The sequence below is a fragment of the Cryomorphaceae bacterium genome, from assembly GCA_007695365.1.
GTDB lineage: Bacteria > Bacteroidota > Bacteroidia > Flavobacteriales_D > SKUL01 > SKUL01.
The window spans coordinates 1-57,671 of sequence record REDV01000070.1 but is presented as its reverse complement, the minus strand read 5'-3'; the positions used below and the strand labels follow the sequence as shown (position 1 = coordinate 57,671).

Genomic DNA, 57,671 nt, shown 5'->3' with positions numbered 1-57,671 from the left:
AAAGCTGCATCGGTTCCTATCACCACATTGCGATTGTTGGTAAAATTCAATCCTGCGCTGTGACCCAAGATAATATTATCATTTCCCGCTTGATTCATTCCAGCCCTGAAGCCCAATACAATATTGCGGGCACCCCCTGTTGTAGTGTTCATACCTGCCTCTGCACCAATCCACACACTTTCCTGACCAGCCGGTGCATTGGAAAAGGCATCTGCTCCGATGATGGTCATATTTGCTCCGGACCCCATAGCAGCCCCGGAACCACTGCCAATAAAAGTATTGCGAAAGCCTACTGAAGAAGTACCTGCCTGGTACCCAAAATAAGTATTGTTGTGATTTACAGTGACACTACCACCTGCTTGAAAACCGAAGGCAGTATTGTGATAGCCGGCAGTATTGCTGCCAAGAGCCTCAAAACCCAATGCTGTTGCGCCTTTTGTTCCAACAACATTGCCGGCTGTTAAAGCCTCATAATCCAATCTACCTGCAGCGGAATTGTTCACCCTGAACATCATGGCTGCCTCATCCAGTGTTCCTAAGAAATTCACCGATGGGTCTGTTAAGTCATTACCTTCAAGTAACCAACCATCACCACTACTCATTAACGGACGCCACACCGTACCATCGAAATACCAGAAATTGTTGTCAGCCGTGTCATATACCAGCAAACCTTGAGCCGGTCCGGGAACACTCATGTGATCATTGACACGTGGAATAAGAATTCCTTTGTCATTGGATGTTATTTCCAACATTGCAGACGGATGAGGAAGATCGCCCGTTTCATTAATTGCTACGTTTTGCGCAATCGCATATTGGCAAACTGCACAGAATATGAAAGCAGAGTAAAAAAACTTAGAAAGCATCGCTTGTTGCGTTAACTAGTGAGTTTGGTCGGTCATGACCAAATATAGTCATTCAAAAGCCAACGACCAACAGTGTTCATTATTTCCAAAGACGACAATTGGTTTTTCAGGCCAAATAAAAACTAACCAAAGAATACAACCACAATTACTTAATCCAACTGAACATTGGTTTCTCTGTTCCAGGTTAATTCAGTAATGCTAGCGCCATTCTTAAAATAATACTTACCCGTTTTGTCTATGACTTTTCGATATTCGTCGGCTTTGTTACCGATCACCACAATTCGGCGAATGATAACTTTGTTTCCCACATTGTCACTTTCCTCGGTGACACCCTGCGGATATTCCTGTGCAAGTTGAGAAAGGTAGTAGTCGTTGTAATCTTTTGGTTCGGCTGCACGTAGTTTGCTCAGTTCCTCTCTCGACTTCTGGGCACGCTGATCTGCCCGTGTTGCCAATTCGCGCTGTTGATCCTGAATAGTCGTTCTGCGCTCAGTGATTTCTTTTTGGTTTTCGGTAATAACCTCCTGAGATCGACCAGACAAGCGATCTTGTTCTTGCTGCAGCTCTTTTACCCGAATCTTGGCTTGTTCAATCCTCTCCCGCTCTGCCATAATTCGGCGCGTATCTTGCTCGCTGAATTCTTCTTTTTGATCCATCAAACCCGCTGTGAGATTCTCCTGACGCGTCGCCTTCTCTTCGAGAAATTGCTGAATTTCCTCTCTAATCTCTTGTGCCCTTTTGTATGACTTGAGGCTTTTTTCATTCTCTTTTTCACGTTTCTCCAGCAGATAATAGTGGTGATCTGTAAACCTTTGGTCAATATCAACTACCCGTTGCGCATGCGATATTTCATTACGCGCCACAAGGTCTTCTATGAGCTTGATCTCTTCGTCTATTTGCTGAAGGTTGCGATGGATTCGCTCCATCTCCTTGCTTCGCTGATCAATCCACCCCTGGTCGGTGGCTTTTTTATAGTCTTTCACTTGTATTGCTTTGCGCTCACGACTCTGCTCTGCTCTGTTCATGCGCTCCCGGTTTTCTGCAAGCAGGGTTTCAACTTCATCCAGTCTGCTTGAGGCCACTTCCATTTCTTTATCGCGCAGGGTAGAGTGCATTTCCTTCTCTTCTCTTTTGATCCTTTTTATTCGCTCGTACTTTTCAGCCTCCTCCCGCAATCGAGCCTCGCGCATAAATCGCTCTGCTTCATCTTCGTTTCTTGAATCCACGGTATTTCCCTTACCGCGAGATTTACTTCTTCGCGACTCATCTTCAGCCATTTCTTCTTCCTGCCGGCGCTTTTCAGCCAGTTTACGCTCTTCTTCTTCCTCGAGTATGCGCTCAATTTCCTGAATCTTAGATTTGGGATAAAACTCTCCCGGCTTGAGTGCTGAAGCTTCTTTGTAGTTGCGCAGTGCTACTTTATACTCGCTCTGCCCGAATTTTTTATCTGCCACCTCAATCAAGGTATTGTACTCTTCTTCCTCAGCAGATTTTTCGGCCATCAGAGCAGCTTCCTTTTTCCTTTTCTCTTCTTCTTTTTCCTTTATCCTCCGATCTCGCTCGGCTGCTTCCTCCTCCGCCTTAATCCGTTCATCCCGATCTTTCAATCTTCGGTCTATCTCAGCCAGTTGCTCTTTTGAATACGTATCGTCCGTCTTAACCTTCAGCGCTTCCTGGTATTTCTGCGTAGCAAGGACGTAGTTCTCTCCTTTCATCGCGGCGTCGGCCTCGGCAATTAACATATTGTATTGGCGGTCGGCATCACGCTGGCTTTGCATTTCTCCTAAAAGCCGTTCAGCATCGGCCAGTTTTTTCTGAACTTCTACATCATCGGCAATAAGTTCCAGGGCTTCGCGGTATCGAATTCCAGCATTTTTATATTCCTTTTCGGCCATCTGCTCGTCGCCCTGCTTCACGATTTTGTTAAATTGTTCTCGCAGCTTTGCCTGGGCTGCTTCTTCGGCAGCTTTGGATGCTGCTTCAGCCTGCTGGGCTGCCTCTTGTGCCGCGAGTTCTTCTTTTCGCTTGCGGTCTTCAATCATTTTTTGGGCTGCCTCAATTTGCTGCGATGGGTATTTCTCTGCGGGGTTTACCTCCAGTGCACGCTCGTACGCTTTGATTGCAGATTCAAAGTTTTGGGCCTGCATTTTTTGGTCGGCTTCCGCAATGGCTTGCTTGTAGTTCTCTTCGGCATCCATTGCGGCACGAAGTTCTGCAAGCAATTTTTCGGCTTCCTTGATTTTCTTCGGCAAATGCTGATTTTCGGGCTTCAGCGAGAGTGCCTCTTCGTAGCGTTCGATGGCATCCTGGTAATCCTTTTTCTTAAAAAAGCCATCACCCTCTTCAACAAGGGCATTGAAACGTGCAAGTTCTTCTGCTAGTCTTTTCTCCTCTGCTTTACGGGCCTCTTCTTCTTTGCGTTTTTCTTCCTCGATACGCGCCATTTCTGCCAACAGATCGTCTATTTCCTTGATTCGTTGCGACGGATAAGGTAAATCTGATTTAAGCTTTGCGGCACGCTCAAAAGCAGTTCGGGCCTGTTGGTATTGCTCAGCCTTGAAGGCATCGTCACCTTCTTTTAAGGCAGCAGCGTATTCTTTGTCGAGCTCGCGCTCTTTTTCAAGCGTGTCTTTCGCCGCAATGGCATCCTCGCGCTTCTTTTTTACCCCCTGATTATCTGCGTAAATTTTGAGCGCCTCATCGTAGTGGCCGATTGCCTGATCATAATCTTTCTTTCCAACTGCAGCGTCTCCTTTTGATACCCACTCCTCAAACTGAGCCTGCCTTTCAGCTTCCAAACGCTCTTCTTCTTCCCGCTTCGCGATTTCGTCCAGCTTTTTTCTTGCTAGTTCAATTCTTTCTGCAGGATGCTTTTCGTTGGATTTTACCTTCAGAGCGGCTTCGTAGTCCTTTATGGCCTGCTCGTAGGCTTCAGACTTAAATGAGGCATCCGCCTTGGTCACAAGGTTATTGTACTCTTCGTCCTTCGCTTTCTGCTTTTCATATTCTTCGAAGGCCTTTTTGGCGTCTGCCAGTTTTTTAGCAACATCTCCATCCTTGGGTTTGATGGTAAGCGCCTCCTCGTAATTGGCAATGGCATCGGGATAATCCTGTGCCTTTAAAAGATTATCTCCCTTTCTTACCAGTTCCTCAAAGCGGGCTCTTTCCTCCTCTTCCTTCTTTTTGGCTTCAAGGCGGGCTTTGGCATCGGCTATTTGGTCTTTGGGGTATTTTTCATCTTTTCGGATGGCCAATGCCTCTTCGTATTTTTTGATTGCGAGGTCATAGTTTTCATTCCGCATGGCATCGTCGCCGGATTTTAGTGCGGCTTCGTACTTCTCCATCTCCGCGTTGGCCGCATTTTGCTCAGCAAGCTTCTCTTCAGCACTTTTGAGCTTCATGAGGACCATTGGATTGCCTTCCTTGAGCTTAAGGGCCTCCTTATAGTCGGCAACCGATTCGGCATATTTCTCATTGAGAAAGGCCTTATCAGCCTGATCAACCAGTTTATCAAACTCTTTCTCCAGAGCCTGTAGCTCTTTTTCTTTATCTTTATCTGCCTGTTGTTTGTCTTTATTTCCTCGCTCCCATTCCCGCATCAGGCGATTAATCTCATCCTTGATTTTTTGGGTATAGGCAAAATCGAACTCAAGTGCACCAGTGTTAGGGTTGTACTTCGCCTTTCCAATTGGATTATCGAGTATGGATACATCCAGACCTTCCTGCTCCTCAAAGAGGCTCATTTCTATGTTCAAGGAAAAACCCGCACCGACGTCCTCTTCAGGAATGTTGCGGGAGTCCATGTACACGCTTTTACCAACAAAACCAGAGCGGCCAAACTTGATGTCGTACTCTTTTCCGAGGTCGAGAAAAAATTCGTATTTCCCATTGTTTCGGGTAACGTATTCGTCAACCTTGACACCATTGTGATATGCAGTGATGGTTACGTTTTCGAGTTTCTTGGAGTTGGCATAGTCTTTCACCACTCCAAAAATGTATAACTCTCCCTGCCCGAAAGCGGGAAAGGCGTTACCCAAAAAAATCAGGACAACAGTAAAAAGGCCTGTAAAGAAATGTTTTCCTTGCATTCTGATAGTGCGCTGAACAAATATCGTGAAAAAATATCGGTCAGCTTCTTATGACTTAAAACGGTTTTCACACCGGCATGTTACTATTTTTGTGTTAAAATCGTCTATGAATCACAGCTATTGGGATAAAGCCCTGTTTCCGGATTGTGCACAACTTGTTGTTGTGGGTGGTGGAATAGTTGGTTTATCAGCTGCCATTCATGCCAAAATGGCAAATCCATCACGAAGCGTTGTACTGCTTGAAAAGGGCCTCACCCCGGCTGGAGCCAGTAGCAAGAATGCCGGATTTGCGTGCTTTGGTAGCCTGTCGGAAATCATTGATGACCTGGAACACTCAGACGAGCAGCAAGTTGTTGCGCTCATTAAAAAACGATGGGAAGGAATAAGCTACCTTCTGAAGTTGGCCGGTAAGGAAAACATCGCTTACGAAGCGAGTGGTGGCTTTGAAGTATTTACCCCTGACCTCTGCAATCTCCATGCAGCGTGTGTTGAACACATGGATTACATTAACCACATTTTGAAACCTGTATTTGGAGAAATAGTGTTCAGCTCGGATGACCGCCGCTTGGAATATTTTGGGCTCAAGGGATTTGATCACATGATTTCCAATCGTTTTGAGGGTCAGCTGAACGCGGCAAAGATGCTGCAAGCCCTTATCCGCACAGCCCGGCAAAAGGGAGTCTATGTTGTGTGCGGAGCAGAAGTGAGCAATTGGGAAGAGCTTCCTGCGGGCATCCAGGTATTTCTAAGCTCAGGACAAGAAATCAAATGCGAGCAGTTGCTATTGGCCACCAATGGTTTTACCGGAAACCTGATCCCAGGGCTTGATGTACGTCCTACCCGTGCCCAGGTACTGATTACGGAGCCGGTGGAAGGTTTAAGGTTAAAAGGCGCCTTTCACATGGATAGGGGCTACTATTACTTTCGGGATGTAGATGGAAGGGTGTTGCTGGGAGGGGCACGAAATCTGGCTATAAACGAGGAATTCACCACAGATACGGACACATCTTCCTTCATCCAGAATCACCTGCAACTTTTTCTCAATCAACACATACTACCTGATTGTGACACGCACATAGATATGCGCTGGACCGGGCTTATGGGCACCGGGGCCACCAAAGAGCCGATTGTAGAAAAAATCACCAACCGCCTGGGAGTGGCAGTTCGATTGGGTGGCATGGGCGTAGCTATTGGAACCATCGTGGGTAAAGAAGCCGCTGCGATGATGGAGCGTTGATGCTACACCATCACCACCACAACTTACCAAGCCATCATGAATGTTGGAATCACGCCTACGGCATAAGCACCGGTTTCGACACCCTGAGAAGAATACATTCTTACAATGCCGTCCTGCTGAAAGTCAACAGCATCGCCTACGAGTAGCACGTCTGCCTCGTTGTGATAGCCCAATGAATAAAAATTTCCTGTAATCCATGGTTCTGCCGGCAAATCTGAGTCATCAATACCCAGTCTGAAAACATTGCCGCCCAGGAGGTAATAAAACACCGTTCCATCAGGGTTCGCGGTGAGGCTTGAAGGGTGGTCTGTAGGCGAAGGGAATGTTAACGTAGAAACTACCTCGTGTGTAGAAGAATTCAGCACCCAAATGGAGCCCGCTGTTTCTGCTTCCGGATCGGGCCATGACCCAACTCCTCTGCACAAAACACGAACGTGGCCGTCGGCATCTGCAGCAATAGAATTTGGGTTGTCACCCACAGAAATAGTTGCAGACAAGGTTTGAGCATTGGCATCAATCACTGAAACGGTTTGAGCAGTTGAAAAGCCACCGCTGTTGGTCACCCATACCTCATCGTTTTGCACCAGCATTCGCTCCGGCCCTGAACCTGTTTCAATGGTGCCCGTAATAGTGTGACTTTCCAAATTCACCATGTGTACTCCCCCAGAAGCCCAATCGCTCACATAGCCAGTACCGTCATGACTCACCATGAATCGTGGTTGCCCGAGATTTTCGATGCTTGTTACGGAGGTGAAATTCTGGGAATCCGCCACTTCAATTTTTCCTGCATTGTTAACCACCACATATAGTCTACCATTATCTCGATAGGCACTTTGAACAATATTACCAAGCGGAAAACCATTCATGTCCTCGAAAATTGAATGCTGACTTTCTCCTGTGGTGATATTCACCAACGAAAGGGTGCCTGAGCCGGTCATAAACGGACCTTCATTGCACACAAGCACACGGTGATCAGAGATGTTTCCACCACCGGGAGGAGGTGTTATGGGCTGATTATCTTCCTTTTTACAACTGAACAACAGGGTGGCGAGTGTCAAACCTGTAAACAAAATGGCTTTCTTCATGATTTGTTCTTTTTTGGTTTTAAAATTCTGATTTCGAGTGAAGCCGAATAATGCCGTAGGGGCATGGGCATCCATGGCATAATTTGGTAATCGTGATTGAAAAGATTGTGAACCCGAAGCCTCATAATGGCTTGTACCCGGTTCACATTGCCTTTCCAAGACAGACCCGAGTGAACGAGCCAAAACGCCGGAAGCGTGCGGCTACCGGTGGGTGTGATGAACCTACTTCCGGTGTATGAGCCATCTGCATAGAAAGACCAGTTCTTCCACCCCAGCGTCAACATTGCGTTTGCCTTGTGTTTTGGAATGTGTGGTAATACTTCTCCCCGAATTGCATCGTTAAATGGGGTGTCGTCATTTCGCGCATCGGTGAAAGCATAATCAGCTGAAGCACTGAGAACCCATCGCTCAAGTTGAAGCCGATAGGTAGTGCGGGCATTGATTCCTTGAGAAACCACAGACTTGTAGCTCACGGCTCCCCAATAGTTTCCAGTTGGAATCCACTGAATCCAGTTGTTCACCCAATTGTAGAATGCCAATACCTGCATCGTCCATTCTCCCTTACCATCCTTGCGTTTCAGGAGGTGAATTTCAGGCCCCGATTGCATGCTCCAGGCGTCTTCGGGTGGCAAATCAGGATTGCCGCCGGGCATCCAAAACCGGTCGTTAAATCCGGGAATTCGAAAATTCCTGCCAGCGCTCGCGCTCCAATGAAGGCGCGAAGAAGGCATGAATGAGACACTGTAGGACGGCGAAAAAGGATGTTGGTAGCCGCTGTAGAAATCCTGCCTGAGCTGCAGGTTTTGGGTCCATTTCCTGTTGGATGCGTGATGGGTCAACCCTGCATAAATAGCCGCGTTAAACAATGGGTGTCGCTGTACGTAGTTGTTTTCGGCCAATGCCTCCTGAAACGAGTTTTGACTGCCTGCCCGCCATTCCCAATTATCTCCAATAAGGCCATTGAAGTCTGCATTGATCAGCGCAGTTTGAGAGTAAATGAATGAGTTCACTCCCATGTCATTCCGGAAAAGCATTTCATCGTGTAGAAATGCTCCCTGGATGCGCGCATTCCAATTTCCATAGTGCAGATGAGCTGCCAGCTGCGCCCTGAAATTCAGGTCTTGCTGGTAGGCTCCGTCGTACGATGAAGTAAGGCTTGGTGGAAGTTCACGCCACGTTTCGAGTGCCCACAACGAAAATTCCAGTTTGTGCTTACCAAAGCGGCGCTGCAAGTTTTGTGTGAGGCCGTATTGCTCAAATGCATTGTTTTCGCGGGTGTTCAATGGTTTGTCGCGACGAGCATGATTAACGTATTCGAAACGGTTTTGCGCATAGCTGTACAGCACGCGGGTTTCGGAAACCAGATGGTCATTCGCGAAATGCAAGGTGGCAGCGGTTTCTGCGTTGCCAAGGGATGTGAAGGTATTGTTTAACGATACGTTGTAATCCTTTTCAAGTGAACTTTGAGGATTCAAGTGAATACCTCCGCCCAGCAGACCACTACCCATCGTGCTGGAGGCTCCACCGGCGGTAAAGGAAATGTGGTCAACAAAGGCTGCCGGAATAAGTGAAATGTCGGCAATACCTGTGGTGGGCGACTGAAGATTGATGTCATTCCAGTAGAGTCCGGTATGTGCTGTTGCCAGTCCGCGTGAAGACACCGAAGCTGAGAACCCGGGGCCATATGTGCGCATCATCATCGGCGTGGTTTGCCCGATCAGCATTGAAATATCTCCCTGCCGGTAAAAGTCGAGCGTTGCAGAATCTGCCTGATAAAGAAAAACAAAAGGCTTGGTTTGGGCCAGGCGAAGTGCAGTTTTCTCAAAAACGGGAAGCCGGAGGGTATCACCTGTGTGCGACCACGCAGGAAAAGCCATCCATATCAACCAATACCCAAAAAAATACCTGACCATCGTATTCGAGATCAGGATAAAAAGCAAGGCCTATTGAGAGAAAACCTCAACCTACCTACCAACTTTTTACCCGAAAGTTTGCAGTTTATGTTCGGGCTTTGGCAGGTCTTCTGACTTATCTCGGTTTTCGCGTCCTTCCCATCCTACCATTTGGACAGTGGACAAAAGTTGCGAAAACTTTTAGCGAGAAATACAGCTGCGGGAACAGTTCCGGATTTACACCGGATTCCCTTTTAATCTTCGGGAGGCGGAAGCTTCCTTCAGAACCAAAAGCCGGGGCTAAGGTATGTAAAAATGCCTATCGAACAACAGTGACGTGACCGGTGTTCTCAACCTTTTGTCCATCAAAAGTTTCGGCCTTGTACTTCACCACATACACACCATCCGGAACGAAATAGCTGCTGCCATTCATGCTTCCATTCCAACCTTCATTGATGTTGGTGGTGTGGAAAAGACGCTCACCCTGACGGTTCCAGATCGACATCTCAAAGGACTTGATACCTACTCCTTGCGCTTTGAAGAGTTCATTGATTCCGTCATTGTTCGGAGTAAACGCATTGGGGATGTACAGGAACATGGGCGGATTGTACTCCATGGCAAAGAGATCGCTGCAACCCAGTGAATCAGTAACGTAAAGGCTAATGTAGTAATTGCCATCGAAGTAGTACTCATGGATTGGCTCAAACTCCCGGCTTTTGTTTCCATCGCCGAAATGCCAGAGATAGTTGACATCAGGGGTGCTCAGGTTTTGAAAACTTGCTCCGTTGGTTCCGACAAAATCAATGGTAAACTCAGCGTGAACCGAAGTAGTATTGACGGTTGTTGAGCCACCTATGGTAATTCCACATATATCCGTAGCCACAACAGTATAGGTTGTGGTATCATTGGGTATTACCTGAATGCCCGGTGAGGTTTGTCCGTTTGACCATTGGTATGTAAACCCACCTTCACCTCCTGTTGCTTCGGCCAGCAAATGCGCTCTGTCTCCCAGACAAATAGTAGTATCCGGCGATATGCTTAGTTCCAAGGGAATATTAGGGATGAAAACAATCACGACATCGGTGCCCACATTACCACACTCGTCTGTAACCTCAAATATGATTTCACTGGTAATGAGGGACTGAAAGCCGATCGCAGGAAGCGTGCTGTACGGCTGGCCATTTACATACCACTGAAAGGTATACTCTCCTACTCCGCCTGAGTACAGTCCGGTGATAGATGTAACATCTATACAAGACGCAAAATAGTCGTCACCGAGGTCTACAGTTATTTCTACGGGCGGGGTTTCGTAGTACAATGTATCTGAGTCTGTGTTTCCGCAATGATCGGTAACCCTGAAAACGAGCATCCCTTCTCCTTCTGGAAGCACATCCCAAACCAGGTTGTTGTTTACAAACTGGCCGTTTTGGAACCACTCAAAGACAAAATCTCCTGAACCACCGGTAATGTCGGGCTCAATGAGAACGGGCGTAATACAGGTCAGCGTCCAATCCGGGCCAATATCCACGGCAAGCTCATCAAATTGTGGAACTTCAACGAAAAACTCTACTGTTTCCTCATACAGCCCGCATGAGTCCGTAACAGTCAGCGTGTAAGTGGTGTTCTCGATGGGAGCAACCGTAATGGTTTCGGATGTTTCACCTGTGCTCCAGAGGTAATTGAGAGGCGGGCTTCCTCCTGTTGCCTCGGGTATCAGGTCAATGGGTTCGCCGCAATCAATAAACCCATCGTGTGAGATGACTTCTAAAGGGTCGTACTCGTCAATATAGAAGGTGAATATGGATTGTAGGTTTTCGCCCCCACACACATTCTCATTTTCAATGATTATGATTACCGACTCCAGGCCTTCTACAATTCCGTCGTGAAAAGCCTCAACAAATATTGATACCTCCGTCACTCCTACCGGGAAGACAATACTATCAGGGATCAGGGTATAATCCACACCGTTGGTGGCATCTCCTTCCATCGTAAGATAGATGACCTGCTCTACATTATCGAGCTGACGTTCAAATGTCAATGTAGCTCCTCCACATCCTTCTACCAATGTGCTGTCGTTGAGGCCGGCGTCAATCTGAAGGTCCACTGTAATCAAAGAACTGCTCGCAAAGCTGCCTGCCTCAAGAAATACAGCCGACTGCAGTGCACCGTCAACAGCGTTGGCAATAGCCAGTTTAATGTGGTACGTAAGGCCGCATTCTACCAAAGCAATGGCCTGAAGGGGCACGGTGTAACCCCCAAAGCACATATCCGAATGAAGATCTGTACCATTTCCGCTCCCATTGTCTGTAAAATACTGCGGATTACATGGACAATTGTTACCGCCAAAGCTACACGGCTGGCCGGTTCCTCCTCCGAAGAAATCATTGGCCCCATTGTTTACATTATTGATTGTCACAGGCGTCACCCCATCTGGCAGCAATGCAATATTCATGGCGTTGTTACTATAGGGTCCGGTAATCCCGGGACCACTTAGAAAGAACCCAAACACATCGTTGAAGGAAGAGCACACAAAACCGCTGTACTCTCTGGACGCGAAAACAAAATTGAAACTCACCGTATCTCCCTGAGGCACAAAATCAAACTCCACCACTGTCACGTCCTGCAAATTTTGCCCGGCAATTTGAGACAGATCCGCATCAACGCCCGGTCCACCTCCTGGAAAGTCCTCGGGTTCGCAAGACGCTATACTAATGTTGCGCGTAGCCATCATAAAGGCTTCGTCAAAATAGAAATTGGAATTTTCACCATTGACCAGTCCAACCCGGGTCTGCACTGTATTTGCCGGGGCTCCGTTGTAGGTAATATTCGAAACCTCAACTCCCTCTCCCAGGAGAACCGTTTGCACATACTCTTCAACTGTAAGGTTATTTTCGGTAAAAACCTGAGCAAAAAACGGTTGACTAAAAAGCGTCAAAAGCAAAATCAGGCCACTCGTCTTATTCAATTTCATATCGGGGATATCCAGTCTGATGTTCTAAGAGTTGTTGACGTGAGGAACAAAAATAGGTTGTTTGCACCTCACGAAATCATTTCGTGCGCAAAGTCTCCTTTAACTCCAATTCTTTGGCCATATCGAAATCAGACTTTGCGCCTTTTTTATCACCGAGGTATTGCCTTGTTATGCCGCGGTCATGAAAGGCGATGGGATCAGTGGGGTTCAGCACTATGGCCTCATTGTAATCGCGAAGCGCACCGTTTTTGTCGTTCATCTGGTATTTAACGGTACCTCGTTTACGATACATGAGCGCATCATGGGGGCGAAGCGAAATAATGGAGTTGAAATCTGCTCGTGAGCGTTTGAATTCTTCATCTTCATAATACAGTGTAGCCCGGTAATAGAAAGCTGCTACAAAACCCGGTTCGAGTTTGAGCACTTCGCCCAAATCGCGAATTGCCCCCTCTTTGTTATCCATTCTTGCCTTGCTCACAGCCCGGTTGTACCATGCCAATCTATCGTACGGATTTATTTCTAGTGCCTTGGTAAATTCCTTGATGGCATCCTCGTAAAGTTCATCAGCAAAAAACTGAGCCCCGGCATTTCTGTGAGCAGCAGCCGTTTCTTTTTGATAGGCTGTGATTTCTTCCTTTGAGGGAATGGTTTCGAGTTGCGCAGGAAGCGAGAAACTCAAGCAAATGAGTAGCGTGAGCAAACTAAGCTTTTTCAATGTCAGCTTGTGTTGGTTAGGTATTACAAAAATATCGAAATTCACTTAGGGCGCAAGGTTCTATACTCAATTACCGGCAGTTTTTACAAGTCTGCGAACTTCCAGCCCATGCCTTGTTTCAACGCGCAAGAAGTAAATCCCTGCCGGAAGCATGCCGGCATCCAGGTGCATTGGTAGAAAACCATTCCGCGCAAGCACTTCCCTACCCTCCACATCATAAAGGAGCAACTTCACCTCTTCGGCTTCAGCGCCTTCCAAAAACAGTATTCCGGTGAAGGGGTTGGGATACACCTTCAAAGTTGAAATGCCCTGATGAATACCGGTTATCACAACGTCCATTGGAAGACTTGTAACATTACATCCTGCCGAATCTTCAACCCACACCTGATAAGACCCCGAAGATTCAGCAATCCAAAACTCCTGATTGGCTTCAGGCACAGGAAAACCATCAAGAAGCCATTGATAGGATGCGAATTGAGACGGAGCCATCAAAGAGTCGCCGCTTTGTACAATTTCAAATTCTTCAGGTGGAGCAACAACATGAAAGGTTACAGTGGCTGTATCACTCAGGGCGTTCCATTGGTTTCTGCTCCAAATAAGCATCTCATAAATCCCGGGTTCGTTGAAATTGAGCGAAACAGACCCGGGTCCGTAGCCGGCAACAGTTACTGCGGGCAATTCCAAACAGTAGTTAGCACCTTCAGCACTCCCGCTATCAAACCAAACCGTTGTATGGTTACCGAGGCAAACGAGCGTGTCCCACACGGGCTGTGGCGTAGGCGGTTTCAAAAACTGATCGTAGAGAAAGCGGGCCGATTCTTCCACAATCAAATCCATGTATGGCTGCTCATTCCAGGGTTCATGCCCCTGCCCTTTCAGGGTAAAAAGCAGTTGTTCGATACCTGCATTTTCAAGTCGCTGATGCACCGGTCCTGAGCCCATCAACTCCGGAAAAAGCGGAAAATCAAATGGGTGGTTCGTATCGAAGTACACCACGTTATCTGCCGTTCCGTGAAAGGAAACAACCGGAAAGTTGTTGCTGCCCGCAATCCACGCAGTATCTGCCAGTGCTCCCCAAAGGTTAATCACAGCTTTTGGCTTGCCGAAAAATAGCTGATTGGAGCCTACACAGTTTAAACAACCCAGGTCAGGATTCATATAGGTTGCCGGTAAATCTGCGGCTCGCTCTGAATCGTCGAGGTATGCCGCGTGCAAAGCCATGATGGCTCCTGCGCTGTTGCCTCCTGCAAAAACCATAGCGGTATCAACCCCAAAAGAGTTTGCATTGGCTTTTACAAAACGAATGGCCGCTTTCATGTCCTGCACTGCCCGATACACAGCCCGAACACCGCTATTGGTTGACAAGGGATTAAAGCACTTTCGGTAATTGATGCTAAAAACCACAAAGCCGCGCTGAGCCATTTGTTGGCAATAATCGGGTACGGGGTTGGTGCGCTTGTTTCCCGCCAGAAAAGATCCCCCGTGTGCAAACACAATACATGGCCTGGCACTGAGAGCATCACCCACTGGCTCGTAAACATCCAGATCGTAATCGCTAAAACTCGTGCTGCTCTCCGATAGGCACAAGCCCGAAAGAGCAAGAGCCGAATGGTAATCCAGGTCTTCAATAGTTCGCTCACTTTCAAAAGGAGAAGTGATGTACCTGTTTACGCTGCATTGCGCAAAGGCATCAATCAAAGGAAACATTGCCCACAATAAAACAATGATGCTTTTCTTCATGGTGAAACCCTGAGATGATGGTGAGAATGTTTCAGAACAGAATCGCGGTGGGTGAGCTGCGGCCTGAATTGATGCGTTGCAAAAAGCTCAGCCTGATCGCTGTAATGCGGACTGAAAATATTGCCTGATTGGCCGGTCGGGTTCACACTCAAAGAATTATGTATGTCACCAAGATCAATTAGAATGCGCATTTGAGGGCCGTGTTTTGCAGGGTAAAGACCGCTATTGGTATACCTAAAGCCCTGCTGATCAATGCTCTCATTGGTGCCACTTATACCGAACGGCCCCACATTGAAAAGTTTGTCCAACGGCCACCGCACTCCCATTGGATGCGGGTGGGTAAGTGTATGTACATCGCCCCAGGCGTCTGTATTTCCGTTGGGATATTGTTGCTCAAGTTGTTCTTTAGCAGCAGTGAATGCCAATACCACCATGTCTTGCAAGTTTCGGTGTTCATTGGTTAAAGCTTCTACAAACCAAGGACTTTCATCCAGATAGTACAATTTGTAGATGGTTCGCTTCATGAGATGTGTTGATAAAAAGGTTTCGAAATGCTCATGTCCGAGGTAATCCAAAAATGTCTTTTCGAGAAGGTAATAGATTACCGGATAGTACAATACGGGTTCCGATGACACAGTGGAGTGGCTACCACTCCAAAACGACAAAGGCGCAAAAAAGTCTTTCAATTCCTGACTGGCATCGGACTCAAGCAAAAGAGAATACAGGTGTTTGGCCAATTTTTGATCCTCTACAGAAACGTGGTCGGTAATCATGGGCATCATATCTTCCTTGCTCCACGTTTTATCGGATTCGAGCCAGTTACGAATAGCCATCATTCGGTTGGGAGCAGTATAGTAGCCAGGATGAATCACCCCGGCCTCGGTAGTATCATGCTGACTGTTGGCCGAATACACCACCCCCGAAGCGGGGTTTTCTACCTGCGGGTTGGCACTGAAGGGGTAAAAGCCAATGGGGTCATCTTTTCCTGAGGCTCCGTCAAGGATGCGCTTGGAATTGACATGCGGTGGTCGTTCAATTAGCAAAGCAGCCGACCAAAGCGCAATGTTATTATCGGTGTCGGCATAAGCAATATTCAAACCGGGTGCATGAATTTTGGCAACGGCATCGCGGGCTTCGTCTATTTTGGCAGCTTGGTTCAGGTTAAAAAAGGCCTCTGGAAGCAGATTGGGCTTTTTAGTATAGGTCCAGTAAAGCGATACGGCTTGCTCACCTTCAGGACTGAAAAACGATTGCACAAGCGGACCACGTGGTGTTTCAGTCACTTCAAAATGTATCGTATCGCCATTTTTAACGGCAATGTCAATTTTACGGATACTTACCGGTACCCAAAGAGAGTCTTTGCTTTGTACCAGCGTTGAATCATCCGGGTGAAAAGTCTCGAAATAGAAATCGGTGTCGTCGTTCTCAAACATAGTGAGGCCCCATGCAATATGCTGGTTGTGTCCAACCAATGCAAAAGGAATACCTGCAAGAAAATTGCCGTAGAGACTGGCTCCCGGATACTCCAGATGTGCCTCGTACCAGGTTGAAGGCTGCGAATATTGGATGTGGGTATCATTGGCAAGAATTGGTTTTCCTGACGCGGTTTTGCTGCCGGAAACCGCCCAGTTGTTGCTGCCCACAAACAATGGCATTGCCAGATTGTCCAGCTTTTCGCGAAGAGACACCGAAAGTACGGGCAGATCGGCGTCTTCTCGTCCTGAGGGGGCGAGTGGCATACCATCCTCGTGGTGTGAGGCGAGGTCTCGCAGGTACTCACTACCCAAAATTGTAGTTATGTACTCAACCACGGGCTCAGTTCTCAAACCGAGTGCAAAACTGAATGCCATATAGCCCGCAATCTGGTACATATCCTGAACATCAAACGTCTCTTTGGGAAGCCTGGCCAGGGTGTATTCAATGGGAGTGAAACCTGTTTCCACAAAGTGATTTACACCTTGCAGGTATGCGGTTACATTCTCTCTCAGAGATTCCGGGGCTGAATCAAACTCACCAGCCGATTGGGCAGCGTAAACAGGAATTCCAAGTGTGTGAAAGAGCATATCTACTTCCACGACATCTTCACCAAAAAATTCAGACAACCTCCCTCCTCCTACCCTCCGAAGCAGATCCATTTGAAAAAGTCTGTCCTGAGCATGCACAAATCCCAGGATCCGGTACGCATCAGCTGCATTCTCTGCGTAAATATGAGGAATGCCGTAGGGATCAAAGTAAACATCGGCACCGCTTGTCATTGCCGGCATGCGCATTGAGCCACTCAACTCCGGACGTAAACCTCCCAAATACAGCCATATTGAAACAACTGTAGTGGTGATTACCAATATGACAATAACCAAAATTAACTTGAAAATGCGCACCGCAGGTTGGTTTTGGATTGGGTGCCTAAAAATAGAAAGAATGCCCAAACCACCTATTGAGCATCCCAGGGCAAACGCATTTAGATTGAATGATAACAAAATGTGATTTTGGAATGAGCAGTTTCCCTCGCGCATTTTGCTCCACCGCCAAAGGCGGGCAGGCCTGCCTGCCGGGGCTGGCCCGCGCAAGGAGGGCAACGAAAGTGAATTTCAAATCTAAAGTTTAGTCCAAAACAAGTTGACACGAGGCTGGTGCCTCTCGAAAAGGGAAAGGTGCCGGGAAAGTATCTCCACACAAAAATCCCGGGGTCTTCAATACATTGATAGCTTCTGGATTCATATTCTAAATGCGTTTGCCCTATTGAGCAACCTACATCAAGGTCACACCCGTTGCGGAATACCCAGCATGTAGTACGAAACCACGAGGATAGCCAAAAGCGCCACAAACAACACCCACGCCCACTGATCTTTTACTTTTTCCATCGAAGCTTTGGCTTTGATTACGAATAAAAGAACGATGCACAGGAGATTTTCTTGTGCATGGCATTTATGCCTAATTTCGCGGCCATGTCGCTATCGCGTTGGGTATTTAACAAGGCAGGCTGGAAATACGAAGGTGGATTGCCTGCGGGGGTGCGCAAGTGTGTACTTGTAGCCGCTCCGCATACCAGTAACTGGGATTTTGTAGTTGCCCGACTGGTATTCAATTTTCTGGGGGTGAATGTGCGCATGCTCATTAAGAAAGAGGCTTTCTTCTGGCCCTTTGGTTACTTTTTGAAAAAGATGGGAGGGTTACCCATTGACAGATCCAAAAACAACCGAGCTGTAGATCAGATAGCGGAACTTTTTAACAAGCACGACGACCTCATCATACTTTTCACCCCTGAAGGAACCCGCCGCTACGCCCCTAAATGGAAGCGAGGATTCTACTTTGCAGCCCAGGAAGCAAATGTTCCGATAGTCTTGGGCTATGTAGATTACGGGGCAAAGATAGGAGGCATTGTTCAGGAAGCCTTTCACATCACCGGTGATGTGGACGCCGACATTGAGCGCATCAAGGAATTCTACAAAGACTACCGGGGATACAATCCAGACTGGGGCGTGAAGTAGCTTGGTTGAAACAAAATTGTGCCGACAGGAAACCTTTTGGCATGAACTTCGTTGAGGTAATGCGAACTTAATTCAAAAAATACAATATCATGAAAAAGCTCATTTTACCGGCAATTCTGCTCGTTGCGGCAGCAAGTTTCTCATCATGCAAGCGTTGCGGATCTTGCTCATTGGATAACATTGAGTATTGTCGTGGTGGCGCCATTCAAAACACCATTTATGACTCTGCCAAATCTTCATGTCAGGCATCAGGTGGTGTTTGGCAATAAGCCCACTTATTATTTTTTCTGAGCCGCTTTCGGGCGGCTTTTTTTATGCCCTGTCGCTTTTTCGATGATTTCATGTTCCAGAGCAAACTATCGGCGCAGTTCACTATTACATCATCATTAGAAACTATCGTTACACACCTGCATCGGTTTGAGTTGCTATTTTTGCAGCCATTCAATAAAACACATCCATGAGCGATACAACAGAACACGTAAAATGCCTGATTATTGGATCGGGCCCCGCAGGATATACCGCGGCCATTTATGCAGCGCGCGCCGAAATGAAACCCGTGATGTACCAGGGCTTGCAGCCGGGTGGTCAACTCACCATTACCACTGATGTAGAGAACTACCCGGGCTATCCTGAAGGGGTTCAAGGCCCGCAAATGATGATTGATTTCCAAAAACAAGCCGAGCGCTTCGGAACCGACGTACGTTGGGGAATGGTGACCGAAGTTGATTTTACCGGTCCTGTGCACAGAGTAACCATTGACGGGGAGAAAGAAGTTACCGCCGATTCTATTATCATTGCCACTGGTGCAAGCGCCAAATGGCTTGGTCTGGAAAGCGAGGAGCGACTCAATGGTCACGGTGTTAGTGCCTGTGCCGTATGCGACGGCTTCTTTTTTAAAGGGCAGGAAGTGGCCATAGTGGGCGCCGGAGATACTGCCGCTGAAGAAGCTACTTACCTTTCAAAACTTTGCACCAAGGTGCACATGCTTGTGCGCCGCGACGAAATGCGTGCCTCTGCCATTATGCAGCAACGGGTAAAAGACGCCGCCAATATTGAAATTCACTGGAACACTGAAACGGTAGAAATCCTTGGCGACAAAGCCGTAGAGGGTGTGCGAATCAAAAACACCGAGACTGGTGAAGAAAGTACACTGAACATCACCGGTTTTTTCGTGGCCATTGGTCACAAACCCAATACCGATATTTTTAAGGGTTGGCTCGACATGGACAACGTAGGATACCTGAAGATTAAACCCGGAAGTTCCAGAACCAATATCGAAGGGGTTTTTGCCAGCGGAGACGCAGCTGATAAAATCTACCGGCAAGCAGTTACTGCCGCTGGAACGGGCTGTATGGCTGCCCTCGACGCCGAGCGATACCTGAGTGAAAAAGGTTTGCACTAGCCATCTGCATGAACTTTTAAAATCCGGAAGCAAGTTTCCGGATTTTTTTTTGCTCCGTCCGGACACATGACAAGCTAATATTCGTTATTTCGCATGAATGGGTAGCTTCAGAAACATTCCTCGGGTTGTTGTTTTTTTTCAACGCGTCGCGCTCATTGGACTGGCTGTGATTTACACAGCGTGCAATTCGTATGAGCTGGATGAGTACACCATGGCCAAGCAGCTCACCGAGCTGGCCCGATCGGAACGCGAAATTCAGCAGGAGTTTCTCGTGAAGCATCTGTGCCCTGAGGGATTTGTTTTGACGGATGAGTATGGATTGTCGTTTGAGCAACATTTCAACCCAAAAACAAACCACAGTTTACTTCTGAGCATCAGAACACCTGTGTTGGATGCGCCTTCCAATGCAGATGTTCAATGGGTGATAGAGCTCAAAAGAGGCCAGGAGAACCTGTTTTGGGAGAGTACCCCTATTCCGGCAAAAACGGACGAACCACACATTTTCCGCATCCCCCAATCATATCTTCGGGGCAGCAATCTGAAAGTTTACGTTTGGAACCCAAAAGGCGCAAAAATTACAATGGGGGCAAGTGAGCTTAAGCTCTCGCGGCTCTTCCCTCCTTCCTGGATTCCGGTTTTTGAATCCACCAGAACATCGGGTTCCATGAATGTGCTTTCCATCAACGAGCAAAGTTTTGTGGGCCACTATTCAGCAGGGGGAAGCCTGGTGTTGCTCGACAGTGACAAAAAAGCACTGTCCGAACCCATTTCGGTAATTCATTACAGTACCCTTACAAACAATGTGAAACAGGTGTTTAATGTAAGTAACTGGCAACCTGCTAAAAGCACACAACCCGGAGAGTTAACATTCACTGCTTCGTCTCCCCTGGCAACCTATTCATTGCACATCCGCGAGGTAGCGAATCAACCGGAAGTAATGATCGGCATAAATGCCCTCTTCACAACCCATCAAAAGGTGCATCGACTCGCACTCTGCGCTCCGATGCTTGAAGAAGCCACAAGTGCAGCCCTTCAAAGCGGACAAACGATTCAACCCAAAGCAAATCAATTCTACTATCTCGGGCGTGGCCCATTGGTTTGTGGCTCAGGAAATCGCACGGTACGCTGGCAACCTGAAAACCAAATTTCATCGGTGCAATGGGCAACCGATTCTCGTTTGGCGTTGTTCAATCTCGATTATGAGCAAGACCATCCTCTGATACACTTTCCGGAAGCCGACACCACGGATTATTTTGTGCATTTATCTGCAAGCAAGTACAGCAAAAACGACGAACTGCAAAGTGTATTACGCCTTCGCCATGATAGCGACGCAGGCTTGTTTCCACAGTTACTTCCATACCCGCAAGGCACAGAAGCGGCCATACTTTTCACTGAGCATGCCGACTGGACCAATACTCAAAGTCACAGAGCTGTTTGCTTTGGCAGTGAGGAAATCACCCGGTTGGAAGAAGCCACAGGAGGATTTGCCTATTACGATATTCCGGTGACGAAAAGCGTGTTTTACACCAATCCCGACAGCGCTGACAATCTGCGGGCCAGCGATAGTATCTTCAGCGATTTACACGCCACCATCACTACCCACCAGGAGTTTGAAGAACTGCTGGAGCAGTTGCACTCGGTGGGTTTTGAGGTTTGCCTCCACACCCCCGACCAATACACCACCACCCGGCCAATTATGGAGGAGGCGCTGGAATACATGCGCGCGCGCTTTAGCTCTCCGACCTGGATTGACCACGGCTACAACAACGCTGCATACAACAACCGCGAAAATGCCGTATGCGATGGTATGATGCCCGGAAAGCAACACAACTACGCCGACCTCTGGAAAGAATACGGCATTCGGTATTTCTGGAATCCCTATTACGAAGATGTGCCGGTTTATGCACCGTGGACGTTTAACAATCACCTCCAAATACCTTATTCCGGTTTCGGGCATTCTTTTCCCATGCAACATGCCGCCCGTCACCCCAATTATCCGGATTTTGTGTTCTGGCCAACCTGGAGTGGTCTGGAAGTACAGGACGATGCCCTGTGGGATTATTATTTGGCTGACTATCGTATCGAGGAACTGTGCCGAAACGGAGGTGTACAACCTTTTCATGTCTATCCCGCCTGGGTGCATCTTCGCAAGGGTTTCTGGCAATGGAACGAAGACAGCCTCATGGTAGCCTCTCCCGGATTTAACCGCGCACTTGACCGACTCAGCCGATGGAGAGATGAAGGGCGCCTGTGGATTCCTACGGTTTCGCAATGGATGGATCATTCCCTTGCCATCGCTGACATTCAAATCATGCAAACCGGTGCCCGCGAGGCTGTGCTGATCAACCAATCAAACCGGCCTGTTCATGGAATTTCATTGGCACTTAAGGAAGCTGAAATTCGCGTGGCAGACAAAGAAGTGAAACGAAAAACCATTGGTAAACAACATCGCTGCTGGTTTGACCTCGAAGCGGGCGAGTCGGTTGTGGTGAGCTGGTAACAAAAAAGGAGACCCTAAAGCCTCCTTTTGTTCTCATGGATGTGAGATAACTATTTGCTATTCCACAATTTCCAGCAGCTCAACTTCGAAAATAAGTGTTTCGTGCGGGCCGATTTTGGGACCTGACCCACGGTCGCCGTATGCGAGGTCAGACGGAATGTAGAATTCGTATTTGGCACCGGGCTTCATCAATTGCACGCCCTCGGTCCAGCCCTTGATTACGCGATTCAGCCCGAATGTAATAGGCTCTCCTCGTTCAACTGAACTGTCAAACACGGTTCCGTCAATCAATGTACCGTGGTAGTGCACCTTAACCTGACTTGTTTCAGTAGGGTGATTTCCAGCACCCTCAGTCAGCACTTTATACTGCAAGCCACTTTCGGTTACTAGAACCCCCTTCTTTTTGGCGTTTTCTGCCAGAAAATCCTTTCCGCGCTGGATGTTCTTTTCCTGCTGTTTGGCCATTTGCGCCTGCATATAGTTTCGCACCATCATATCAGCAGCCTGCGCGTCGAAAGGCGGTTCAACGTCGGCATTCAGATCAGCAATAGCTTTGGCAACCGCATCGGGGTTCAGTTCCATTCCCTGACTTTTAAGGTTGGTACCCACAGAGAGTCCTATGGCATAGCTCACCGAATCTAACTCTGTAGTCAATGCGTCGCCACCGCTTTTTCCGGCTTTTTTACTTCCTGATTGCGCGCAGCCAGACATTAATGTGAGTGAGGCAAGCAGGGTAAACATCAATTGTTTCATCAGTTGTTTGTGTGTTATGTGTGTTAGTTAATCAGCCACGGGTAAACACCCACGACTTGTCTTTGGATAATTCCTGGTTAAAAATGTAGCCTTCGTCGTCAAAGGCCTTCAGGTCTTCGGGGTTGCTGATGCCATTTTTCACGGCAAACCGGGCCATCATACCCCTCGCTTTTTTGGCGAAGAAGCTGATCATCTTGTACTCGCCGTTCTTGAAATCCTTGAACGCCGGCGTAACGATGGAAACGCCCTTGAGGCCCTTCTTAACTGAATTAAAGTACTCATTGGAAGCAAGATTCACAACCACGTCGCTTCCGCTTTCCTTGAGATCGGCCTTCAGCAGTTTGGCAAGTTCATCACCCCAGAACTGATAGAGATTTTCGGTTCCGTTCACAGCGAGCGAAGTTCCCATCTCCAATCTGTATGGCAGCATCAAATCCAGCGGGCGTAAAACTCCGTACAAACCTGACAAAATGCGTATGTGCTTTTGGGCGAACTTCAGCTCATTCTCACTAAAGTCTTCTGCCTTCAAGCCTTGATATACGTCTCCCTGAAAAGCAAAAACAGCCTGGCGGGCTTCAGGTGCCTTCATGGGACTTTTCCACTGCGCAAAGCGTTCCGCGTTCAGTTGGGCCAGCGATTCGCTGATTCCCATCAACTCTCGTAAATCCGCTGCTGACTTCTTTTTAAGCACCTGTGCAAGCTTTTTCGAATGCTTATCTAATCGCGTATCGGTGGCCGTTTCCGACGGCACCGGAGATTCATAATCGAGCGATTTGGCAGGTGAAAGCAACAAAAGCATAGTGAACACTTTGGGGCAAAGTTACCAACTTTGGGGCGGCAAGAGCGGTGCAAACCTCAAGCAAAATCAGAAAATACGTTAAGAGAAGAGGCAACACAGGTGCTGGTTAAAAGTTCTACCTTTGATGCACACCACTAAATAAAAAATCTGCTTGTGAAATTTTCGGAAATGGGGCTCCATCCCCACATCATGGAAGGTCTGGATGCTATGCGCTTTGAAAACCCCACTCCTGTGCAGGCACAAGCCATTCCACGTATTCTGAATGGCGAAAGCATTCTTGCCAGTGCGCAGACGGGCACAGGAAAAACTGCAGCGTTTCTACTTCCTGTTTTAAGTAAGATTGAGGCTGACCCCAAACCGGGTATTCAGTGTCTTATTGTGGTGCCCACACGCGAACTCGCACTCCAAATTGACCAAAACCTTCAGGGGCTCTCCTATTTTACGGGTGTTTCAAGTATGCCTATATACGGAGGTGGTGACGGTACCAGTTTCGACCAGGAAAAGAAGGCCATTCAAACCGGTGTAGATGTGCTCATTGCGACTCCGGGAAGGCTTAATTCGCATTTCAACCTTGGTTATGTAAAAACAGATAGTGTGAGTTTTTTCATCCTGGATGAGGCAGACAGGATGCTCGACATGGGCTTCATTGCCGACATCACCCGCTTTCGTGAGAAGCTGCCCAAAAAATTGCAAACCCTGATGTTTTCTGCCACCATGCCGCAAAAAATCCGTGATCTCGCCAAGCAAATCATGGAAAACCCCACGGAAATCAACATTGCCATCTCGAAGCCGGCCGAGAACATCTTACAGGTGGCCTACTCCTTATATGACCATCAGAAAGTGGCTCTGGTAGGTGAATTACTTAAAGGCAAAAACCTGAACAGTGTAATTGTTTTTTGCTCAACACGCAAAGCGGTTGGGGCTCTTGAGCGCAAACTTTCCAAACAAGGCTTGTCATGCGCTGCCATATCCTCAGATCTCGAGCAGGATGAACGCGAGCAGATTATGCTAGACTTTCGCAACCGAAAGATTACCGTTCTTGTAGCTACAGATTTGGTTTCGAGAGGTATTGACATTGCCAATATTGAGCTGGTTATCAACTACGATATACCGAATGATGCGGAGGATTATGTGCACCGCATAGGACGTACCGCCCGTGCCGATACGGACGGGATGGCCATTACCCTGATCAGCCCGGATGAACAACACAAGTTCAGAAGAATTGAGCAATTGATTGAAAAAGAAGTTCGGAAGCTTCCGTTGCCCGAAGGTTTTGAACCGGGACCCGAATACCGGGCTGAGGGTGGCAAACCCCGCAATAATAACCGCCACAAAGGCGGAAAACCGCGCAACAAATTTCAAAAAAGCAAGCGCAAACCGGGAAAAAACACGTCACGCCAAACCAATAAGCCGCAGCAGGGTTAAGCTGGTATGAAAGATTTTCCAAAAGATGAGGAAGCCTGGCGAGAAAAACTCGACGTGGAGTCCTATCGCGTCATGCGGCAAAAAGGTACCGAGCGTCCGTTTACAGGGCAGTATTACATGCACTTCGAAACCGGAGTGTACACCTGCAAAGGCTGCGGCACTCCCCTGTTTAAACACTATTCCAAATTTCACTCAGGATGCGGCTGGCCCAGTTTCGACGCGGCAATCGAAGATGGCACCATTCGTGAGGTAAGAGATACCAGCCACGGTATGATCCGCACTGAAATCACCTGCGCAAACTGCGATTCGCACTTAGGGCACGTTTTTGATGATGGGCCTACTGAAACCGGATTGCGCTATTGTGTGAACTCGGTCTGTCTGGATTTTGCGCCGGAGCCATAGTTTTGTATTTTCGAACACCCCAAAAAAGAAACAAGTATGAAAAAGCTGATACTACCCCTGCTCCTTTTATTCTCCACCTGTTTTCTTCAGGCACAGGATGAAGATGTATTTGAACACGAAGATGACTTGCTGTATTTGAGCGAATGGCTGGTTGACACCTACACAACCGAAGGTGAAGAACTTTTACCTCAATACGAAGAGCATCAGATGAAGCGCTTTGTGCGCATATGGGAAGATTATGCCGATCACTGGTTCTATATGGAACGCAGCAATGTTTCAACGCCCAACAAACCCAACCGCCAATGGGTATTCAGCGTAGAGCAGATGGGTGAGCACATGATGTTTGAATTGTACTTGTTGCCCAAAGGTCTTGAAGTAAAAGGAGGATTGAGTCAGGCCGAACTGGAGGGTTTTTTGGATATAGACAAGCTTCAACTCGAAAACGGTTGTGAAATATTTTTGAATTACGATGGCTTTGCTGTTTTTAACGGAGAGACCGTAGAACAATTCTGCGAACTGAACGAACACGGAGGCCACCATACCAAGATGCGCATGATGCTAACCGCCAAAAAGCTCGATTGGTATGAAGCAGCTTGTGATCCCAATGACAAAGTCCTTTGGGGTTCAATTGAGGAAGCGCAGATTTACCGTCGGAAGAAATAGCCAGGTTACGGGATAGCACAGAAATACATGTTGCCTGAAGTTGCAAAAAAAGCCTAATTCCGACGGCCACTTAAAACAGATAATCAACTCCGGCGTTTGGTTATTATATCAACTGAAACATAAACGCCATGACTACCTCTGACAATAAAAAGCAAAGCCTGGTAAAAAAAATCCGGGTAAGACTTGATCATAAGACGATTATCACCATCAAAGACCTCGCTAAGTTTGATTTCTGGAAGGAAAAATACCCGAAAGCGGTGATTCTTGATTGAGTAAAGTAGATTGATTGGTTAGATGAAAGGCTGCTCCCTTGAGCAGCCTTTCTTTTTGCGCTTTCGTGTCAAACTTCTGTAATTTAGCGCCCAAATTAACCCTATGGAACTTGAGGAAATAGCCGATTACTCGTGGAAAATGATTCTCGAAAATGGTCCGAGAATCCTTCTCGCTATCATCACCTTGTGGATTGGTTTACGGCTTATTCGATTGGCTGTGAAAATGTTGAATACGCAGCTTGAGAAGAAGGAGAACGACCCTGCACTGATCATGTTCCTCACCAGAGTGATGGCCATCGTGCTCAAGGTGATGCTCGTTATAAGTGTGGTATCTATGATTGGCGTAGACACCACTTCATTCATTGCCGCCTTGGGTGCCGCGGGTCTTGCCATTGGCCTGGCTCTTCAGGGCAGTTTAGCCAATTTTGCAGGAGGCGTGCTGATTTTGCTCTTCAAGCCATTCAGGGTAAATGAATTCATTGAAACGCAGGGTCATTTGGGTACAGTTGAAAGTATTGATATTCTCCATACCACCCTTCGAACGCCCGATAACAGAACCGTGATTGTACCCAACGGGCAATTAGCCAACCAACCCATCACCAATTTTACACGCAAAGGAACACGTAGGGTTGAATGGCAAATTGGCATCAGCTACGGATCGGATATGAAGAAAGCCCGGGGCATTGTGCTAAGAGTACTAAGCGAAGAAGATAGAATACTCAAAGATCCTGAGCCACTTATGGTCTTATCAAATCTGGGTGACAGCTCTCTGAACTTCCTTGCACGGGCCTGGGTAAACACTCCCGAATTTTGGGTGGTGTACTGGGACAATCTGGAAAAAATCAAAGAGGCTTTTGATAAGGAAGGAATTGAGATTCCTTTCCCTCAGCGCGATGTTCACCTTATTCCGCAAAAGGAAAAGTAAACCGATTTGCAAAGTGACTTTCCACTTCAAGCAGAAATAGAGGCATGGAATGAAACTCCTTGCCTCCGGGCCTTTCCGGAAGGCACTGCTTTTAATTCGGCATGTTTATCTCTGATGTGCCCTAAAGCCAATAGCCCCGTTAGCTTGTCTTTCACTCTTGGCAAACGCATGGAGCAACTCGTACAGCTTGGTCTTGGCTCATCCAATCAACATGAAATTGTAGCCTCCGGTTTGCAGATTGTTCGTGATGGGCGCACTCTGGGTGAGCTGGACTTTGTTTTGCTAGACCATTTGGCGAAACGCATTATTCATCTTGAAATAGCCTATAAAATCTATGTGCCGGAAATAGGCAATCCTCACCCCTGGCATCGCTGGATAGGTCCCAACGGTCGTGACAGACTTGTAGATAAGCTCCGGAAACTACAATTGCGCCAATTCGCTGCGTGGCACTTGCCCGAAACCCAAGACCAAATTGCCATGCTAAACCTGCCGCCATGGCCTGTTGAACAACAACTGTGTCTGAAACTTTGGCTCTACTTCAATGCAATAGATGACGTTTCCTCCTGGGCAACGCAGCACCGCGCAGGAGGGGTACTTTTTGCCAAAGACCTTTTATTGCGAAAAGATTCTGGGTACTGGATTCCACAAAAATGCCACTGGGGAGTTCACCCAATGCACCAGCAAAATTGGCTGAGCGGCTCGGAAGCACATACAATTCTGAAAAAAAGGCTGAATCAGAAAGGAGCACAGCTACTCTGGGCCCTTCAGAATAATGGCGGCTACAGACGTGATATAGTTGTAGCGTAAGCGATTTAACCCCAAAACGAATAATGGCTTATTTTTACGCCCTCAGATAAACCCATGTACAAGTGAGTGAACCGCGCAAACTTTCTATTGTTATTCCGGCCTACAACGAGGCGCGAACCATTCACCTCATCCTGGACAAAGTGCGTGCAGTTGAACTACCTGGCGGACTGCAAAAGGAAGTTATCATCGTAAATGATTGCTCCTCCGACGATACAGCTGGTGCCATACAGCGCTACGCGGTAAAGTACCCGGATATGGGCATTGCCTACAAGGCTCATGAGGTAAATCAAGGAAAAGGCGCCGCCTTGCACACGGGCATTGCAGAAGCTACGGGTGACTTCATCATCATTCAGGATGCCGATTTGGAGTATGACCCTAATGAGTACAAATTATTGCTTCGACCTATGCTGGAAGGGCATGCCGATGTTGTTTACGGAAGTCGGTTTATGGGAGGAAACCCACATCGCATTCTCTTTTTCTGGCACACGATCGGAAACAAGTTTTTGACTTTTCTTTCCAATGCGTTTACCAATCTGAACCTGACAGACATGGAAACGTGTTATAAACTCTTTCGGAGGGAAACAATTCAATCGCTCACCCTGCGTGAAAAACGGTTCGGATTTGAGCCGGAAGTTACTGCCAAAGTTTCGCGAATTCCGGGTATCCGTATTTATGAGGTGGGCATTTCCTACTACGGCCGAACCTACGAGGAGGGCAAAAAAATAGGTTGGAAAGACGGTGTCCGGGCCATATACTGCATCCTGAAATACGGCATGCTGCGAATAAACTAATCAGTATTAGCGAAGGAGCCTACGTAGTTATCTTTCGTTCCAGTAACAAAGTACATAGCGACGGCGCCTTTGTTTTTCACTTCAATTTCGCCGCGATACTCTGTACTGAAGGTGTCTTTAATCAATTCGCGTGTGGTTGAGGATACATTGATTTTTCCTTCTACGCTGGCACCTTCAATACGCGCAGCCAAATTTACAGTATCACCCCAGATATCGTAGGCAAACTTTTTCTTTCCAACAATACCGGCTACTACCGGGCCACTATGAATACCTGCCCGCAAATGCCAGGGAGGTTTTCCCTCGCGCTGACGACGATTGTTAAACTCCTCCATAAATCCAATCATCTCGAGCGCCACATGCACAGCATTTACCGCATGATTTACATCGTGATCGCGCAGTCCGGCAGCACACATATAGGCATCACCAATGGTTTTAATTTTCTCCAGACCGTAGCGACCCACGATTTCATCAAAAGCGCGGAAACATTCGTCGAGTGTTGCAACCAGTTCTGAGGAACTCAGCTTTTCGGCCAATTGGGTGAAGCCCTTGAAGTCGGTAAACATCACTGACACGTTCCGAAACTGGCGTGCATCGGCGTATCCTTTTTCGCGAAGCTCCCGGGCGGCATCGGCAGGTAAAATATTCAGCAACAACTCATCACTTTTTTTAACCTCTTCCTGCAGCTGCGCAGTACGAAGCTCCACTTCCCGCTCAAGCCGCATCTGCTCTGCTTTCAGGCTGCGCACCCTCCACCGCACAATCGAAACCACTGTTAAAATCACCGCCAATGCCACCGAAAGAATAAACCACCAGGCAAAATAAAACGGTGCACGCACCTCAAAACTGAAACTGGCTGGGTCTTGATTCCACTGCCCCAAATGGTTGCGCGCCATCACCTGAAATTTGTAACGCCCGGGGGGTAGGCTGGTGTAGGTAACCGATGTTCGGGAAGTAATAGGCGACCAGTCATCCAGACCTTCCAATCGGTACTGATACCGCACGGCAGAGGGGTTGGCTAGGTTGGTTCCCAGAAAGTGAAAAGTAAGGTGGTTTTGATGATGCGGAACCGACAAGTTGATGGGCAGCCGGGTACGCGGATTGATAAGGTCTGAAAAACCATCCCATTGGGTTTGGTCGTCAAAAAAGAGATCAATGCTGCGGATTACAATTGTTGGAGGTTCAGCAATATGTTGCTTCCGATCGCCCCGATAGGATGTTAGTCCGTTTAAGGTACCAAACCAGAGTGTGTTTGCGCTATCCTTGTATCCGGCTCGCAGGTTGGTGTGCATGTGACGCAATCCGTCTTTGAAGGTGTAATGGCGAACAGATTCAACCAACTCGTTACCAGCAGTGAGGATGATTTCACCCATACCGTTGAGCCCACCTACCCAAAGGTTCTCGTCCTTATCAAATAATAACTGATGCAGCCGGTTGGAAAACAAACCATTGTCTTCGTGCAGCCAACTTACCCTTCCTTTTGAAATCCGGAAAAGACCTTTGTTGAGCGAAGTAACCCACACCTGCCTGAAGGAGTCCATGGCAATATCTGTAAAGACAGCATCCTTGAGTTGGTTGGCCTCCACCGGAATGAAGGTCTGCTCTTCCCAGTTGCTACGCCAAAAACCTACCTGATTGTCGGTGATGGCCCAAATAACCGAATCGCGGAGCATCACAAAACGCTGAATCACATCGGGTGTCTCAAACGCCGCCACAACCTGAAAACCTTCGATTGTATTTGGATTAGCGCTGCGACTCAAAATCATATTATGGTATGAAATGTAGAGCTTGTCGTTAAAAATGCGGCAATCGTAAAACAGCGAATTGGCAAGTGTATCGGACAAAGACCAACTGCGTACTTCATTGTTCTGTATTACCGAAATACCCTCATTGTGCACCACCCAGTGGCTACCTTTAAACGGCGGACTGATGCTCCGCACCGAGTATGCACCGTTGTGCAGCATTTCAACCCGGCCATCACAGATTTGAGCCACCCCGTTTTCAAACAGTCCTGCATAAAGACACCCGTTGTCGGACTCCATCACAGAAGAAAAAGAGAACTTCTGGAAAGGATCTATGGTGTAATGCTCAAAGTGGGTATGTGTAAGTTGGCTGACACCTCCGAGGTAGGTTGCAAACCAGATACTTCCAGAGGGATCCCGATAAATGGAGCGGATGCGATTGTCTGGCAAACCATTGGCAATCGTGTACACTTCCTGTTCAAACTTCTCTCCATTTTGCCTTAGGCGTACTACTCCGTTATAGGTTCCAATCCAAAGCGTTCCATCCACATCTTCGCATACACTGCGGATCCGTTTGGACGGAAAATCATCACTGCGTCCGATGGGCTCGCAAGTATCACCACAAACGTGCATCAAACCGGCGGAGGTTCCTACCCAAACCCCTCCTCTGCCCGATTTGGTAATTGACACAATTCTTTGAGAAGGCAGCTTGTCTGAACCAGAGAAGCGGGCCACCTGATTATCCGTTACGAAAGCCAAACCGTAATCTGTACCCACCCAGAGGGTGTCCTGCGAGAAAGTAAGTGCGCGAATATCAAGATGTGGTAAAGATCTGTTCCACGCGGGTAAATAGGCTGAATCTCCCCTTACTTCGGCTACACCGGTGGCGGTTCCAACAAAGATGCGACCTTCCGACGCCTTACACATCGCCCGGATATCGCCAAAGTGAAAGTCGTTAACTGATCGAAGAGACTGCCATGTACCAGAATATCTGAAAAGTCCCTCCTGCGAAGATGCCACCCAAATATCGCCGTTGTCATCGCACAGAATGGCCCTTATCGTACTAGCTGAAAGCCCTGTACGGTGGTCGTACTGCCTAAAGCGGTGGCCGTCGTAGTTTGCGACTCCGCCCCCATCTGTGGCAATCCAAAGCAAGCCATCCTTACCCATTGCAAAGTCAAAAGCCCCTGTAGCAGGTAACCCTTCTTCCAGCCCGAAATTCTGAAAATTGAGCAACTGCGAGAATCCCCCGGGCGATGCCATGAGCAGGAAAGCAAGAACCAGGTACCGTAGTGTCATACCTCGCGTTGGATAATTTACAAATGGTTTAGCGCCTTCGCAATCAGAAACCGTGCAAGAATGAATATGTAGCTGTTTCGGCATCAATTTTTAATGATTTTTGATGCCGTGGCTCATGGTCTGAATGTACAAACCGAATCAATGACCCGATCCGGGTTTAAGCCATAAAACAACGGCAAACGCACCAGGCAGTCTGCGTAACGCTCCGCCATCGGAAGATTGCGGCCGTCGTGTTTATCAGCGTAATAAGGGCTTTGGTGCAACGGCAAATAATGGAATACAGCACCGATATTGGCCTTTTTCAGGTGAGCAATCAATGAGCTGCGCAGCGCAGCATCTTCCGCCACGAGATAAAACAAATGACCATTATTGGTTGCGTAATCTGGAATAACAGGCACGCGAAATCCGTGTTGGCAGGCCCACCCCTTGAGACCAGTTTCATACAGGTTCCAAACACGTACCCGCTCTTGCTGAATCTTTTGCATATTCTCGAGCTGTGCCCACAGAAAAGCGGCAACCACTTCACTCGGAAGAAAAGATGAGCCCACATCAATCCAACCGTATTTGTCAATTTCGCCGCGAAAAAATGCTGAACGATTGGTTCCTTTTTCCCAGATGATTTCCGCGCGACTATGCCATTGGGGATGATTTACTGCCAACATGCCCCCCTCGCCCGAAATGATGTTTTTGGTTTCGTGGAAAGAAAACGCAGCGGCATGACCCAGGGTGCCCAAAGGGCGCTTCGCTCCATCTTTCGAACTATAGTAACTGTCAATAGCTTGCGCCGCATCTTCAATGACAAAAAGCCTGTACTTTTCTGCAAGTTGCATAATTGCATCCATATCGCAGGAAACACCGGCATAATGCACGGGTACAATGGCCTTGGTTCGTGGTGTAATCAGCTCTTCCAGTAATTCCTCGCTCATCCCCGGATGATCTTTCCTGCTATCGGCAAAAACAATGGTAGCACCGCGAAGCACAAAGGCATTGGCCGTGCTTACAAATGTGTAGGCAGGCATGATGACCTCATCGCCCGGGCCAATTTCGCAGAGCAAAGCAGCCATTTCCAGCGCATCGGTGCAGGAAGTAGTCAGCAAAGATTTACCAAAACCGAATTGCTGCTCAAAAAACTGCTGGCAAAGTTTTGTGTACTTGCCATTTCCTGAGATATGGCCCGAGGCAACGGCATCCTCAATATAGGTGGTCTCCCGTCCTGTGAGGTGCGGCCGATTAAACGGTATACGCGGTGGTGTTTGGTCTTGATTCATCGTGTTGCACAAACTTACTATTTGTTTTCAAGCAGCATCATAACCATCCGTCTGCCGGCGCATTAAACACAGCCAAACCCATCATGATTACCACAATCCCCCAGATTTTCCGCGCATCAATGGCCTCACCCAACACCCATGACGAAAAAAGGGCCACAAATCCAAAGTTAAGCGCGGTGAGTGTGTAAAAAACGGTAAAATCAAGATACTGAAGAACATACACCGAAAGAAGAAAACTTCCTCCAAAACACGTCGCGCTGAACACAAACTGCGGATGAAAAATTCTACGTAGGAACGGGAGGTTTCGGTGGGCTGAAAAAAGCTTGAGCGACACCTGTCCCATCCCGGTAAGAACGGCTGTACCAACGGCAAGCAAATAGTATATCATGGCCGCGTTTCCTGTTTGTTTTGCGAGCCGGAGATGATGGCCACCCCCACCACGATAATGAGCGAACCAAGGAGTCGCTGAATGGTAACTTCCTCCTGAAAAAGGACATACCCAACAGCCAGTGACATCACATAGGCCAGACTGATAAAAGGATATAAAAACGATAGCTGGTAATGTCTTCCGGCCCATATCCAAAACACAAAGCGCGACGCGTAAATCAATGCAAACAATGCTACACAAATAGCTACAATGTGCCAACGTTCAAGATTCAAAGCGAAATACTTTCCGACGATGGCACCCGACATATTGAGCAAAATGGCCACCAGGACGGTGAGCAAAAGCTTTGAGCTCAACTGGCGCAACCTCATCATAAAATACTTGTATTATCCATCTGCTGAAACTTCATTCCGGCCTGGAACAGGCCTGATTGGGCCAGCTCTTCATCGGAAATGGGCAAAGCAGTGTGCGGTTCTTTGGGAAATCCCTCTTTACTTGCCGGTTGAAGCTGTGTTAGACAAACAGAATTTCCATCACCACATCCTACCCAAATGCCTTGCCGTGTAGTCTCAATGATTTGCCCGACCTCAGTGCCATCTGCAGGCTTCACAGGGTATGCAGCGCGACGAACAATAAATTCTCTGTCATTGAGTCGCACCAGGGGGCCGTTGTATTTATATGACTCCTGGGTACATGACAGAATAAAACGACGAATGTGTTCTGCGGCGTCTTTCCAGTGAATGCTGAGAAACTCACGACTTGCCCACAGCCAAGGCTTACAAAGGTGCCTGGATGTTTTTTTCGCCGGTTGCGGAACAGATTGAACGCAAGCCGGCGCGGCTTTCTGTATCCGCGGCATAAGCTCTACCACGTATTGCGCCGAGACATCAGCAACTTTGGCTGCCAAAGTTTGAGGGCAATCGGTTGGATCAATGTGAACAGCGCGCTGGCCAATAATGTTACCGGAGTCAAAACGGGCATCCATATAGTGTACGGTACAACCTGACTTTGGTACCCCGTGCAAAACCTGCCAGCGATGGACGTCGGTACCGGGGTAATCGGGCAGCAAGGACGGATGCACATTGATGCAACCCAGCTTCGGAATGGCAAGGGTTTCAACCGAAATCAGATTCGGCCATCCACCCGCTACAAGCAATAAGTCGGGTGCGCAGTGCGCCAGCCAGGTGCGGTCGTCAATGCCATTGAGCGAATCTCTGGTTGATACAGAAATGCCGTTTTGCCGTGCCAGAAGATCAATACTCTCCAAAAACTTTACCGGCTCAATCTTTTGTTTAATACAACGCTCGAGATACTCTGTCTTGAAATGAAGTCGCCGTTCAGCATCGTCCAATTCGGGTTGAGCTCCGGAGCTGTGAAGCACCACAGCAACGGGCTCTATACCATTTGCGAGCATGGCCTCCAAAATGGCGTATCCTCCACGGTTAAACTGGCGTGAAACAAGAACTACCCTCAATGCGATTCTTCTTTTGGCGTTTTCGTTGCACCCGACTCCTTACGGATGGTGTAGCGGGGTGTTGATGTTGAAATATGCATGATTCTCAGCACGTACTCTCCAATAATGGCAAAGGCAAAAAAGTTAAAACCCGATACGGATACAAGTACCAGCATCAAGGAGGTCCAACCGGTGGTTTCAACTCCAATAATGAAATACCGCAGCAGGAAATACAGCCCAAGCAGAATGCTGAGCAAGATACCCACGCCGCCGATAAACGCCAGTACCCTCAGCGGCAGCATGGAGTAACCGATAAAGTTGTTCATTGTAAGTCTGAAAATGCTCGAAAACGAATAGGTGCTTTTTCCCTCAGCGCGCTCTGCATGCTGAAATTCTACATTTTCAATCCGCCGTGTCACGGAAAATATCATGGGTCCCAATGAAGGATAGGGTCTGTTGATGCGCACAAGTTGATCACATACCGCACGGGTCATGAATCGAAATGAAGTAAAACGGAGATGAACGTCTTTTTGAAGGAACATGGCGTTCATGCGATTCACAGCAGAACTTCCCAATCTGCGAAAAAAATTATGCTTCTTTTCGATGGGTTTTGCAAGTACCACGTCGAGGTGGTCATTGTCCAGCAGGTGTTGCAAAAGCCGTGGAATTTCTTCGGGCGGATGCTGTAAATCGTCATCCATGGTGACCACCCGATCGCCGGTTGATTGAGCAATACCGCAAAGAGTAGCGTTGCCCTGACCTGAATTACGCATCAATTGAATACCCCGCAATCGCTGATCTGATTGACTCAATTGTTTGATGACCCCCCATGTATTGCCGGGGCCGCAATCATCCACCATGATGATTTCGTAATCGGGAAAGTGATTGTTGAGCACTTGCGTCAATCGCCGGTGCAACTCAGGAAGGATAGTTTCTGAGCCATAAACCGGTATCACAACTGACAGTTTCATTATTAGGCGTTTTAGTCAGGGGTAACACCGTGTGCGATGATGCCATTGACCTTGTCGAGCAAATGTACATATTCCGCCAAAGTGGAAGTGCGTACCAAAGCATGCCCGAAACGACAACTTCCTTGCGTAAAAACAGGCAGCTCTTCGCCAGGCTCCTGGTCGAAAACACATTCTACAGCATGGGATGCTACGCATTCAAGGAGAGCATCTTTCATCTCCTGTGTAAATATCTGTTGTTGTAAACTTCCAAAAATCAAGCTCCCCACAAAACCTTTGCTAGCAGATCGGTCAGGCACTTCAAGTTCGCTTTCGGTGGCCATGCGTACAACGTAATCGTAAGGATTGAATCCAAAGGCCTCTGCCATTACACGCGGCAAAAGGTTTCCGCCCAATCTGAAACCCATGTCTATAATAACAGGCTCTGTTCCGGCTTTGAGCATAATATCGAGATTTACCGGCGACTGCTCAACACCAAGATGCGCAGCAATAGCACTAACCTGATTTGAAACATGTTGAAGTTGTTCTGGATTGAGCGGGCCCGGTACGCAATGCCCAACAGGAGCATGATGCGCATTGGTGAACTTGTGTGTGCTTTCAAGAAACTCAACTTTACCGTTGATAATCATGGCTTCACATCCTACCTCCTGGTAGCCTTCAAGAAATTGCTGAAAAACATAGCCCTTTCGGCCGGACGATTGTTCATAGGCCGCGCTATGCTTAGCCTCCAGGTCCTGATATTGGTTGACACGCGCAACACCCCTGCTGCCTGACGCGAAGAATGGTTTCACGATGGCCGGATATCCCACGGATTCGAAATGCGAGGCCGGCGGCAGTGATTTGGTTGCAACTTCCACGCAGTCAGGCGCAGGCAGACCCAAACTTTGTTGCAATTGATGGAAACGCCCTTTGTCGCTCACCGCTTCCACCTGCTCGGGTCGAATACCCGGAAGGTTCAGCGATTTGTTTAAAACAGACGCGGCGTGAATACCTAAATCTGAAGCAGCAGACAACACAGCCACGGGATTGTTTTCCTTCGCGATTTGGAGAAGGGCTGCATCATCGAGAATACTGATCAGGTGCGGTTCATCGGCTTCCCGCAAACCGGGATCATCGGGAAGATTGCTGCATACCAACGTCCGAAAACCGCGCCTTTTGGCCGCTTGAATCAAGGGAACAATAAAAGGCGAAGCTCCGAGAATAATGACTGTTAGAGACAAGCTTTGGGATTGGTGCGGCCAAGGTAAGAAAAAGCACTGTTGGGAATGTCGGGCTGTAATCGGGAAAAACGCACCCTAATCGTTTGTACATTTGTGGTTCGAAAATTGCCTGATGGCAACCAAAAAAGAATACCTGCATTGTATGAAAACCGTTTTTCAACACCTTCTCCTTGTTCCCGTGTTATTTGTGGCCCTGTTTACACAGCCCGGTAAATTGTCTGCTCAAGTGGCCGAACTGACATGGAATACGCTGGCCGACGTTTCATTTAAGGATGTTTACCTGGAGGAGTACGATCTGTACTACTATTATCCCACTTTTGGCCCCAAGGTGCTGGACATGGAAGGGAGAATGGTAAAGATTTCAGGCTATGTAATTCCGGTTGACTACGATGACGACTATTATGTACTTTCTGCATTTCCCTTTGCAGCTTGCTTTTTTTGCGGGGGTGCGGGGCCCGAATCGGTGGTTGATTTGCAATTGAAAGCAGGACACAGACGCTTCAAAACCGATGAGCGCTTGACGTTTAAAGGGGTGTTTCGCACCAACACCACCGACATCTATCAGCTCAATTACATACTTGAAGACGCTGAAGTTTTCAGGTAGTATTTCCCTAAACTCATGAATTTGCTGCCTGAAATGCGGCAGTTTGCATAGTTTTGGTGGCTGGCACCGCACTCGTTCACCCATGGATACGTTTAATACTGTCATAGCCATTCTGGCCACCATTTCGCTGTTTCTCTTCAGCCTGAAAGGTTTTTCGAAAGAGCTACAGAAACTTGGCGCGGAAAATCTTCAGCGATGGCTTACCAAGGTGACCTCCAACCGTTTTTCTGCATTTCTTTTGGGTGCCGTCGTTACTGCGATCATCCAATCGAGCAGTGTAGTGTCGTCAATCACTGTTGCCCTCGTTGATGCAGGTGTGATTGGGTTTTTCAACAGTCTGGGCGTGCTGCTTGGTGCTAAGGTGGGAACCTCTTTTACCGCCTGGTTGGTGGCGTTTGAGCTGAGTTTTTTGGGTAGCTGGCTGCTTGTGGCAGGCATGATTATTACACTTGTTCCGATGCGTATTAAGCTGGTAGGGAAATCGGTTTTCTATCTAGGTTTTATTTTGTTTAGCCTCGAGTTGATTAAAAACGGGTTGGCGCCATTGAGCGAATCGCCCGAAATTTTGTTGTGGCTGAAACAAGCCGACAAACTCGCGCTTGGACTCCTGATTGGTGCCGTGGTTACGGCCATGATGCAATCAAGTTCAGTTACGATTGGTTTGGCCATTATTCTGGCCGGCCAGGGATTGTTGGGGCTCCCGGGCGCCATTGCGATTGTGGTGGGATCAAATCTCGGAACCACCAGCACTGCATTGCTGGCGTCCATTTCACTTTCGTCGTGGGCCAAAAAAGCGGCTTTTGCCAACCTGCTGCTCAACTTGCTGGGGTTGATTCTTTTTGTTCCGTTTCTTCCAGTGTTTGTTCAGTTCATTCAAAACCTGCAGCTTGAAATCACCTACCAGGTGGCGGTTGCCCACCTCTTGTTCAACCTGATTCTGGCTGTAGTGGGTTTAATATTCCTGCGTCAGTTCAGCAGGTTGTCACTGTACCTATCGAGCAAGCTTATTGGCAGAAAAGAAACCAGCGGTTATTCTGTGGAAGCCAAAAATTCGTTTTAGTTTAGCGCAGATTGCCTTGAAACCATCTTAAGGTGAAACTGTACACTGTTCTCCGTACACTTGGCCCCGGAATTCTTTTTGCCTCAACGGCCATTGGGGTGTCGCACCTTGTGCAAAGTACCCGCGCAGGTGCTGACTACGGCTTTACACTGCTGTGGGCCGTTGTAGCTGCCAATGTGCTGAAATTTCCCTTTTTTGAGTTTGGCTCCCGCTACGCAAGCGCAACCGGAGAGAGTCTGATTGACGGTTACAAGCGCATCGGCAAAGGAATGCTTTGGCTCTATTTAGCCGTTACCATTGGCTCCATGTTTTTTGTTGCAGCCGCTGTAAGTGCAGTTGGAGCCGGTTTTTTTGACCACCTCTTTGGGCTGAGCGATTGGTGGAAAGGATTTCCTCTCTACCCTGTTGCCTTGCTTATTGCGCTTTGCCTATTCATCCTGATTTGGGGTCAGTACAAAATGCTGGATAAGACCATCAAGATTGTGGGCAGCATGATGGTCATTACCACGCTCGTTGCCTTTGTGCTGGTCTTGAAAAACGGCCGCGCCACCCCTGTCATTGATTTTCAGGCATCTTCGGTTTGGGAACCCGCCGGCATTGCTTTTCTGATTGCCTTGATGGGATGGATGCCAACGGCGGTTGACCTCTCAACATGGAACAGCCTTTGGACACTGGAGCGCATCCGAAGCAGCGGTTTCAAGCCCTCATTGCGAGCCACATTACTCGAGTTTCACATCGGATACTGGCTTTCAGCCATCCTTGCGGTGTGTTTTCTTACGCTGGGCGCCTACCTTGTGTTTGGCACCGGTAAGGAAATGCCAGAGGGTTCCGCAGCGTTTTCAAAGCGCGTCATTGAACTTTACACCGCAGCGATGGGTGGATGGAGTTATTACCTCATTGCCACTGCAGCATTTTCTATCATGTTCGGAACTGTGATTGGCGTGCTTGATGGCTTTGCCCGTGCCCTTGAACGAACCTTATGGCTTTTAGCAGATTCTCCTGAGCTTCAAAACCGAATGCACAAAGGACGAAAGGTATATGTGATTGGATTGCTCACCATCGCCCTGGGGGCATTTGGGGTCATTGCCTGGTTTGGTAATCAGCTTAAAGCACTGGTAGATGTGGCCACTACGCTTTCCTTTCTGGTTGCACCCCTCATTGCAATCGTAAATCTGCGGCTGGTGACCCGTGCAGATTTTCCCTACGAAGCCCGGCCGGGATTAACCATGCGCCTGCTGAGTTATGCCGGAATAGCTTTTTTAACGGGTTTCAGCCTGCTTTACCTTTGGAATTTGTAGCCTCAAATGTTACATTTGTACAACACTCTTCAAAACCAACCCATGAAGCCTATTGCCGCCGCCGTTATCCTCCTTCTGACAGTTTCCTTGTCTTATGCACAGCAAAGCCAACACAAAGCCCAAATTCTGGATCTATGCTTAAACGCTGAATACTGGAAGCCTGCTACTGATCTTTCTTCGGAAGCAAGCACCGAACCATGGGTGCTGGCCGCGTATGGTGATGTGAAGCTCACCGGTGATTATACCAATCACTCCACATTCAGGGTTGAAAACAGAGATGCCTTGGTAAGTGCCGGTAACGACCGATTTTTTGATGTGCGCGTTCTCGACATTCGGGATAATGAGGCCATCGTTCAGATGGTGTATTTGGTGAAAGGTGCCGTTTTGGATGCTCAATTGTACCGCGAAAACAACGAGTGGAAAATGCGCGAATCGTCCGTGGTAATTAACTAGGCTGGTTTTTGGCCAGATAAGCCGCAATCTTATTTTTCAACCATTCCCTGGCTTCTTTTTCCGTGCGGAAAAGCCGTGTTGGCACTTTTGGCCTGTTGATTTTGATGAATGAGTTGGCCAGAATACGAACTGGAAGTGATCGACCCACCATCGCATAAGCAATGTGATGCTTCATAAGTTCATTCTTCGCTGAATACTTGCGGGCCTCAACCGTAGAGGAAACGTCGCGCGAAACATCCACAAGGTGTGCGTGCATTTCACCGCCAGACATCTCAAGCGCTTCAAGTTGAATATTGCGAACCATCTCTGCAGTAAGCTGAACATCGCGACTGACATGTACAATAGCAATCCGATTCTCGTATTGCACCGTGGCAAAACCCAAGTCTCGATTTCCGGGGGCATTCATGATAAAATCACCAAAGTTGACAGAGTGGTTAACAGCCTAGGCAACACAAAAATAGAAAAGAATCGAAACCACCAACCAATCTGCAAAAAATTCTCCTACTTCTTCACCACGACGAAGTACCCGGGTTGGTCAAGACGGTCGGTAAAAACAGGATAAAATGCTGAAAACTCAACATTGGGCAGCTCTTTCTCAAAATGCAACTTACCATCCTCGTTGAGGATGATGGCGATGTGCTCATTTTCATGATAATGGCGCACAAGTGTTTCCGGATCGTAGGCTTCAAAAACGGTTTGAAAAGATTCGGTCAGATAAAAGGGTAAACTGGGTGGATGCGACCAATTGTTGGCAATCACCACAGGGGCTTCAGCAGGAAGCTGCTCACTGAGGTAATTCGCAATTCGCATTGAGCTGTTTTTCAAATCATCGGAAATGGGAAGTAGCAAACCCCAAACCAGCAGCGCAAACACCATGGGCACCTTTAAAAACCATGCGAAAAAAGTTGGCCTATTCAGGTGTGTCAAGCTGTAAATGTGTAGTACCGCAATGAATAAAATCACTGCTAAAAAGACCATTTTGGTTCCCGCCGATAAATCCAGATAGAACGGCAAAACGGCAAGGGCTACAAGCACCACAAACTGCAACAGGTAATGCATTACCCACCAAGGTGTTCCGGGTTTGGAAGCCGAATCTTTGTGGTTGAGCAAGGCTCCGGCCAGCATAAAAGACAACGGAATATGCGCGGCAACCACATAAGCCGGAAGCTTACTGGGAGTAAACTCAAACAGCAACCAACCCGCAATAAACCAGAGGGAAATGAGCAATTCATTGTTCCATGTGCGGAGATACAGCGATCGGAAACCACGCACCAATGCCCGGGGCAAAAACAATACAAACGGAAGGAAGAACAACACCATGCCCAGGAAATGCGTTCCGGGAGGGCCTGTTTGCCCAAACACGCTGCCGCCAATTCGTTTTAGAATGTACCAGTCGAGCATCCACTGAATAAATTCCCTTCCTTCCTCGCTTTGGTAACACAACCAGCCCCAGCCAAAAAGCGGAAGAATGGTAACGGGCAGAAAAAACCAGGGATGGAGCCGCAACAAGTTCAATCGCTGAGGGGATGCCACCAACAGTAATACACCGAAAACGCCCGCGAAGAGTATGACCGGAGGGCCTTTGGTGAGCATGGCCATCGCCACAGCAAACCAGAACAGCGCCACCCACTTAAAAGAGCCCTCACGGAGCACAAATACCATGGAAAACGCGCTCAAAGTGGTAAAAAACAGCAACACGGCATCTGTAACCGCCACCTTGGCCAGCGCCATCAGTAAAAAGCTTGAACCCGCAATACAAACGGCGGTGAGGGCATGCCTCGCTCCAACCAACCTGCCTCCGAATACATACATCATCAGTAGCGTACCCCAAATAGCAAGCGACGACGGAATTCTCAGCGCAAACTCATGAACACCAAAAATCTTAAACGAAACCGCTACCAACCAAAAATGCAGCGGGGGCTTGCGGTGCACATCCGACCACATAAATTCTGGAATCAGCCAGTTACCTGTTTCTAACATGGTGCGGCCAAAGCCCGCGTAGGCAGCTTCGTCCTGATCCCACAAGCTTACTGCATGATTTCCCGTGAGTATGACCACCCCGAAGAACGACAACACCCAAAAAGCCCTGTTGGCGAGTAGATTCAATACAAATGAAGGCATCGGTTGCGAGTTGGATTCATCTCACAAATATAGGACTTGCCTTGAGCCGAGCTGGTCAGCTCTGCTCTACTCCGAAATGTAGAACTTCGCGATACGTCTCTTCGGGCCCGGACAAAATGTAGAGTGGCAGTCCATACATTGATCAATAACAGCGTTGAAATGCTTCACTCCCAGCGAATCGGCTGCTTCCATTTCGCGCACTGCACCAATAAATGCCTCTGAAAACCCCTGAAATACGGGGCCTGAACTTGCGGGGTCGGTAGGGATGGCTGTGTGCAGTTCCTGAACTCTTTTCCAAAGAGGATGGGTCTCGCCGGCCATCACTGCCTCACGTATAGCTTCGGTTTCATCGGTGAGCTGGCGCATCAAAAGGGCCAGTTCACTGTCTTCGGCCATTTTGAACTTAGCGGTTTTCTCAGTTTCTGTTTGTTGTGATTGCTCTTCGCAGGCCTGAAAAAGCACAAAACCTGCCAACGCAAACCCCAGGATGCAAATTGATTTTTTCATGCGCCGAAGATACAGAAATCACCTGTGCGATTTTGCAGGAGTCCGAGGTACATTTGCCACAATACAATCAGCACGTCATGAAAGGAATCTACACCATTGTTATGCTCATTTTCTCCAACGCATTTATGACCATGGCCTGGTACGGTCATCTCAAGTTCAAAAGCCTGAAGGGGCTGGAAAGTCTGGGGTTACTGGCCATTATTCTTGTTAGTTGGGGTATAGCCCTTTTTGAGTACAGCTTGCTCATCCCTGCCAATCGCATAGGCTATCAAGGCAACGGAGGGCCCTTTTCGCTGCTTCAACTCAAAGTCATTCAAGAGGTCATCACACTGATTGTGTTTGTATTGTTCTCTCTGCTTTTCTTCAAAAATGAGGTACTGCGGCCCAATCATTTAATCGGTTTGTTCTTCCTCGTTTTGGCGGTGTATTTTATCTTTAGCGACTAAACTTTTGAAAATGGAAGGAAAAAGCTCTTATTTTCAATCACTTCGCATCATTCATGGAGTCCTGCTAATGGGCACCATTTTGTTTCTTGCCTTGGTGCGCTTTGTGTTTCTTCACCCATCTGAAATTGATGCGGCCAGCGTGGATGACCCGCTTCTTTTTGCGCTACCTGTTGGCCTGCTGGCTTTCGGAGTCCTTGGTGGTTGGTGGTATTTCAACAATATACTGAAAGTTGCCAGGCAGGCACCCAATCTCACGCAGAAACTTACGCATTATCAGTCCGGATTGATTGTTCGATGGGCAAGTCTTGAAGGAGCCATATTGTTCGCAACCATCTGGTTCATGATTTATGCGGACAAATCATTTATGGCCATCGCCCTCGTGGGAATGGCACTGCTTGCATTTGCACGTCCGCGCCCCGAAGCAGCAGCACGAGATCTTCAACTGAGCGACGAGGACAAACAAACCATCAGTGAGCACGGGTTTTGATGCCGTTGCTTGCCTTTTCATTCACCCCTAAACTCAATCAAACCCTATGACCCTTCGCATTCACATCACATTAGTTTTCACGCTGTTTATTGGCAATGCGCTCATTGGTCAGCAAAAAGACTACGCGAAACTGGAAAAGCGCATCGACTCGCTCCGCACGGTATGGAACGTACCAGGGCTTTCGGTGGCCATTGTGCAAGACGGTGATGTGGTTTTTAACCGCGGATTTGGTGTACTCGAAAAAGGAAAAAGCAACACCACAGATGGGCAATCGCTCTATGCCATCGCTTCCATTTCGAAGGCTTTTACCGGGGCCGCGCTTGCAATATTGGTGGATGAAGGGAAAATTTCATGGGACGATAAAGTAGTCACCCACCTACCATGGTTCAAGTTATACGACCCCTGGGTAACACAACAAATGACCATCAAGGATTTGCTCACGCATCGCAGCGGACTCGGAACATTCAGCGGAGATTTGCTGTGGCACGCATCTACACTCAGCATGGAGGAAGTGGTGCGCGGAGCGCGATACCTGGAGCCGAAGTTTGAGTTCAGGGATGGTTACGGATACCAAAACATTATGTACGTAGCCGCGGGCTTGGTGCTGGAAAAAGTAAGCGGGGAAGGCTGGGCTGACTTCGTGCGGTCGCGCATCCTGGAGCCCATCGGCATGAAGCGCACCCTCACCAGCGTATCACAAATACCGGCATTCGGCAACGTGGCCATACCCCACTCCGGCCAACCTGGAGAAAACATCCCCATTCCCTACATCAACTGGGACAATATGGCTCCGGCCGGGGCACTTGTTTCGTGCACCGAGGATCTTTGCAGTTGGATGACCCTGCAGCTAAACCGCGGAAAATGGAACGGCAAAACCATCTTTACAGAAGACAGGTGGCGCGAAATGTGGACCAATTTCAACCCTCAACCTATCAGCGCTTTCGCGGAGCGCACCTACCCCGGTCAAACCTTTTCAGGGTACGGTCTCGGTTGGAGTTTGAAAACCTACCGAGGCGAAAAAATTGTGAGCCACGGCGGTGGATACGACGCCATGATTTCGAACCTCACCATGATTCCCGGAAAAAATGCCGGGTTTGTGATTCTCTCGAACAACGTTACCATCCTTCCACATGTACTGCACCTCACTTTGATGGATTTCGTGATTGGAACCAACGATGACGAAACCAATTGGAGTGAACTGTTCATGAGCTACAGCCAAAACAAACAGAAACAAGAAAATGCGCGGGTTCAAAACCTGATGGAACTGCGCAGCGATTCGCCCAACCACAGCTTGCCACTTGCTGATTACGCCGGCACTTACGGCGGACCGATGTATGGAAATACCAAAGTGTGGCTGGAAAACGATACGCTTCGGTTTCAAATGGTGCCCACGCCGCTGTTTCACGGATGGCTTGAGCCCATGAATCACGATACTTTTATTCTTCACTGGAGCGAAGTGCACATGCTGCCCATCGGAACCGCGCAGTTTATCGTAGACGGCCACGGTCGGACGGAAGAGCTGCGCATGGATGTTCCAAATGATGACTTCTGGTTTGATGAACTGGAAATGAAACGCATCGACAATGATTAGACCAACCTACCACTAATATGATTGCCTTTCTCACCCCTGAAAAGCTGGCGGCTACAATCTTGATTTGCGTCTCAATCTCCGCCTCAGCTCAATCAACCCATAAATCAACTCCTTTTTCTGTTGCCTTTTACAATGTTGAAAATCTGTTCGATACAGTAAATGATCCGAACATTAATGACAACGAGTTTGTGCCCGATGCTGCAAAGCAATGGACCAGGGAGCGCTACCTCAAAAAGCAGGAAGACCTCGCGCGGGTTATTGCAGCCATACCTCCGGGCGAACTGCCCGACCTTGTGGGTCTATGCGAAGTGGAAAACCGCACTGTACTGCTGGACCTCGCCAAACAAAAGGAAATTGCCGCCGCCGGTTATGGTATTGTTCATCGCGACAGCCCCGATCGCCGGGGCATTGATGTTGCCCTTTTTTACAAACCCAATCGCTTTTCGCTGCTTCACGAGGATTATTTTACCATTCCGCTGGTAACCTCCGGCGGTCCTACCCGTGAAGTGCTCTACGCCAAAGGACTGGTGAACGGCTCTGACACACTGCATGTTTTTGTAAACCACTGGCCTTCGCGCTATGGAGGTGTAGAAAAAAGTGCTCCCAACCGCAATGCCATGGCAGCCCAGGTGCGCTATCGCATTGATTCTTTGCAGCAAACTCAACCTGATTGCAAAATACTGGTAATGGGTGACTTCAACGACAACCCGGACAACGAAAGTATGGCCGAAATTCTCGGGGGTGCTACAAGGGCTGACCAAACAGAACTTCCGCTTTACAACCTGCACGCAGCGGCGTGGTCGCGCGGAGAAGGAACCTTCAATTACCGAGGAGAATGGAGTATGCTGGATCAGATCCTGGTAAGCTGGTCATTGCTCAATGCTGCTACTGGCCTTTCCGTGAGACCAGATGCTGCTGGAATCCTGCGTGAACCCTGGATGATATACACCAATCCGCAAGGAGTAGAATACCCCAGTAAAACCTATGGTGGTGACAGCTATTACGGTGGCGTTTCCGACCATTTACCGGTCTTTGTGGAGATGGAGATAATCAAATGATGGTTCGGAAAAACACAGCAGACCTTTTATAGTACGTAAAGGTTTTTTATCTTTGTCGTATTAATGCTTATCAGGTCAATTTAAAATTTCAGGTCATGGACTCAAAAATCACATTATCCTTTGATGCTCAGATTATCGAGTTGGCCAAAGAATTTGCCGCCCGAAACAACACCAGTGTTTCGCGTCTCACCGAATTCCTTCTGAGGAAGGTATGCACAGGCGAGTACAAGGATTTGGAGTCTTTGCCCATTTCCGATTGGGTTGAGCAAGTAGCCGAAGGCAAGGCAGAGTACCACACCAAGCCGCGTTCCCGCAAAAGTACGCGGGATGAATTCTTCGATTCCCGAAAATGAAAATCTTTGTGGATGCCAATATCCTTGTTGCGGTGGTCAACAGGGAATACCCGCTTTTCAGTTATGCCTCACGCGTGTTGAGTCTCCCCGAATTTGGAAACTACAGCCTCTATACCTCTCCTATTTGTCTGGCCATTGCGTTTTACTTTGCCGAGAAGAAGTCGGGGCGCGCTGTGGCAGGAAAGAAGCTGGCTCTTATTGCCAGGCACATAGGAATTGCAGCCGTTGATGAGTACGTGGTTCAGCGCACCATCCGGCAAGAAAATGTCAGTGATTTTGAAGACGGCCTCGAGTATTTCGCTGCTGAAAACGCGGGTTGTGAAATCATTGTGACTGAAAACCCCGGAGATTTTCATTTCGGAAAGCTGAGAGTGATGCGGGCTGAGGAAATGATTGTGTACTGTCTGGATGCGTCGAAAATACGTCAGAAGTAAAGCCAATAACCTCTTACTCCACCCCTCTGGTTAAACTCGATGGCAGGAGCAGGTATTTTCACAAAGCTCACCAGTTCAAAACATGTTTTAAGCACCTTTGAACGGGTTTTGATACGCGTCAGATCCACATCAAAACTCAGGTAAACCTGGCGCTGGCGGTCAAAAGCCGGCAGCGGATTTCCCTGGGCATCAAAAGAAGGGTTGCTGCTTCCTCCTGTCATGCCATCAGCGCTGTAACCTAGGGCAAGGTTCAACCACACAGGCAGCCATTGGGGCTTTTGGTTGAACCACGAGGCACCATTTATTGACAACCAGTAGGTTTGGCCGTTGTAGTCTTTCAATAGTCGCTCAAGACCATTGCTTCCCAATACATTGGGGCGGTATTGCGCATAAGGTGAGTGGTGAACCGAAAACTTTAATTGCATTCTCTGGTCTCCCCAGTGCAACTCCTGCCCTATCACCAGCGCGGCTCCCACGGCATTGGCCGCCATATCGCTCAGAGAAAATCCCCACTCTGCCGAAAAGCCATCAAGCACCTCTATCGCTGTGAGGTAAGCAAAACCATAACTCCCTCCTATCCAGATGGCTTTTTTGCGCTCAGTGCCTGTCCATTGCATTGCACGAATACCCATGCGGCCCATGTAATAGGAAGTCATAGCGTGTCCGGCTTTGTCCATTTGCTTCCAATCGCCAAGGTCGTCAAAGAGATGGAAAGAGGTTCGTGGTTGGTCTTTGTACCACAACTCATTCAGGCCAATGAGTGTTCCCCCGGCAATGAGCGTTCCGGTCGAGCCCACCAGCCATGCGCGCTCAGATTTAAAGCTTACAGAATCAGGAGGTGTGGCAAAAGCAACTACGGAATAAAGCAAAAACACCAACGGCAATAAGGAAGCGCACAGGCACTTTGCTCCAAATTGAAATTTGATTGGGCTTACCTTCTCCACACCGCGAATGTACCCAAATTCCCAGCTATTGATACTTTGGTCAGCGGACAGGCCTTGAAAAATCCGAGTCCAATTCTGTACATTCGTGCCAAAATAGAGCGATGCTTGCGATTGTAGTACTGATTGTTTTCCTGGTGGTATTGATGCTCATGCTTTCTGTGGGTTTCTTTATTCCGCATGTTACAACCATGAGTGTGATGGATATTAAAAAACCCATCAATACCTGTTATGCGCTGGCCAATGAAACGTGGTTTTACAAAGAGCTCATTCCGCAACTCTCAGAGCCTCAAGTCACCCCGAACATCTCTGAAACCACCCACGCCACCGCCATGGTTAACTACAAAGGCAAAGCCATGACCTGGGTGTTGGAAGACAGTATTGCAAACTACCGGATGTCGGCCAAATGGATGGAAGGAAGCTGTGATGTACATCTGCAACTTTCTTTTTACAGGCTGTCTAAAAATGAAACCCGCTGGGTGCTGATTGCCAAGCGCCAACCCAAAGGAACCCTGAGAAGGCTACAGATTGCCTTGCGCAAATCACACCAGAAAAAGCTGGCCGAAGCCTTTTTGCAGGCGGCAAAAACCCGAACCGAAGAATTTGATGGTGAAATTACCGAGTTTGCCGATGTAGATCCTGAATTGAATCCGAACTTCTCGCTACATTAAGCGGTTTTTCGCAGTGAAAACAAGGTATGTCCATCGCATTTTCTAATCACCCTACTTCCTTAAAAAACTGCGCACTCAGCGCCCAAAGAATCATATTGATTTTGATGGCTGCGTCATTGCTAGTCTTTAAAGGCAATACCCTTCGGGCCACGAACCACCACGAGGATAGTCTGAGAAAGGTTATAGATTCAGCGCAACACGACACATTGAGGATACCGGCATTATTTGCACTGGCTAAACTTCAAACGGATACTGCTGAAGCGTTCGCCTTTTTGCATCTTGCAAGAGACCTGGCTGAACAGGCGAGCATTCCTCTGTGGAAAGCATACGCAAAAGTTGAATTGGCAGACCTGCACAGGAAACACGGCCGATATGCTCCAGCTATAAATTACGTTGAGGAAGCTATCCAAACGCTCGAAGAGTTTCCTCCCGGAAAACCCATTATACGCGCCTACGGCATAGCGGGGCAACTTGCATGGAGTGAGCGCAGTTCTATGAAGTCTATCTATTACAAACGAAAATGGGTGGATGGATTAAACAAACCCGAAACACGTGAACAATACGGTAAAGCGCTGAATAATCTGGGCGTTACCTACAAGAACGCTGCCCTCGAAATCAAAGCACTGGAAACCTTGCTGAAAGCCCTCGAAATTGCAGAGGAGTTTCGGGACAGTACCCAAATTGGCACCACGCTTAATAACATTGGCAATGTGTACAAAAACCGCGAAGAGTATAACGAGGCTTTGGAAGTGCATTGGCGCGCACTGGCCATTCGCAGAAACCTAAAGGAACCGCAAGCTCTGGCCGATACCTATAACAATATTGGTCTGGTTCACCGCAAGCTCGGCCATAACGACTCTGCGAGATACTACTTTAGCGAGAGCATTTACATTCGAAAACCGACGGGTGAAAAACGCCGGTTATCCTATGCCTACAACAACCTTGGCCTGTTAATGTCAGACGAGGGAATTCCTGACAGCGCGCTCAAATATCTTCATTTATCGCTCGATCTCAAGCGGACAGCACCGGGCGACCACAGAGACATGGGTATTGCTTATTTGAATCTGGCAGAGACATACATTTCAATTGGAAAAAATGACATCGCCTATGATTATCTCGAAAAATCCCGACTCGCCATAGATGGCAAGGGTTATACTGAAATAGAAATTGCCCGGCTGGAAGCTTTGGCAAAGTATTTCGCTCAAATCAATCAACATGCCGACGCATATAAATACATACTGATTCACAACGAACTAAAAGATTCGCTCAATCACATTAACCTCACGAAAAATGTACGCGATGTACAAGCGTCTTTTGCACTGGAGCAAAGTCAGAACGAAATCAACCGGTTAGAGCAGGAACAACGCCTCAAAGAGCTGGAGTTGCAAAACGCAGAACTGGCCCGCAACACAATGCTGATTGCGCTGGTGGCCATAGCTGTAATCGCCATGGTGATTATGCTGCGCTCACGATCCATCAGTCAACTGAACAAGAGCCTGCAGGAAGCCAACGCCAACCTTCAGGCAACCCGGGTGAGTAAAGAAGAGAAAGAAACCTTGCTCAAAGAAGTACACCACAGGGTAAAAAACAACCTGCAAATCATCACCAGTTTGCTAAGGCTTCAATCCGAAAACATCAAAGACCCTGAGGTGTTGGCCCAGTTCAATGAGTCGCAAAACCGCATCCGCTCTATGGCGCTGGTGCATGAAGAACTTTATCGTTCCAAGGATTTCACGAGCATCAATATGAAAGACTACTTCACCAAGCTCGCCAATGACCTGATTCGGATTTATGCTGTGAGAAAGGAGATTGATTTTCGCATCGATACGGAAGTTGAAAAAATGGGAGTCAATACGCTTATTCCGCTGGGTTTAATGGTGAATGAAATCATTACCAACGCGCTAAAACATGCCTTTACCGGCAATACGGGGCTGCTGGAAATAAAGTTGCGCGATCTCGGAAACAAGGATTACGAGCTGGTGGTTGCTGATAACGGACAGGGCTTTCCTGAAGGCCTCGAAATGCACGAATTGCACAGCCTCGGCGTAGAACTTATCCACACCCTCGCAGAGCAATTGGATGGTTCAGTACAAATGGACAATGAGTCCGGCGCACGGTACACCATTCGCTTCCGGTGTCAAGACTAAACCCATAGTCAGGTCTTTACCGAAAAATTGGTTCAGTTCGGGCAGAATGCGGAACTTTACGGCAATCTATTCAAAGGAAAAAACCAGGAAAACATGGCTCATAAACTGAAGAACTACATAGGCGGAAAATGGGTAGAAGGCCACGGTGACGGAAAGCCCCTTTACAATGCCATTACAGGCGAAACCATTGCAATGGCTACCGCTGATGGACTGTCTTTTGAAGATATGCTGCACTTTGGCCGCACGGTAGGTGGTCCCGCCCTGCGCAAAATGACCTTCCAGGAAAGAGGTCGTATGCTGAAAGCACTTGCACTCTACCTCATAGAGCGCAAACAAAGATATTACGAACTGAGCTATGCCACTGGCGCTACTCAAACCGATAGCTGGATTGACATAGAAGGTGGTATCGGCAACCTCTTTGCCTATGCAAGTCTTCGCAAACAGTTCCCAAATCAGTCATACTACGTGGATGGCGACACCGCTCCCCTTTCGCGCGGCGGATCCTTTATCGGTCACCACATCATGGTACCGAAAGAAGGGGTGGCCATTCACATCAACGCTTTTAACTTTCCCATTTGGGGAATGCTCGAGAAAATTGCGGTTAACCTCCTGGCCGGTGTGCCCGCCGTGGTGAAGCCTGCCACGCTCACCTCCTACCTTACCCAATTGATGGTAGAAGATATTGCCGCTTCGGGTATTCTGCCCAACGGAGCCCTGCAACTCATCTGCGGATCGGCCAACGGCATTCTTGACTCTGTATACTCCCAGGATGTGGTGACCTTTACCGGCTCTGCCTCTACAGGACGCATGCTCAAAGGCCACGCCCGTATTCTGGACGAATCGGTTCCGTTCAACATGGAAGCCGACTCGCTGAACGCAGCCGTACTTGGTGAAGATGCTACTCCCGGAACCGAAGAATTTGAGCTGTTTATCAAAGAAGTGCGCAAGGAAATGACCGTAAAATGCGGACAAAAATGTACGGCTGTTCGTCGCATCATCGTGCCCGAAAACATGGTGGAGGACGTGCAGATTGCGCTGGGTAAGGCATTGGCCAAAACCACCATTGGAGACCCACAGGCCGAAGGCGTGAGAATGGGAGCACTCGCCGGAAAAGAGCAGCTTAAAGAAGTGCAGGAAAAACTGGCCCAACTCAAAACCGCCTCGGAAGTGGTCTATGGTGGAGATGCCCTCCTGGAAGTCATCGGCGCCGATGTGGCCAAAGGTGCTTTTATGGCTCCGGTATTGCTCCGCAACGACCGGCCTTTCGAAAACCTGGCGTCGCATGAGGTAGAGGCCTTTGGACCTGTAAGCACCATCATGCCTTACAAATCGTTGGACGAAGCCATCCAGCTCACCAAACTCGGAAAAGGATCTCTGGTGTGTTCGCTCACTACCTACAACGATCAACTGGCGCGGGAATTCACCATCGGGGCTGCGTCGCACCACGGCCGCATTCTGATACTGAACCGCGACTGCGCCAAAGAATCTACCGGACACGGATCGCCTATGCCTTTACTGGTTCACGGTGGCCCCGGACGCGCTGGTGGCGGCGAGGAAATGGGCGGAAAACGAGGCGTGTTGCACTACCTGCAACGCACAGCCATTCAGGGCTCTCCCACTACCCTTTCGGAAATTACGCAGGTGTACCAATACGGCGGCAAGCAAACCGAAAGCGAACCGCATGTTTTCCGCAAACACTTTGAAGAACTCAGAGTAGGCGATACCGTCACTACCGCCAAACACACGGTAACCGAGACCGACATTGCCAACTTTGCCAATGTGAGCGGCGACAATTTTTACGCCCACGTAGATGCCACCTCGTTGGAGGGAACCATCTTTGAGCAACGCGTTGCCCACGGCTACTTTGTGCTCTCAAAGGCTGCCGGATTGTTTGTGGAAGCCAAAAAGGGGCCCGTTCTGCTCAACTACGGAATTGACGAATGTCGCTTCACCAAACCCGTGTACCCGGGCATGACCATTGGCGTGCGGCTTACCGTGAAAGAAAAAATTGACCAGGAAAAACGCTCCGACGACGATATCGCCAAAGGCATTGTGCGCTTTCTTGTGGACGTGTACGACGAAACCGGAGAGACGGTAGCGCTCGCCACCATTCTCACTATGGTGAAGAAACTCAAAGATGCGTAAACCTTAGCGTTTACTGATTCTGTTTCCCGTGATGTGGCGTTGCATGCGACTTTTAAATCGCTGCATGCCCGCAGGTTGTTTTTTGGCGTGTTTGCTGCTTACGCCGCTGTTTACCCGCTTTCTCCAGCGCCTGAAGCTTGCCCCCCGTAAATGCGTGCGCATCAGTTTTACCACCCCGGCTTCGGTGATACCAAATTGATGGTTGATGGCCTCAAAAGGGGTTCTGTCCTCCCATGCCATTTCAATAATTCGGTCCAACTCGTCCGGCTGCAGGTTTTTGATCTCCATCAACCTATCAACCGCTGCGGGTAGTAAAAGTTCCCATCCCACGGGAGAAACCATCCTTCTACCACTTCTCGTGAATTCCAGAAAGAATGGAAAAAATGATTCCGTAGCGACTCCGGTCATTTGTTCTGTTTATATTTGCGACACAATCGCAATAAAGCCTGTATGACCCCTACTGACCAACTTCTACCCGTAACGGTACTCAGTGGATTTCTTGGAGCAGGAAAGACCACCCTTCTTAACCATGTTCTTCACAACAAGCAAGGCCTTAAAGTTGCGGTGATCGTGAACGATATGAGCGAGGTAAACATTGACGCCCGCACCGTGGAGAACGAAAACATCCTGAGTCGAACCGATGAAAAGCTCGTAGAAATGAGCAACGGATGCATTTGCTGCACCCTGCGCGAAGACCTGATGGTAGAGGTAGAACGCCTTGCACGCGAGAACCGTTTTGACTACCTGTTGATTGAGAGTACGGGAATCAGCGAGCCGGTGCCTGTTGCCCAAACTTTCACTTTTGTGGACGAGGACAACGATATAGATATGAGCCGTTTCAGCAAGATTGATACGATGGTTACCGTGGTGGATGCCTTCAACTTTTTTCGCGATTTTGGAACGGATGAATTGCTGGCAGACAGAGGGCTGACGGACATGGAAGGAGATTACCGAACCATCGTGAACCTGCTGACCGACCAGGTGGAGTTCGCCAATGTGATTATCCTTAACAAGTGCGACCTCGTAACCGAAGAAGACCTGGGCGTACTGCAATCGGCACTTCAAAAACTCAATCCGGATGCACGCATTATTCGTTCGGAGTTTGGCCGTGTAGCTCCCGGCGACATTCTGAACACGGGGCTGTTTGACTTTGAAAAAGCCCAGAGCTCGGCCGGATGGCAGCGCGAATTGGAAGGCGGCGAGCACACCCCCGAAACCGAGGAATACGGAATTTCATCTTTCGTTTTCCGCGATGCCCGGCCTTTTCACCCCGAGCGGTTGTGGCGCTATCTCAACGAACAATACCCCTCAGGTCTTATTCGCGCCAAAGGACTTTTCTGGCTGGCCACCCGCCCCAATGATGCATTGAACTTCAGTCAGGCGGGAGGCTCGTTGCGACTTGAGCGGGCCGGTGTTTGGTGGGACAGCATGCCCGAATCCGAGCGACTTCGTTTTGAAAGTTTCGTGTACAATCGTGCATTCATCGAAAGTCGCTGGCACCCGCGTTGGGGCGATCGCATGAACGAACTGGTGTTTATTGGGCAGCAAATTGATGAACCGCTTATTCGCGCAGATCTAAAGGCTTGTCTTGTATCCGAAGAAGAATCACATTTTGTGGGTGCTCCCAACACATTGCACGATCCTTTTCCCGTGCATATCTGAGCTCTACTCTTTTACAAACAGTCGCGATTGCAGACCAGCTCTGAGCACATAGGTGCCGACCGGTAATGCGCTTATATCCAACGCCTCGCCGTGAAACATCACCTGTTGCGCCAAGTGTCTTCCCATCATATCCAGCACCTGAACAGGCTCTCCGGACGAAATCCCTTCAAGATACAGGACTTCCCGGGCCGGATTGGGAAACAGCTTCCAGGCATGCACTTGATCTTCCTCCAACCCTGTTACAAGCCCGAAAATCTCTTCGTAGGTTTCGGCAAAACTATGGTCACCTGCACACGATTGCACCGCATCCCAGTTGATGCTCCAGGTCATCATGCCTTTCAAATCGGCGTAAGCATCCGGTTGAGCCAGTGCATAACTGCCCGGTTGCGGCCCGTTGCCCAGCAGGTAATGCATGGCTTGTATGACTTCGTCGGGCTCCACATATCCCCCACCCGCTGCCAATTCACAGGCCGGCAAACCCACAGCCACCTTTTCGGCCGGAAAGCCCTCAAAAAAGCCACCCGCCGTCTGAAAACCTTGAATCACAGCCTCGGTCATGGCCACGATAAAATCGGCGTTACCTTGCTCGTACACCACGCCATCAATGCCAAACATGGTTCCGCTGTTGTACAGCTGAACCTGCAAAATGTCGATGGAATCGCGCAAGGCATCGAGCAGTGGCAGATATCCGCCCCAAATTCCGCCATAGCCCGACTGGCCACCCTGCACATAAGCAGTTTCGGGAGCAAAAGTCAGGAACAGCTTTTCACCGTTCTCAATATGGTAGTGCTCCATGATTTCCTTTACCGCTTCAATCAAATTGAGCTGTGATGCGCTGGTGGGGTTGGAAATGGTTCCGCCGGCGGCCAGAATGGTGCTACCGTATTCAATGTCAATATCCAGTCCGTTGAATCCATATTGGGAAATGATGTCGCTCATGGATTGCACAAAATCATTCTTCTGGTCTTCGGTGTCGAGACTCACGCTTGCAGTGGCGCCCCCAACGCTGATCACTACTTTTTTGCCCTGGGCCTTGAGGGCTGCAATCTCGGTCTGAAGCACGGCGGGGGTTGTTCCGTCGGGCACAAACTGCATCGTCATATCGCTTGCAGAAACCGGAATGGCGAACGAGAGCGCTATCACATCGTAGCGTTCATCCACCTGACTGAGCGGAATATACGGCGCGTTCATATCATTCCAGTTGTGCCAGTAGCCCACGAGCATGTGGTTTGCGGGCTGGGCACAAGCTGTCCCACACCAAAGTGAAAACGCAAGCAGAAAGGCAAGAATTGGGCGCACCATGAAAGCCGGTTAAAAGTTCTGTGCGAAAGTAGGTATGTCATGCTGTTTCTGCCACACCACACGCATCATTCACCGAACCAAAAAAGCAAGGAACCTTGGAACTGCAAGACCTTTGTGTGAGCCCTTGAATTTGTAGATTTGTCAACCCTAAAACACCACTTATGAACGCTGAAGCCAAAGACCTCGGACATGTAAGCCTGCACACAGATAATGGAATTGCCACCATTGAATTTTTTCACCCGCTGAGTAACTCGCTCCCCGGAAAGCTGTTGAACAAACTCGCAGATACCATTCGCTCTTGCAACGACCGACCCGAAATACGTGTGGTGGTGTTGCGCTCCGGAGGCGATCGTGCCTTTTGTGCAGGCGCCAGTTTCGACGAGCTGGCCGGCATTGAAGATCTCGCTACGGGAAAGGAATTCTTCTCGGGTTTTGCAAAGGTTATCAATGCATGCAGAACCAGCAACAAACTGATTATAGGTCGGGTGCAGGGAAAAGCGGTAGGCGGTGGCGTAGGCGTTGCGTCGGCTACGGATTACTGCTTTGCTACAGTACACGCCTCTGTTAAGCTGAGCGAATTGGCAGTAGGCATTGGCCCGTTTGTGGTAGGACCGGCTGTAGCGCGAAAAATAGGCAACGCCGCCATGAGCCAGTTGGCCATCAACGCCACGGAATGGAAAAGTGCGGAGTGGGCACGTGAGCAAGGACTTTATGCGGAGATTTTTGAATCGGCCGAGGAAATGGATGCCGCCATTGACGCGCTTTCTGCCAAGCTCTCGGCCAGCAACCCCGAGGCCATGCGCATGTTGAAGCGCATTTTCTGGGAAGGTACAGACCATTGGGATGAACTGCTCGCCGAACGCGCAGCCATGAGCGGACAACTCGTGCTTTCGGATTTCACCAAAAACGCCATTGCGAAGTTTAAGGCCGGGGCAAGATGACGGCATCAACTGGAAGCAGCTGACCTTTGAGCAATGCGAGTAGCCTGCTTCGCAGCTTTCAAGGAATGTGTGAAGTTGAAGGTCCAAATTGGGGATATGATAACTTCACCATCACCTAAAAAAACGCGAAGAACGGCGACGGTACGTTGGCGAAGCGGATGGAAGGATTAACGCCAGTGTTTTAATTCATCTTCAATTCTATCAGGATCTTGTCGATTATCACTGATAGAGATAATTTCGATTTCATCGTTAATGATCCGATAGTAGAAAGAAGTTTGTTTGGTAACGACACATTTGAAC

At 48.5% G+C, this 57,671-nt stretch carries 49 protein-coding genes and 1 riboswitch (1 of these 50 running past the window's edge); of the genes, 25 read left to right on the top strand and 24 right to left on the bottom strand.

Features of this window, described 5'->3' with window-relative positions; all coding sequences use genetic code 11:
- Positions 1–863 carry the 5' end (the start) of a tail fiber domain-containing protein gene (locus EA392_05385; GenBank protein TVR39867.1) on the bottom strand. 1,006 nt of this gene lie to the left of the window's left edge, so only the first 863 of its 1,869 coding nucleotides appear in the window; the start codon lies at positions 861–863; its stop codon lies beyond the left edge, outside the window.
- Between the two features lie 149 nt (positions 864–1,012).
- Positions 1,013–4,951 (bottom strand): hypothetical protein, encoded by a 3,939-nt coding sequence (locus tag EA392_05380; GenBank protein TVR39866.1) that lies wholly within the window; start codon positions 4,949–4,951, stop codon positions 1,013–1,015.
- A gap of 106 nt (positions 4,952–5,057) precedes the next feature.
- Here EA392_05380 and EA392_05375 point away from each other — a divergent pair, with 106 nt between their 5' ends.
- Positions 5,058–6,188: an FAD-binding oxidoreductase gene (locus tag EA392_05375; GenBank protein ID TVR39865.1), complete on the top strand. Its 1,131-nt coding sequence runs from the start codon at positions 5,058–5,060 to the stop codon at positions 6,186–6,188.
- A gap of 23 nt (positions 6,189–6,211) precedes the next feature.
- On the opposite strand, the gene EA392_05370 is transcribed toward EA392_05375, so the two are convergent.
- The 6 genes from EA392_05370 to EA392_05345 all read right to left on the bottom strand — a co-directional run bounded on the left by EA392_05370 (position 6,212) and on the right by EA392_05345 (position 17,104).
- Positions 6,212–7,273 carry a hypothetical protein gene (locus EA392_05370; protein TVR39864.1) on the bottom strand — a complete coding sequence of 354 codons (1,062 nt, stop codon included), beginning with the start codon at positions 7,271–7,273 and terminating at the stop codon, positions 6,212–6,214.
- Positions 7,270–9,186 (bottom strand): hypothetical protein, encoded by a 1,917-nt coding sequence (locus EA392_05365; protein TVR39863.1) that lies wholly within the window; start codon positions 9,184–9,186, stop codon positions 7,270–7,272. The genes EA392_05370 and EA392_05365 overlap by 4 nt, the downstream gene beginning before the upstream one ends.
- An 82-nt stretch (positions 9,187–9,268) precedes the next feature.
- Positions 9,269–9,472: riboswitch (cobalamin riboswitch) on the bottom strand.
- 12 nt (positions 9,473–9,484) lie between these two features.
- Positions 9,485–12,136: a PKD domain-containing protein gene (locus EA392_05360; protein ID TVR39862.1), complete on the bottom strand. Its 2,652-nt coding sequence runs from the start codon at positions 12,134–12,136 to the stop codon at positions 9,485–9,487.
- 76 nt (positions 12,137–12,212) lie between these two features.
- Complete coding sequence (locus tag EA392_05355) at positions 12,213–12,851, bottom strand: hypothetical protein (protein TVR39861.1); 639 nt, start codon at positions 12,849–12,851, stop codon at positions 12,213–12,215.
- Positions 12,852–12,917: 66 nt separating this feature from the next.
- Entirely contained in the window at positions 12,918–14,591 is a 1,674-nt protein-coding gene (locus EA392_05350) for a T9SS C-terminal target domain-containing protein (protein TVR39860.1), read from the bottom strand.
- A complete protein-coding gene (locus EA392_05345; protein TVR39859.1) occupies positions 14,588–17,104 on the bottom strand; it encodes a penicillin acylase family protein in 2,517 nt (838 codons plus the stop codon). Before EA392_05345 ends, EA392_05350 begins: the two co-directional genes overlap by 4 nt.
- Before the next feature lie 414 nt (positions 17,105–17,518).
- On the opposite strand from EA392_05345, the gene EA392_05340 reads away from it, so the two are divergent.
- From EA392_05340 to EA392_05330, 3 genes are all read left to right on the top strand, one after another.
- Positions 17,519–18,079 (top strand): glycerol acyltransferase, encoded by a 561-nt coding sequence (locus EA392_05340; GenBank protein TVR39893.1) that lies wholly within the window; start codon positions 17,519–17,521, stop codon positions 18,077–18,079.
- A 457-nt stretch (positions 18,080–18,536) separates the two neighbouring features.
- A complete protein-coding gene (gene trxB, locus EA392_05335) occupies positions 18,537–19,481 on the top strand; it encodes a thioredoxin-disulfide reductase (GenBank protein TVR39858.1) in 945 nt (314 codons plus the stop codon).
- Between the two features lie 97 nt (positions 19,482–19,578).
- Positions 19,579–21,981, top strand: a complete 2,403-nt coding sequence (locus EA392_05330) for a hypothetical protein (GenBank protein ID TVR39857.1) — start codon at positions 19,579–19,581, stop codon at positions 21,979–21,981.
- Between the two features lie 57 nt (positions 21,982–22,038).
- Here the strand turns inward: EA392_05330 and EA392_05325 are convergent, their stop codons facing one another.
- Positions 22,039–22,725, bottom strand: a complete 687-nt coding sequence (locus EA392_05325; GenBank protein ID TVR39892.1) for an FKBP-type peptidyl-prolyl cis-trans isomerase — start codon at positions 22,723–22,725, stop codon at positions 22,039–22,041.
- Positions 22,726–22,765: 40 nt separating this feature from the next.
- Positions 22,766–23,533 carry a peroxide stress protein YaaA gene (gene yaaA / locus EA392_05320; protein TVR39856.1) on the bottom strand — a complete coding sequence of 256 codons (768 nt, stop codon included), beginning with the start codon at positions 23,531–23,533 and terminating at the stop codon, positions 22,766–22,768.
- 168 nt (positions 23,534–23,701) lie between these two features.
- On the opposite strand from yaaA, the gene EA392_05315 reads away from it, so the two are divergent.
- The 6 genes from EA392_05315 (at position 23,702) to EA392_05290 (ending at position 28,818) form a co-directional block, all read left to right on the top strand.
- A complete protein-coding gene (locus EA392_05315; GenBank protein ID TVR39891.1) occupies positions 23,702–24,958 on the top strand; it encodes a DEAD/DEAH box helicase in 1,257 nt (418 codons plus the stop codon).
- A gap of 6 nt (positions 24,959–24,964) precedes the next feature.
- Entirely contained in the window at positions 24,965–25,360 is a 396-nt protein-coding gene (msrB, locus tag EA392_05310) for a peptide-methionine (R)-S-oxide reductase (protein ID TVR39855.1), read from the top strand.
- A gap of 36 nt (positions 25,361–25,396) precedes the next feature.
- Entirely contained in the window at positions 25,397–26,023 is a 627-nt protein-coding gene (locus tag EA392_05305) for a hypothetical protein (protein TVR39854.1), read from the top strand.
- Positions 26,024–26,398: 375 nt separating this feature from the next.
- Positions 26,399–27,220, top strand: coding sequence for a mechanosensitive ion channel family protein (locus EA392_05300; protein TVR39853.1), 822 nt, complete (start codon positions 26,399–26,401; stop codon positions 27,218–27,220).
- Positions 27,221–27,334: 114 nt separating this feature from the next.
- On the top strand, positions 27,335–28,027 hold the full coding sequence (locus EA392_05295) for a DUF1853 family protein (GenBank protein ID TVR39852.1): 693 nt from the start codon (positions 27,335–27,337) through the stop codon (positions 28,025–28,027).
- A gap of 62 nt (positions 28,028–28,089) precedes the next feature.
- The gene (locus EA392_05290; GenBank protein ID TVR39851.1) at positions 28,090–28,818 is read left to right on the top strand and encodes a glycosyltransferase family 2 protein; all 729 of its coding nucleotides are present in this window, start codon (positions 28,090–28,092) and stop codon (positions 28,816–28,818) included.
- Here EA392_05290 and EA392_05285 read toward each other — a convergent pair.
- Genes EA392_05285 through EA392_05255 form a run of 7 tightly spaced genes read right to left on the bottom strand, consistent with a single transcriptional unit; the run spans position 28,815 to position 37,210 of the window.
- The gene (locus tag EA392_05285; GenBank protein TVR39850.1) at positions 28,815–31,940 is read right to left on the bottom strand and encodes a hypothetical protein; all 3,126 of its coding nucleotides are present in this window, start codon (positions 31,938–31,940) and stop codon (positions 28,815–28,817) included. The genes EA392_05290 and EA392_05285 overlap by 4 nt on opposite strands.
- Before the next feature lie 29 nt (positions 31,941–31,969).
- Positions 31,970–33,124, bottom strand: a complete 1,155-nt coding sequence (locus EA392_05280; GenBank protein ID TVR39849.1) for a dTDP-4-amino-4,6-dideoxygalactose transaminase — start codon at positions 33,122–33,124, stop codon at positions 31,970–31,972.
- 37 nt (positions 33,125–33,161) lie between these two features.
- Entirely contained in the window at positions 33,162–33,467 is a 306-nt protein-coding gene (locus EA392_05275) for a hypothetical protein (protein ID TVR39848.1), read from the bottom strand.
- 41 nt (positions 33,468–33,508) lie between these two features.
- Positions 33,509–33,880 carry a hypothetical protein gene (locus EA392_05270; protein TVR39847.1) on the bottom strand — a complete coding sequence of 124 codons (372 nt, stop codon included), beginning with the start codon at positions 33,878–33,880 and terminating at the stop codon, positions 33,509–33,511.
- A complete protein-coding gene (locus EA392_05265; GenBank protein ID TVR39846.1) occupies positions 33,880–34,923 on the bottom strand; it encodes a hypothetical protein in 1,044 nt (347 codons plus the stop codon). The genes EA392_05270 and EA392_05265 overlap by 1 nt, the downstream gene beginning before the upstream one ends.
- A 56-nt stretch (positions 34,924–34,979) precedes the next feature.
- Positions 34,980–35,933 (bottom strand): glycosyltransferase, encoded by a 954-nt coding sequence (locus EA392_05260; GenBank protein TVR39845.1) that lies wholly within the window; start codon positions 35,931–35,933, stop codon positions 34,980–34,982.
- An 11-nt stretch (positions 35,934–35,944) separates the two neighbouring features.
- Entirely contained in the window at positions 35,945–37,210 is a 1,266-nt protein-coding gene (locus tag EA392_05255) for an ATP-grasp domain-containing protein (GenBank protein ID TVR39844.1), read from the bottom strand.
- Between the two features lie 82 nt (positions 37,211–37,292).
- On the opposite strand from EA392_05255, the gene EA392_05250 reads away from it, so the two are divergent.
- The 4 genes from EA392_05250 (at position 37,293) to EA392_05235 (ending at position 40,565) form a co-directional block, all read left to right on the top strand.
- Entirely contained in the window at positions 37,293–37,754 is a 462-nt protein-coding gene (locus EA392_05250; GenBank protein ID TVR39890.1) for a DUF3299 domain-containing protein, read from the top strand.
- A gap of 82 nt (positions 37,755–37,836) precedes the next feature.
- Entirely contained in the window at positions 37,837–38,814 is a 978-nt protein-coding gene (locus EA392_05245) for a Na/Pi cotransporter family protein (GenBank protein TVR39843.1), read from the top strand.
- A gap of 32 nt (positions 38,815–38,846) precedes the next feature.
- Positions 38,847–40,112 (top strand): divalent metal cation transporter, encoded by a 1,266-nt coding sequence (locus EA392_05240; protein TVR39842.1) that lies wholly within the window; start codon positions 38,847–38,849, stop codon positions 40,110–40,112.
- Positions 40,113–40,118: 6 nt separating this feature from the next.
- Positions 40,119–40,565, top strand: a complete 447-nt coding sequence (locus EA392_05235) for a hypothetical protein (protein ID TVR39841.1) — start codon at positions 40,119–40,121, stop codon at positions 40,563–40,565.
- Here EA392_05235 and EA392_05230 read toward each other — a convergent pair.
- The 3 genes from EA392_05230 to EA392_05220 form a co-directional block, all read right to left on the bottom strand.
- Positions 40,558–40,971 carry a hypothetical protein gene (locus EA392_05230; GenBank protein TVR39840.1) on the bottom strand — a complete coding sequence of 138 codons (414 nt, stop codon included), beginning with the start codon at positions 40,969–40,971 and terminating at the stop codon, positions 40,558–40,560. The two genes, EA392_05235 and EA392_05230, sit on opposite strands and share 8 nt — an antisense overlap.
- 95 nt (positions 40,972–41,066) lie before the next feature.
- A complete protein-coding gene (locus EA392_05225; GenBank protein TVR39839.1) occupies positions 41,067–42,686 on the bottom strand; it encodes a phospholipid carrier-dependent glycosyltransferase in 1,620 nt (539 codons plus the stop codon).
- Positions 42,687–42,752: 66 nt separating this feature from the next.
- Complete coding sequence (locus tag EA392_05220; GenBank protein TVR39838.1) at positions 42,753–43,193, bottom strand: hypothetical protein; 441 nt, start codon at positions 43,191–43,193, stop codon at positions 42,753–42,755.
- A gap of 77 nt (positions 43,194–43,270) precedes the next feature.
- On the opposite strand from EA392_05220, the gene EA392_05215 reads away from it, so the two are divergent.
- The 6 genes from EA392_05215 to EA392_05190 all read left to right on the top strand — a co-directional run bounded on the left by EA392_05215 (position 43,271) and on the right by EA392_05190 (position 47,562).
- The gene (locus tag EA392_05215) at positions 43,271–43,639 is read left to right on the top strand and encodes a hypothetical protein (protein TVR39837.1); all 369 of its coding nucleotides are present in this window, start codon (positions 43,271–43,273) and stop codon (positions 43,637–43,639) included.
- Positions 43,640–43,649: 10 nt separating this feature from the next.
- Positions 43,650–44,126, top strand: a complete 477-nt coding sequence (locus tag EA392_05210; protein ID TVR39836.1) for a hypothetical protein — start codon at positions 43,650–43,652, stop codon at positions 44,124–44,126.
- A 46-nt stretch (positions 44,127–44,172) separates the two neighbouring features.
- A complete protein-coding gene (locus EA392_05205; GenBank protein TVR39835.1) occupies positions 44,173–45,717 on the top strand; it encodes a serine hydrolase in 1,545 nt (514 codons plus the stop codon).
- Between the two features lie 17 nt (positions 45,718–45,734).
- Complete coding sequence (locus tag EA392_05200) at positions 45,735–46,775, top strand: endonuclease (GenBank protein TVR39834.1); 1,041 nt, start codon at positions 45,735–45,737, stop codon at positions 46,773–46,775.
- A gap of 95 nt (positions 46,776–46,870) precedes the next feature.
- Positions 46,871–47,128: a hypothetical protein gene (locus EA392_05195; GenBank protein ID TVR39833.1), complete on the top strand. Its 258-nt coding sequence runs from the start codon at positions 46,871–46,873 to the stop codon at positions 47,126–47,128.
- Entirely contained in the window at positions 47,125–47,562 is a 438-nt protein-coding gene (locus EA392_05190) for a twitching motility protein PilT (protein TVR39832.1), read from the top strand. Before EA392_05195 ends, EA392_05190 begins: the two co-directional genes overlap by 4 nt.
- Here the strand turns inward: EA392_05190 and EA392_05185 are convergent.
- Positions 47,553–48,431, bottom strand: a complete 879-nt coding sequence (locus EA392_05185; GenBank protein ID TVR39889.1) for a DUF2279 domain-containing protein — start codon at positions 48,429–48,431, stop codon at positions 47,553–47,555. The two genes, EA392_05190 and EA392_05185, sit on opposite strands and share 10 nt — an antisense overlap.
- Positions 48,432–48,607: 176 nt before the next feature.
- Between EA392_05185 and EA392_05180 the strand changes: the two genes are divergently transcribed.
- The 3 genes from EA392_05180 (at position 48,608) to paaZ (ending at position 53,466) form a co-directional block, all read left to right on the top strand.
- Positions 48,608–49,174, top strand: coding sequence for a hypothetical protein (locus EA392_05180; protein ID TVR39831.1), 567 nt, complete (start codon positions 48,608–48,610; stop codon positions 49,172–49,174).
- 26 nt (positions 49,175–49,200) lie between these two features.
- Positions 49,201–51,321 (top strand): hypothetical protein, encoded by a 2,121-nt coding sequence (locus EA392_05175; GenBank protein TVR39830.1) that lies wholly within the window; start codon positions 49,201–49,203, stop codon positions 51,319–51,321.
- A gap of 93 nt (positions 51,322–51,414) precedes the next feature.
- Positions 51,415–53,466 (top strand): phenylacetic acid degradation bifunctional protein PaaZ, encoded by a 2,052-nt coding sequence (paaZ, locus tag EA392_05170; protein ID TVR39888.1) that lies wholly within the window; start codon positions 51,415–51,417, stop codon positions 53,464–53,466.
- A 3-nt stretch (positions 53,467–53,469) separates the two neighbouring features.
- Here paaZ and EA392_05165 read toward each other — a convergent pair whose 3' ends face one another.
- Positions 53,470–53,757, bottom strand: coding sequence for a TIGR03643 family protein (locus EA392_05165; protein ID TVR39829.1), 288 nt, complete (start codon positions 53,755–53,757; stop codon positions 53,470–53,472).
- Between the two features lie 159 nt (positions 53,758–53,916).
- Between EA392_05165 and EA392_05160 the strand changes: the two genes are divergently transcribed.
- Positions 53,917–55,128 carry a GTP-binding protein gene (locus EA392_05160; protein ID TVR39828.1) on the top strand — a complete coding sequence of 404 codons (1,212 nt, stop codon included), beginning with the start codon at positions 53,917–53,919 and terminating at the stop codon, positions 55,126–55,128.
- A 3-nt stretch (positions 55,129–55,131) separates the two neighbouring features.
- Here the strand turns inward: EA392_05160 and EA392_05155 are convergent, their stop codons facing one another.
- Positions 55,132–56,430: a T9SS C-terminal target domain-containing protein gene (locus EA392_05155; protein ID TVR39827.1), complete on the bottom strand. Its 1,299-nt coding sequence runs from the start codon at positions 56,428–56,430 to the stop codon at positions 55,132–55,134.
- 161 nt (positions 56,431–56,591) lie between these two features.
- Here EA392_05155 and EA392_05150 point away from each other — a divergent pair, with 161 nt between their 5' ends.
- Positions 56,592–57,371 carry an enoyl-CoA hydratase/isomerase family protein gene (locus EA392_05150; GenBank protein ID TVR39826.1) on the top strand — a complete coding sequence of 260 codons (780 nt, stop codon included), beginning with the start codon at positions 56,592–56,594 and terminating at the stop codon, positions 57,369–57,371.
- 167 nt (positions 57,372–57,538) lie between these two features.
- Here EA392_05150 and EA392_05145 read toward each other — a convergent pair.
- Positions 57,539–57,671 (bottom strand): type II toxin-antitoxin system RelE/ParE family toxin (locus tag EA392_05145; protein ID TVR39825.1); only part of this gene is annotated, 133 nt, incomplete at its 5' end.

Bases quoted from the DNA above. Each gene is read 5' to 3' on its own strand.
- EA392_05380 (TVR39866.1), bottom strand. From the start codon at position 4,951: ATGCAAGGAAAACATTTCTTTACAGGCCTTTTTACTGTTGTCCTGATT.
- EA392_05225 (TVR39839.1), bottom strand. From the start codon at position 42,686: ATGCCTTCATTTGTATTGAATCTACTCGCCAACAGGGCTTTTTGGGTG.
- EA392_05245 (TVR39843.1), top strand. From the start codon at position 37,837: ATGGATACGTTTAATACTGTCATAGCCATTCTGGCCACCATTTCGCTG.
- EA392_05370 (TVR39864.1), bottom strand. From the start codon at position 7,273: ATGAAGAAAGCCATTTTGTTTACAGGTTTGACACTCGCCACCCTGTTG.
- EA392_05340 (TVR39893.1), top strand. From the start codon at position 17,519: ATGCCTAATTTCGCGGCCATGTCGCTATCGCGTTGGGTATTTAACAAG.
- EA392_05360 (TVR39862.1), bottom strand. From the start codon at position 12,136: ATGAAATTGAATAAGACGAGTGGCCTGATTTTGCTTTTGACGCTTTTT.
- trxB (TVR39858.1), top strand. From the start codon at position 18,537: ATGAGCGATACAACAGAACACGTAAAATGCCTGATTATTGGATCGGGC.
- paaZ (TVR39888.1), top strand. From the start codon at position 51,415: ATGGCTCATAAACTGAAGAACTACATAGGCGGAAAATGGGTAGAAGGC.
- EA392_05375 (TVR39865.1), top strand. From the start codon at position 5,058: ATGAATCACAGCTATTGGGATAAAGCCCTGTTTCCGGATTGTGCACAA.
- EA392_05275 (TVR39848.1), bottom strand. From the start codon at position 33,467: ATGGGACAGGTGTCGCTCAAGCTTTTTTCAGCCCACCGAAACCTCCCG.
- EA392_05210 (TVR39836.1), top strand. From the start codon at position 43,650: ATGGAAGGAAAAAGCTCTTATTTTCAATCACTTCGCATCATTCATGGA.
- EA392_05265 (TVR39846.1), bottom strand. From the start codon at position 34,923: ATGCTCGCAAATGGTATAGAGCCCGTTGCTGTGGTGCTTCACAGCTCC.
- EA392_05295 (TVR39852.1), top strand. From the start codon at position 27,335: ATGTGCCCTAAAGCCAATAGCCCCGTTAGCTTGTCTTTCACTCTTGGC.
- yaaA (TVR39856.1), bottom strand. From the start codon at position 23,533: ATGCTTTTGTTGCTTTCACCTGCCAAATCGCTCGATTATGAATCTCCG.
- EA392_05345 (TVR39859.1), bottom strand. From the start codon at position 17,104: ATGCGCGAGGGAAACTGCTCATTCCAAAATCACATTTTGTTATCATTC.
- EA392_05260 (TVR39845.1), bottom strand. From the start codon at position 35,933: ATGAAACTGTCAGTTGTGATACCGGTTTATGGCTCAGAAACTATCCTT.
- EA392_05155 (TVR39827.1), bottom strand. From the start codon at position 56,430: ATGGTGCGCCCAATTCTTGCCTTTCTGCTTGCGTTTTCACTTTGGTGT.
- EA392_05330 (TVR39857.1), top strand. From the start codon at position 19,579: ATGGGTAGCTTCAGAAACATTCCTCGGGTTGTTGTTTTTTTTCAACGC.
- EA392_05350 (TVR39860.1), bottom strand. From the start codon at position 14,591: ATGAAGAAAAGCATCATTGTTTTATTGTGGGCAATGTTTCCTTTGATT.
- EA392_05300 (TVR39853.1), top strand. From the start codon at position 26,399: ATGGAACTTGAGGAAATAGCCGATTACTCGTGGAAAATGATTCTCGAA.
- EA392_05305 (TVR39854.1), top strand. From the start codon at position 25,397: ATGAAAAAGCTGATACTACCCCTGCTCCTTTTATTCTCCACCTGTTTT.
- EA392_05215 (TVR39837.1), top strand. From the start codon at position 43,271: ATGAAAGGAATCTACACCATTGTTATGCTCATTTTCTCCAACGCATTT.
- EA392_05160 (TVR39828.1), top strand. From the start codon at position 53,917: ATGACCCCTACTGACCAACTTCTACCCGTAACGGTACTCAGTGGATTT.
- msrB (TVR39855.1), top strand. From the start codon at position 24,965: ATGAAAGATTTTCCAAAAGATGAGGAAGCCTGGCGAGAAAAACTCGAC.
- EA392_05230 (TVR39840.1), bottom strand. From the start codon at position 40,971: ATGAATGCCCCCGGAAATCGAGACTTGGGTTTTGCCACGGTGCAATAC.
- EA392_05200 (TVR39834.1), top strand. From the start codon at position 45,735: ATGATTGCCTTTCTCACCCCTGAAAAGCTGGCGGCTACAATCTTGATT.
- EA392_05205 (TVR39835.1), top strand. From the start codon at position 44,173: ATGACCCTTCGCATTCACATCACATTAGTTTTCACGCTGTTTATTGGC.
- EA392_05220 (TVR39838.1), bottom strand. From the start codon at position 43,193: ATGAAAAAATCAATTTGCATCCTGGGGTTTGCGTTGGCAGGTTTTGTG.
- EA392_05150 (TVR39826.1), top strand. From the start codon at position 56,592: ATGAACGCTGAAGCCAAAGACCTCGGACATGTAAGCCTGCACACAGAT.
- EA392_05175 (TVR39830.1), top strand. From the start codon at position 49,201: ATGTCCATCGCATTTTCTAATCACCCTACTTCCTTAAAAAACTGCGCA.
- EA392_05280 (TVR39849.1), bottom strand. From the start codon at position 33,124: ATGAATCAAGACCAAACACCACCGCGTATACCGTTTAATCGGCCGCAC.
- EA392_05285 (TVR39850.1), bottom strand. From the start codon at position 31,940: ATGCCGAAACAGCTACATATTCATTCTTGCACGGTTTCTGATTGCGAA.
- EA392_05365 (TVR39863.1), bottom strand. From the start codon at position 9,186: ATGGTCAGGTATTTTTTTGGGTATTGGTTGATATGGATGGCTTTTCCT.
- EA392_05235 (TVR39841.1), top strand. From the start codon at position 40,119: ATGTTACATTTGTACAACACTCTTCAAAACCAACCCATGAAGCCTATT.
- EA392_05250 (TVR39890.1), top strand. From the start codon at position 37,293: ATGAAAACCGTTTTTCAACACCTTCTCCTTGTTCCCGTGTTATTTGTG.
- EA392_05190 (TVR39832.1), top strand. From the start codon at position 47,125: ATGAAAATCTTTGTGGATGCCAATATCCTTGTTGCGGTGGTCAACAGG.
- EA392_05315 (TVR39891.1), top strand. From the start codon at position 23,702: ATGGGGCTCCATCCCCACATCATGGAAGGTCTGGATGCTATGCGCTTT.
- EA392_05195 (TVR39833.1), top strand. From the start codon at position 46,871: ATGGACTCAAAAATCACATTATCCTTTGATGCTCAGATTATCGAGTTG.
- EA392_05270 (TVR39847.1), bottom strand. From the start codon at position 33,880: ATGAGGTTGCGCCAGTTGAGCTCAAAGCTTTTGCTCACCGTCCTGGTG.
- EA392_05180 (TVR39831.1), top strand. From the start codon at position 48,608: ATGCTTGCGATTGTAGTACTGATTGTTTTCCTGGTGGTATTGATGCTC.